The following is a 57,671-nucleotide window of genomic DNA, read 5'->3' on the forward strand; positions in this document are numbered from 1 at the left end:
CGACGGCCAGGCCGAGATCGCGATGAAGACCGCGGACGGCACGGTGGACGGCGCCGGTAAGGCGATCGGCAGCGCGTCCGCCGACTACCGCAACTCCAGCGGCTATGTGCTCAGCGGACCCGAATATCTGACGATGTTCAACGGCCGTACGGGCGCCGCGATGAGCACGGTGGACTACGTCCCGCCGCGCGGCACCGTCTCCTCCTGGGGCGACTCCTACGGCAACCGCGTGGACCGCTTCCTGGCCGGGACGGCGTATCTCAACGGCTCCACCCCCTCGCTGATCGAGGCGCGCGGCTACTACACCCGCACCGTGATCTCCGCCTGGAGGTTCAGCGGAGGCCAGCTCACCCGGCAGTGGACGTTCGACACCAACAGCTCCACCAACACCGGCAAGGGCTACGACGGCCAGGGCAACCACGCGCTGGCCACCGGCGATGTGGACGGCGACGGCAGGGACGAGATCGTCTACGGCTCGATGGCCGTGGACGACAACGGCTCCGGGCTGTGGACGAACAAAAACGGCCACGGCGACGCCGCCCACCTCGGTGATCTCGACCCCTCCCGGGCGGGCCTGGAGTACTTCAAGGTGGACGAGGACTCCTCGAAACCGGGCTCGTACTTCGCCGACGCGCGCACCGGCCAGGTGCTGTGGTCCACCGCGTCCGGCGGCGACAACGGGCGCGGCGTGGCCGGTGACATCTGGGCGGGCAACGACGGCGCCGAGATGTGGTCCGCGCGGGACGACCAGATCCGCGACGAGGGCGGCGGCGCCAAGGGCCGTAAGCCCTCCTCGATCAACTTCCTGGCCTGGTGGGACGGCGACCCGGTGCGCGAGTTGCTGGACGGCACCCACATCGACAAGTACGGCACCTCGGGTGACACCCGGCTGCTCACCGGCTCCGGGGTGCACTCCAACAACGGCACCAAGGCCACCCCGTCGCTGTCCGGCGACATCCTCGGCGACTGGCGCGAGGAGGTGGTCTGGCCGACCAGCGACAACAAGGCGCTGCGGATCTACTCCACGCCGTACGAGACCGACCGGAAGATCACCACGCTGCTCCATGACCGGCAGTACCGCGAGGCGCTGGCCTGGCAGAACACGGCCTACAACCAGCCCCCGCACCCCAGTTTCTTCATCGGCAACAAGATGGCGACCCCGCCGCGGCCGGCCATCACCACCCCGTGAAACCCCCCACCGAGAAGGAGATCCGACATGGCTGAACCACGCACCAGGTACCGGGCGATGGCCGGGGCCCTCGGCGCCGTCGCCCTCACCGCGGGCGCGATCACCACCGGGCTGACCCTGCCCACGGCCTCCGCCGCCACCTGGCCCACACCCAGCGGCACCCCGCAGGCGGTCTCCAAGACCATCAGCGTCAGCGGGACCACCGACGGTGGTATGAAGCGCTACTACGGCTCCGGCGACCTCGGCAGTGACAACCAGGACGAGGACCAGGGCCCGCTGTTCGAGCTGAAGGACGGCGCCACCCTGAAGAACGTCATCCTCGGCGCCCCGGCCGCCGACGGCGTCCACTGCGAGGGCAGCTGCACCCTCCAGAACGTCTGGTGGGAGGACGTCGGCGAGGACGCCGCCACCTTCCGCGGCACCGGTAAGACGTTCAATGTCATCGGCGGCGGCGCCCGTAAGGCCGCGGACAAGATCTTCCAGTTCAACGGCGGCGGCACGCTCAACATCTCGGGCTTCGCCGGGCAGGACTTCTCGACCTTCGTCCGCTCCTGCGGCAACTGCTCCTCGCAGTACAAGCGCACCATCAACGTGAGCAACTCCGAGATCACCGCCCCGGGCAAGGTCATCGGCGGGATCAACACCAACTACGGCGACTCGCTGACCCTGCGCGGGATCACGATCGTCGGCGACAGCGGCAAGAAGATCGTCCCGTGCCAGAAGTACATCGGGAACAACACCGGCGCCGAGCCGAGCAAGAACGGCAGCGGCCCCGACGGCACCTCCTGCAAGTACAGCTCGTCCGATATCACCTACAAGTGATGTGCGGATGACCGCGCGCCGTGCCTGACCCTCACAGGGACAGGCACGGCGCGTGCCCGTGCCGGATACTGGCGGGTATGGACACAACCGCCGAGCTGGGGAGTTTTCTGCGCACCCGCCGCGCCGGGCTGCGCCCCGAGGACGTCGGCCTGGTCGCGTACGGGACCCGGCGCCGGGTCCCGGGGCTGCGCCGCGAGGAGCTCGCGCAGCTGGCCGGGGTGAGCGCTGCGTACTACACCCGGCTGGAGCAGGGCCAGTCCACCGGCGCCTCGGACGGGGTGCTGGACGCGCTCGCCCGCGCGCTGCGGCTGAGCCCGGACGAGCGGGCGCACCTCGGCCATCTGGCCCGTCCGCCGCGCGCCGGGCGGCGCCCCGCGCGGCGCGCCGAGTCCGCGCGCCCGGCGACCCGGCGGCTGCTCGCCGCGATGGACGGCGTACCGGCCGTGGTCCTCGGCCTTCGCTTCGACGTCCTGGCGTGGAATCCGCTGGGGCACGCCCTGATCGCCGGGCATCTGCCCGCCGACGCGCCCGAGCGCCCCGCCGACCGGCCCAACACCCAGCGGATGCTGTTCCTCGACCACCACACCCGGGAGCTGTATCCGGACTGGACGGGCGAGGCGCGGCGCGCGGTCTCCTCGCTGCGGGTGGTGACCGGGGCGCACCCCGACGACCGGCGACTCGCGGAGCTGGTCGGTGAACTGACCGTGAAGAGCGGGGAGTTCGCGGCGCTGTGGTCGCGCCACCCGGTGCGCCGGTGCGCCTTCGGCACCAAGTCCTTCCACCATCCGCTGGTGGGGCCGCTGGAGCTGGACTTCGAGATGACCCGGCTGCCGGACTCCGGCGGCCAGGCCCTGCTGATGTACGGGGCGGAGCCGGGGTCGCCGTCGGAGGCGGCGCTGCGGCTGCTGTCGAGGGAGGCGGTCGCGTTTTACGCCCCCTGATGCGCCCTTGTCGGGATCTTTCGTCCCACGCGACGCTTGCGCCGTCGAGTTGGGGAGGGGATCGTTCCATGGCATGCGCATCTGCGGGCCCCCGGCGGAGGGTGGCGGCGCCGGCCGCCGTCGTCGCGGTGGTCCTGGTGGTCTTGTCGCCCGCTCAGACCGTTCCCGCGCAGGGGGTCCAGGCCACGGGCGGGGCGGGGACCCACGGCTATATCGTCGCCCTGAAGCGGGGCGCGGGAGCGCCCGCGGCGGCGTCCGGGGCGGGCCGGGCGCTGATCGAGCGGTACGGGGCGCGGGTGCGCCGGGTCTACCGCACCGCGCTCAACGGCTATGCGGTACGGGCGAACGCGGCACAGGCCGGGCGGCTGGCGGCCGATCCGCGGATCGCCTCGGTGACCCGGGACGAGCGGGTGTCGCTGCGCTGGTCCCGGGCGCGGTTACCGGCCCCGCCGCGCGGCCGGGCGCGGCCGCCGTGGGGTCTTGACCGGATCGACCAGCCGGACCGGCGGCTGGACGGGGCGTACACCGCGCCCCGCGGCGGCGGGCGCGGCACCACGATCTATGTGATCGACTCCGGGGTGCGCACCTCCCATGAGGATTTCGGCGGCCGGGCCCGCTCCGGCTGGGACTTCGTGGACGACGATCCGGTGGCCGAGGACGGCAACGGCCATGGCACCCATGTGGCCGCCACGGCGGCGGGCACCCGCTACGGCGTGGCGAAGGAGGCCACGATCGTGGCCGTACGGGTGCTGGACGACCGGGGCGAGGGCACCATCGCGCAGGTGCTGGCCGGAATGGACTGGGTGCTGCGACACGCCAGGCGGCCCGCGGTGGTCAATCTGAGTCTGGGCTCGGCGGCCGCCACCCCGCTGCCCGAGTGGGACGCGGCGGTGCGGGCGGGGATCGCCGCCGGTCTGGTCTTCACCGTGGCGGCGGGCAACCAGGACCGGCCCGCCGCCTCGTTCTCGCCGGGCCGGGTGCCGGGGGCGCTCACGGTGGGCGCGACCGACCGCGCCGACCGGCGCTCGGGATTCTCCAACTGGGGCCCGGGAGTTGACCTGTTCGCGCCCGGGGACCGGATCGTCTCGGCGTCCAGCGCGAGCGATACGGCGGCCAGGACGCTGTCGGGCACCTCGATGGCGGCCCCGCATGTCGCGGGCGCCGCCGCGCTGTATCTCGCCGGCCATCGCTTCGCGACTCCGGCCCAGGTCGGGGCGGCGCTGACGGCCGGTGCGAGCAAGGGCCGGGTGCGCGGCGCGGGCCCGGGTTCGCCGAACCGTCTGCTGCGGGTGGCCAACTGACGTAAACACAGAACGCATCGGCTGGACGGCCCCGCCTACGGGCGGGGCCGATTCATGTACCCCGCGTTACGAACCGGTAGTTAACGGGAACCCGGATTGTCTCCCCATTCCGCAGGGGAAGGCTTTCCACGCGCGCCCCCCATGGCCGACCCCATCCGCCCACCAGAGTGAACGCGGACAGGAGCTGTCATGCCCGCAACCCAACGCCCGGCGGCAAAACCGATACAAAGGACAAAAGCCGCCACCGCGTCTCCATCCGCACTGCCGTCAGGTGATCCTATGATCGGTCGCATTCCCATTCTGGATATCCGCCCGCTGATCGACTGCGGCCGCCGCCCCGCCAAGGCGGTGGTGGACGAGACCTTCGAGGTCAGTGCCACCGTGTTCCGGGAAGGTCATGACGCGGTCAACGCCAATGTGGTCCTCCGGGATCCGTCCGGCCGCTCCGGCCCCTGGACCCCGATGCGTGAACTCGCCCCCGGCACCGACCGCTGGGGCGCCGAGGTCACCCCCGGCGCGCCCGGCCGCTGGACGTACACGGTCGAGGCGTGGAGCGATCCGATCGCCACCTGGCGCCATCACGCCCGTATCAAGGTCCCGGCCGGGATCGACACCGATCTGGTCCTGGAGGAGGGCGCCTTGCTGCATGAGCGCGCCGCGGCCGGAGTGCCCAAGAACGACGGCCGGGAGGCGGTGCTGGCGGCCGTCGACGGGCTGCGCGACGAGCGCCGCCCGGTGGCCGACCGGCTCGCCGCCGCCCTCGCGCCCGATGTGACCGACGCCCTCGACCGCCACCCGCTGCGGGAGTTGGTCACCTCCTCGCGCCCCATGCCGCTCCAGGTGGACCGGGAGCGCGCGCTGTTCGGCTCCTGGTACGAGCTCTTCCCGCGCTCGGAGGGCGCCAAGGTGACCGAGGGGCGGCGGCCGGTCAGCGGCACCCTGCGCACCGCCGCCGAGCGGCTGCCCGCGATCGCCGCCGCGGGCTTCGACGTGGTCTATCTGCCGCCGATCCACCCCATCGGCACCGCCTTCCGCAAGGGCCCCAACAACACGCTCTCCGCGGGCCCCTTCGACGTGGGCTCGCCCTGGGCCATCGGCTCGGCCGACGGCGGCCATGACGCGATCCACCCCGACCTCGGCACCTTCGAGGACTTCGACCACTTCGTGGCGCGCGCCCGGGAGCTGCGCGTGGAGGTCGCGCTGGACTTCGCGCTCCAGTGCTCCCCGGACCACCCCTGGGTCTCCCAGCACCCCGAGTGGTTCCACCAGCGCGCCGACGGCACCATCGCGTACGCCGAGAACCCGCCCAAGAAGTACCAGGACATCTTTCCGCTCGCCTTCGACCGGGACTTCCACGGGCTGGTCCGGGAGACCGAGCGGGTGCTGCGCTTCTGGATGGCGCACGGGGTGCGGATCTTCCGGGTGGACAATCCGCACACCAAGCCGGTGGTCTTCTGGGAGAAGGTGCTCGGCGACATCCACCGCTCCGACCCCGATGTCCTCTTCCTCTCCGAGGCGTTCACCCGCCCGGCGATGCTGAACGCCCTCGGCGCGGTCGGCTTCCACCAGTCGTACACCTACTTCACCTGGCGGAACACCAAGCAGGAGCTCACCGACTACCTCACCGAGCTGTCGCGGGACGCGGCCGCCTGGATGCGGCCCAACTTCTTCGTCAACACCCCCGACATCCTGCACGCCTACCTCCAGGAGGGCGGCCGCCCGGCGTTCGAGGTGCGGGCCGTGCTGGCCGCCACCCTCTCCCCCAGCTGGGGCGTCTACGCGGGCTACGAACTGTGCGAGAGCACCCCGGTGCGCCCCGGCAGCGAGGAGTACCTGGACTCGGAGAAGTACCAGCTGCGGCCGCGCGACTGGGCGGCGGCCGAGCGCGAGGGAAGAACGATCACCCCGCTGCTCACCCGGCTGAACCGGGTGCGCCGCCGCCATCCCGCCCTGCGCCGGCTGCGCAACCTCAGATTCCACCACGCCGACAACGATTCCGTCATCGCCTACTCCAAGCGCGCGGGCGACTCGTGTGTGGTCACGGTCGTCAACCTCGACCCTCACCACACCCAGGAGGCGACGGTCTCGTTGAACATGCCGGAACTCGGCCTCGAGTGGCATGAGTCCGTCCCGGTGCGCGACGAGCTCACCGGCGAGACCTATCACTGGGGCAGGGACAACTATGTGCGCCTGGAGCCGGGGCGGGATATGGCTCCGGCGCATGTGCTGTCCCTGCGACCGTCCTCACCGATCGGAGGGTCACCCACAACATGATCGTCAACGAGCCCGTACCGGACACATTCGAGGACACGCCCGCGGGCGACCGCGATCCCGACTGGTTCAAGCGCGCGGTCTTCTACGAGGTCCTGGTCCGCTCCTTCCAGGACAGCAACGGCGACGGCGTCGGCGACCTCAAGGGCCTGACGGCCAAGCTGGACTATCTGCAATGGCTGGGCGTGGACTGCCTGTGGCTGCCGCCGTTCTTCGCCTCACCGCTGCGCGACGGCGGCTACGACGTCTCGGACTACACCGCCGTGCTGCCGGAGTTCGGGGACCTCGCGGACTTCGTGGAGTTCGTCGACGCCGCTCATCAGCGCGGGATGCGCGTGATCATTGACTTTGTCATGAACCACACGAGTGATCAGCATCCGTGGTTCCAGGAGTCCCGCAGCGACCCGGACGGACCGTACGGCGACTACTACGTCTGGGCCGACGACGACAAGCAGTACCAGGACGCGCGGATCATCTTCGTCGACACCGAGACGTCCAACTGGACCTTTGATCCGGTACGTAAGCAGTACTACTGGCACCGCTTCTTCTCGCACCAGCCGGACCTCAACTTCGAGAACCCCGCCGTCCAGGAGGAGGTACTGGCCGCCCTGCGCTTCTGGCTGGACCTGGGCATCGACGGATTCCGGCTCGACGCCGTCCCCTATCTGTACGCCGAGGAGGGCACCGACTGCGAGAACCTGCCCCGGACGCATGAGATGCTCCGGCGCGTCCGGGCCGAGATCGACGCCCACTATCCGGACACCGTGCTGCTGGCCGAGGCCAATCAGTGGCCGGAGGACGTCGTCGACTACTTCGGCGACTTCTCGGCGGGCGGCGACGAATGCCATATGGCCTTCCACTTCCCGGTGATGCCGCGCATCTTCATGGCGGTGCGGCGCGAGTCCCGCTACCCGGTCTCGGAGATCCTCGCCAAGACCCCCGCCATCCCCTCCGGCTGTCAGTGGGGCATCTTCCTGCGCAACCACGACGAACTGACGCTGGAGATGGTCACCGACGAAGAGCGCGACTACATGTACGCGGAGTACGCCAAGGATCCGAGAATGCGGGCCAACATCGGCATCCGCAGACGACTGGCGCCCCTGCTGGACAACGACCGCAACCAGATCGAGCTGTTCACCGCGCTGCTGCTGTCCCTGCCCGGCTCGCCGATCCTCTACTACGGGGACGAGATCGGCATGGGCGACAACATCTGGCTCGGCGACCGCGACGCCGTGCGCACCCCCATGCAGTGGACCCCCGACCGGAACGCGGGCTTCTCCTCCTGCGATCCGGGGCGGTTGTTCCTGCCGACCATCATGGACCCGGTCTACGGCTATCAGGTCACCAATGTCGAGGCGGCCATGAGCAGCCCGTCCTCGCTGCTGCACTGGACCCGGCGGATGATCGAGATCCGTAAGCAGAACCCCGCCTTCGGGCTCGGCTCCTTCACCGAGCTGCCGTCCTCCAACCCGGCCGTCCTCGCGTTCCTGCGCGAGGCTCCGAGGACCCGGGACGGCGAGGACGACCTGGTGCTGTGCGTGAACAACTTCTCGCGCTTCGCCCAGCCCACCGAGCTGGACCTCCAGTCCTTCGCCGGCCGCCATCCGGTCGAGCTGATCGGCGGGGTCCGCTTCCCGGCCATCGGCGAGCTGCCGTATCTGCTCACCCTGGCCGGGCACGGCTTCTACTGGTTCCGGCTACGGCGCGGCGAACCGGTGGGGCACTGGGCGGACCGCGTCGGCTGAGCGATGCTTTCCCCTCCCCGCCCCTTCCCGACACCTGACGATATGCGGCTCCGCCGCGTGGGGGGGGGCTCCGCCCCTGGACCCCCGGACGCCCTTCGGGCGTGTCCTCAATCGCCGGACGGGCTGAAATCAGCCCCTCCGGCGCTTGAGGAGCGGGGTCTGGGGCGGAGCCCCAGTTGAGGGAAGGGGCGGGGAGGGGAACAGCCCGCCGCGGGCACCAAGACCGCCGTCCGGTTTCGGCCAGGGCGCGGCCCCCGCTCCGGCTCTCGCTCGTCCGTACGCGTCCATCTCGGGCGCGTACGGGCGTTTTCGACCCCCCGTCATGGGCACTCTGTACTCACACCGTCACCGGCGGGCCCGATGGCGTTCACCGGGCTCGCCGTACGGACGATCCTCGCCCGACACGTCCCGCACCGTCGCACAGTCAATGCCGCAATCCGGGACACTTTGCCCTGATCTGTCGTGTGCCCGGGGAAAGGACGCGACGCCATGCCGGAAGCTCCGCTCTCCCGGGGGGCACATCACCCGCCGACCGCCGTACCGCGGGACCAGCCCCCACCGGCCGCGGTCCGCACCACCGCGGCCGCGGGCCCGCCCGGGCTGCTCACCTCGCTCGCGCCGCTGCTCGCCGAGTGGCTGCCCCGGCAGCGCTGGTTCGCGGGCAAGGGCCGTCCCGTCACCGGCTTCGCGCTGGTCTCCGCGACCGAGCTGCTGCCGTGGCGGGCGAGCGGCGGCACGCCCGGGCTGCTCCATCTGCTGATCCGCGCCGAGCAGCCGGAGCCGCCCGGCCACCGGCACGGCTTCGGCTGCGGCCACCGGCGCGGGGCGGCGGCCAGCGACTGCTACCAGCTGCTGCTCGGGGCGCGCCCCGCCCTGCCGCCGTCGCTCGCCCCCGCGCTCATCGGCCGGCCCAGCGGCGGGCCGCTGGACGGGCAGACGGTGTACGAGGCGCTGGCCGACCCCCGGCTCACCACCCTGCTGCTGGAGCGGCTGCGGATGCCGGGGCGGCTCGGCCCGCTGCGCTTCGTACGGGAGCCGTCCAGCGCGATCCCCTCCGCGCTCGCGCCCCGGGTGATGACCGCCGAGCAGTCCAACTCCTCGGTGGTTTACGGCGATACGTTTATTCTCAAGCTCTTCCGACGGGTCAGCCCCGGCACCAATCCGGACCTCGAACTCCCCCTCGCGCTCGCCCGCACCGGCTGCTCCCGGGTGCCCGCGCCCGCCGCCTGGTTCGAGGCCGAGCCCCCGGCCGAGGGCGCCGGGCCACGGCCGGAGCCGTTCACCCTGGGGGTGCTCCAGCCCTTCCTGGCCGGTTCCCGGGACGGCTGGCAGCTCGCGCTGGACGCCCTGGCCGCCGGGGGCGACTTCACCGACGCCGCCCGCGCGCTGGGGCACGCGACCGCCGAGGTCCACCTGGCGATGGCCCGCGCACTGCCCACCTCCGTACTGCGCCGCCCGCAGATCGAGCACCTCGCGGCCGCCATGAGCGAACGGCTCGACTCGGCCGCCGCCGCGGTGCCCGCCCTCCAGCCGTACCGCACCGCGCTGCACGGCGCGTACGAGGACCTGGCCGCGCTGGGGCGTGCGGGCCGCACCTGGGCGGCCCAGCGCATCCACGGCGATCTGCACCTGGGGCAGGCGCTGCTCACGGGAAACAGCGGGGACGGCGGCGGAGGCGGGCGGTGGTCGCTCATCGACTTCGAGGGCGAGCCGTCCCGTCCGCTGGCCGAGCGGCGCCGCCCGCAGCCGCCGGTGCGCGACATCGCGGGCATGCTGCGGTCCTTCGACTACGCGGCGGCCGTGGGGCGCCATGAGCGCCCGCAGGAGTGGGCGGGCCGCACCCGCGCCGCGTACTGCGCGGGCTACGCGGAGGCGTCCGGCACCGATCCGCGTGACGAGCCGGAGCTGCTGCGCGCCCATGAGACCGACAAGGCCGTCTACGAGGTGCTCTACGAGGCACGGCACCGCCCCGACTGGCTGTCCGTCCCGATGACCGCGATCCACCGCCTGGCCGCCACCCGCGCCTGACCGCGGCCGGCTCCCTCATCCGCCGTTCCCTCCGACACCTCCGACACCCCCGGGAGGACCACCCCGTGACCGCACGACCGCCGTCCGGCCAGTACCCGTCCGACGAGGGACCGGGCCACGCGCCCGCCGCCACCGGCGCCACAGCCGGCCCGGCGGTCCCGGCGACGTTCCTCTCCGCCCGGCCCCATCCGCCCGCGCACCCGGGCCGCGAGGCCCGGGTGTCCTACGGCTCACCGCCCGTGCCCCGGGCGCCCCGCACGGACGAGGAGCCGCAGGAGGAGAACGGCGGCACGGGCGGGCCCTCGCGGGTGGCCGGGCGGCCCGTGGCCGGGGGCGGCGCGGGCCCGGACGACGTGGTGGAGGACGAGCGCGGGGTGCGGGCCGCGCCCGCGCTGGCGGGCGAGGACCGGCGGCGGCTGCTGGCCGGGGCGCATCACGATCCGCACGCGGTGCTCGGCGCCCACCCCGTGCCCGGCGGGGTGCTGTTCCGGACCCTGCGCCCGTACGCCCGGTCGGTGACCGTCGCCGCCGGCGGACTGCGCGCCCGGCTGCGGGCCGAGGGGGACGGGCTGTTCTCCGGGGTGCTGCCGCTGCGGGAGATCCCGGACTACCGGCTGCTGGTGGCGTACGAGGACGCCGAGCTGGAGCTGCACGACCCGTACCGCTTCCTGCCCGCCATCGGCGAACTCGATCTGCACCTCATCGGCGAGGGCCGTCACGAGGAGCTGTGGCAGGCGCTCGGCGCGCGGCCGATGACCCACCAGGGCGTGGCCGGGACCCGCTTCACCGTATGGGCGCCCAATGCCCTCGGGGTGCGGCTGACCGGCGACTTCACCTACTGGGACGGCACCGCGCTGCCGATGCGCTCGCTCGGCGGCAGCGGCGTGTGGGAGCTGTTCCTGCCGGGCGTGGGCGAGGGCGCGCTCTACAAGTTCGAGATCACCCGGCCCGACGGCGGCCACTCCCTGCGCGCCGACCCGATGGCGCGGCGCACCGAGTGCCCGCCCGCCACCGCCTCCGTCGTCCACGCCTCGCACCACGACTGGGGCGATGACGCGTGGATGGCGCGGCGGAAGGGCGGGCGCGTCCATGAGCTGCCGTTCTCCGTCTACGAGGTGCACCTGCCCTCCTGGCGGCCGGGGCTGACCTACCGGCAGCTCGCCGAGCAGCTCCCGGCGTACGTCAAGGACCTGGGCTTCACCCACGTCGAGCTGATGCCGGTGGCCGAGCACCCCTTCGGCGGCTCCTGGGGCTACCAGGTGACCGGCTTCTACGCGCCCACGGCCCGCCTCGGCACCCCGGACGACTTCAAGTACCTGGTGGACGCGCTGCACCGGGCGGACATCGGGGTCATCGTGGACTGGGTGCCCGCGCACTTCCCGAAGGACGCCTGGGCACTGGCGGAGTTCGACGGCCGTCCGCTGTACGAGCCCGCCGATCCGCTGCGGGCCGCGCACCCCGACTGGGGCACGCTGGAGTTCGACTACGGGCGCACGGAGGTGCGCAACTTCCTGGTGGCGAACGCGGTCTACTGGTGCGAGGAGTTCCACATCGACGGCCTGCGCGTGGACGCCGTCGCCTCCATGCTCTACCTCGACTACTCCCGCGAGCCCGGCCAGTGGACGCCCAACGCGCACGGCGGCCGCGAGAACCTGGACGCGGTCGCCTTCCTCCAGGAGATGAACGCGACCGTCTACCGCCGCTGCCCGGGCGTGGTCACCATCGCCGAGGAGTCGACCGCGTGGGACGGGGTCACCCGCGCCACCCACCACGTGGGCCCCAGCGGCTTCGGCGGCCTCGGCTTCGGGCTGAAGTGGAACATGGGGTGGATGCACGACTCGCTGGGCTATCTCGCGCACGAGCCGGTGCACCGCGCCTACCACCACCACGAGATGACGTTCTCGATGGTGTACGCGTACAGCGAGAACTACGTACTGCCGATCTCGCACGACGAGGTGGTGCACGGCAAGCGGGCCCTGGTGTCGAAGATGCCCGGCGACTGGTGGCAGCGGCGCGCCACCCACCGCGCCTACCTCGGCTTCATGTGGGCCCACCCGGGCAAGCAACTGCTCTTCATGGGCCAGGAGTTCGCGCAGGGCGCCGAGTGGTCGGAGGCGCACGGTCCCGACTGGTGGCTGCTGGACCCGTCGTACTCCGCCGAGCCCGACCACCGGGGCGTCCGCGACCTGGTCCGCGACCTCAACCGGACGTACACGGCCACGCCCGCGCTGTGGCAGCGGGACACCGACCCCGAGGGCTTCTCCTGGATCGAGGGCGATGCCCGCGAGGACAACGTCTTCGCCTTCCTCCGCTACGACGCCGAGGGCTCCCCGCTGCTGGCCATCAGCAACTTCTCCCCGGTGGTCCGGCATGAGTACCGCATCGGGACGCCGGATGCGGTGCCGGTGTGGCGCGAGGTGCTGAACACCGACGACCGGCGCTACGGCGGCAGCGGTGTGGTCAACGCCGAACCGCTGAAGGCCGAGCCCACGGCCGCCCATGGCCGCCCGGCGAGCCTGTTGCCGGTGCTTCCGCCGCTGGCCACGATCTGGCTGCGCCCGGTCTGAGCCGTCGCTGAGGGGTTCGCGGACGCGCGCTCCGGATCACCGGGCGCGCGGAGGCGATATGGACGAGCGAACGGCACGGTGCGCTCAGCAGATGTCGCGGTAGGAGATCTCCGGGAGGTACGTCTTCCAGTCGGCCCGGGAGAGGCCGCCCCCGGCCCGTCGGCAGACGGCGGTCACGATCCGGGCGGGGTCGACGGCGTACCGCTGAAGGGGGACGTGCCGGCCCGCCACGAGCAGGGTCTTGCCGTCGTCGCCGAAGGCGAGCGCGAGCACTCCGTCACCGGGGGTCGGAAAGGCCGCCCCCAGTGGCTGCTGTGAGGCCACGTCCCACAGTTGGACGGTCCCGCCGTCGCCCGCGACCGCGAGCGTGCCACCGTCGGGGGAGAACGCCAGCGCCGTCACGGCTTCGGGCGCCTCCCGGGAGGCGCCGGTATACGTACCGGCGAGGTCTCCGAGGCGGTGTTCGACGTCCCCGTCCCACAGGCTCACCCGCCCGCTCATTCCCCCCGCGGCGAGGAAACGTCCGTCCCCGCTGAACTCGAGCGTGCTGACGAAATCCTGGCCGAGCGAAACGCTGGTCGCGCGCCCGGACGGCAAGGTGAAGACCTGCCCGTCGGCCGTGGCGAGCATCCGGCCGTCGGGGCGGAGCGCCATGCCCGCCTCCCAACGGTCAACGCGGGAGGAGGACACGTCTCCCTCTCGGGCGATCGCCGTGCCCTGGCCACCTTCGCTGATCACCCTGCCCCGGCCACCCGGCCCGCGCGCTTCCCACCGCTCCAGCCGGCCCTCGTTCCGCCGATAGGCCAGCAGGTACGCACCCCCCGGCCCCGGCACTACCGTGTCGGTGCCGGAATCGCTTGCCTCGGTGTCGCTGAGGAGAGGCGGGAGACCGGAGTCGTCCGCCTTACCGGTCAGCGCGACGGACCGCTTCCGATGCGGACCGCGGAGCCCCCAGAGCGTCACACGCTCGGTGCCCACGGAGGAGTCATCCGAGGAGTTCCGTGGGACGGCACCGAAGGCGAAGGCCCTCCCGTCGGGGCTGAAACGGGTGAGGACGGCGCACCCGTCCGCGCCGCCGCCCCGGCCGCAGGGCGCGGACGGCAAACCGGCGACGCGGGCGCCGTCGGTGCCCCGGACCAGGCGGAAGCGCACCTTCTCCCCGGTCCTGGTCGCCGTCCCGAGCACACGGCCGTCCGGGCCGAACGCCGCGTCGGCCACCGGCTCGTGCCGCCATCCCGGCTGGACGGCGTCCTGTATGGAGATGGTCCGCACCACGGGATTGGAGCTGTCCTCCCCTCCGAGGTAGCGGATCTCCCCGCGTGCCGTATCGATCCGCAGCGCGTCGGCGGGCTCGTTCACCAGCGAGTAGCGGAACACCGGAGCGCCCGCGCTCGCGAGGCGCCACAGCAGGATCTCGCCGGGGGTCGCCGCCGCGAGGAACCGCCCGTCGGCGCTCAAGGTGACGTTCTCGGCCTTGGCGACGCGGATGCGGTGAATCTCCTTTCCCGTGGTCACGTCCCAGATCCGGATCCCGTGGCTGTCGCGGACCGCGAGCCGGTCGCGGTCCAGGCTGATGCGGGAGGCGTAGTCGTCGCAGGAGCTTTCCGTCGTGCCGTGCTCCCAGTCGCCTTTCCTCGTACGCCCCTCGGCGACGTCCCATAACGTGACCGGCCCCTTCTTCGGGCACAGCACGAGGTACCGGTCGTCCCCACTGACCACCGCCGCCCCGCCCGACGCCCCGCCGTCGCTCCGCGCCATCACGTGCCGGTACCGCAGATCGCGCAGGATGGCCGACGAGCCCCGTACCGTCAGCAAGGTCCGCCCGCTGGGACCGAAGTCGGGGTAGTCGTCCGCGGAGCCGAACGGTCCACCGTCCCTCTTCCCCGACGCCAGGTTCCACAGCTGGAGCCTCTGTCCCCGCGTCGCCAGCAGCCGTCTCCCGTCGGGGCTGGTGTTCAGGACCATCTCGTCCTCTCCCACCGTGAAGGGGACCCCGGACAGCTTCTGGGTGAGGACGTCCCACCGTCGTACCCGGTCACTCCCCACCACGACCAGGAAACGTCCGTCGGCGCTGAGCGACACGCCCCCCGGGGTGGCACCCGGAACAGGAATCCGGAAGGACCGCTCCTCCTTCTGGACCATGGCCCCGAGCAGCGATGACCGCGTCTCGGCCGTATGGCTGAGCCGCCACGCGGCGACGCTGAGCCGCATCGCCCTGACCGGATCGGAGGACCGCATGTTCTCCGCGACCGCGGCGATCCGCCGGGCGGCGGCCTCGGCGCCGCGCCGCTCGTTCGCCCGGTTCTGCTGCCACGCGACCACACCGGCCACCAGTGTCAGCACCACCAGCAGGGAGAGCGCGCCCACGAAGGTCCGCAGGCGCCGCCGCTCACGCGCGCCGAAGGTACGGCTGGCCGCCAGGAACTCCCGTTCCACACGGGCGAGTTCGGCGGAGCGCTCTGGATCACCGAATGCCTCCGCCGCCGCGGTCAACCGCACCCCCCGGTACAGCGCCCCCGGATCCCGCCCCATCTCCTCCCACGCCCGTGCCGCCTCTGTCAGCTTCCGGTGGATCCGCAGCCGCTCCCGGTCCTCCTCGATCCAGCCGCGCAGCCGCGGCCAGGCCATGATCAGGGCCTCGTGGGCCAGATCGACCGTGTTCCGGTCGAGGGTGATGAGCCGGGCGCGCGCCAGGCGGTCCAGCACGATCGTCGTATCGGCCGACTCCGGTTCCCATTCCTCCCGGTCAACGGGGCGCCGAGTGTCCTGCGCGCCCTCGCCGGGGGTGATCAGGCGCAGCAGGATACGCCGGGCCGTCTCCGCCTGCGACGCGCTCAACTCCTCGTACACCCGCTCGGCGGTCTTCGCGATGGCGCCGTGGAGTCCGCCCACCGCCTCGTACATCTCCACCGTGAGGGCCCGTCGGCGGCGCCTGTGCCAGGTTTCGAGCAGGGCATGGGACATGAGCGGCAGGCCGCCCGGTTCGTCGACGACCTCTTCGACGATCCGCGCGGTAAGCGCCCGCTCGACGATCAAACCGTCCGCCGCCGCCGGTTTGACGATGGCCGCGCGCAGCTCCGCCCGGCTCATGGGGCCGACGAGCAGTGTGGCGTCGCGCAGGGCGTACGTCAGCTCACGGTGCTCGGCACAGCGGTCGAAGAAGTCCGCTCGTACGCCGATCACCACCCGCAGCCGGCTGCCGGGGTCGCGCGCGGCGAGCAAGCGGGCCACGAAGCCCGCGCGTTCGGCGGGGTCGTGACAGAGCGTGAACAGCTCCTCGAACTGGTCGACCACGAGCCAGGTTTCCCCCTCGCCCGCCTTCGGGACGAGCGCCTCCGCATGGGTACGGAGCGGCCGGTCGCCCGGAGTCAGCACGCGGATCACCGCCGGGCGGAGCTCCTGTCCCACACCGGGGACTTCCCGCGTGCCCGCCCGGAGTGCCGGGATCAGCCCCGCGCGCAGCAGTGAGGACTTACCGCTGCCGGACGGACCGAAGACGGCGGCGAAGCCATGGCCCCGTACCAACGCCAGCGCCTCGGAAACAAGCCGCTCCCGTCCGAAGAAACGCTCGTGATCGCCGATGTCGAAGCGGGCGAGCCCCTGGTAGGGCGGTTTCGCGTCGTCGTCCTCCCGCGGCAGCCCCGAGACCTCCCGTCGCACCGCGCGCCAGCGCTCCTCCCACTCCGCCGCGTCCGCGCCGCAGGCTTCCACGTACGCGAGGACCACCGGCAGCGACGGCAACTGGTCGCCCGCCGCGGCCTGCGACAGCGTCACCGCGGAGTAGCGCACGCGCTGTGCCATCGCCCGATAGGCCGGCCCGCCGGCTTCCTGACGCAGTTTGCGCAGTTCGTACGCGAAGCCCTGGACCGGCCCCGCGCTCGGATCCAGAGGTTTCTCCTTGCGTCCCATCCCGCCCCTCCCCCTGATGTCCGTTCAGTGTGGCGCCAACCGGCCCACGGCGCGATCAGCGGTCATCGGCGAGCCCGCCAAGACCGGTGAGGCCCTCCCGGACCCGGTGGGCGTCGGGGTGGCCGAGGGAGTCGAACCGGGTCAGGGCCCGCTGCCAGCTGCGGCGGGCCCCGGCCCGGTCCCCGGCGGCGAGCTGGGCGCTGCCCAGCCGGTGCAGGGACTCGGCCTCCCGGACCCGCTCGCCCCGGCCGCGCCGCAGATCCACCGCGTGCCGGTAGCAGCTGATGGCCTGCTGGTGGTCGCCGACGTGGCTGTGGGCGTAGCCGAGGCTGTCCCAGGCGGCGGACTCCCCGCGCCTGTCCCCCGCCTGCCGCAGCATGGTCAGCGCCTTCTCGCAGTGGACGAGGGTCTGCTGGAAGTCGCCCAGCATGGCGTACGCCCAGCCGACGTTGTTCAGGGCGTACGCCTCGCCGCTGCGGTGGCCCGCCGCCCGGTACAGCTTCAGGGCGCGCAGCGCGTGGTGCAGGCCCTCGTCATGGCGTCCCTCCCGCTCGCTGGCGAGGTTGAGCGCGCCATGGGCCAGGGCCTGGCCGACGGCGTTGCCGGTCTCGCGGTGCAGGTTCAGGGCGCGCACCAGATGGCCGCGGGCCCGGTCGTAGCGCCCCATCCGCAGATCGGCGAGGCCCAGCGCGTAGCAGGAGTGGGCCTGGCCGGTGAGGTCGCGGATGCGGTGGGCCGAGCCCAGGGCGATCCGGTGCACGGTGCGCTGGTCGTGCCAGTGGCCGCGCTGGTCCAGGAACTCGGTCAGCGACCAGGCCAGTTGCCAGGCGTGGGTCTCGAATCCGGCCTCGGCGGCCTCCTGTAAGGCCGCCATCAGCGCCGGATAAGTGACGATGAACCAGAGCAGCGCCTGGCCGTGCCCCGCGAACTCGCCGACGCTGACACCGGGCCGGACCGGCTCGACCGTGATCGGCTCCCGGTGCGGGGTGAAGGCCTTCCCGGCGGCCACGGCGGTGTGCAGATAGTGGTCGAGCATCCGGTGCAGCGCGGTGCGGCGCTCCTCCGGCGCGTCGTACGCCTGGGTGAGCTCCATGGCGTAGGCGCGCAGCAGATCGTGGAAGCCGTACTGACCGGGGGCGCGCTCGGTGATCAGATGCGCCCGGGTCAGCTCGATCAGCAGCCGGCGGGCCTGCGGCACCGGGATCCCCACCAGACTGGCGGCCGCGGGGGCCGCGATATCGGGGCCCGGGTGGACGCCCAGCAGCCGGAACAGCCGGGCGGCGTCGGGGCCCAGGGTGTGGTACGACCAGGAGAAGACGGCCCGGACGTCGGTGGTGGCGTCCCCGCCCTCGAACGCGTCGAGGCTGCCGCGGGCGTCGCGCAGCTCCCCGGCGAGCGCCTCCAGGCCGAAGCGGGGGTGGGTGGCCGCGCGGGCGGCCACGATGGCGAGCGCGAGCGGCAGCCCGGCGCACACCGTGATGACCTCCTCCACGGCCTCGGGTTCGGCGTCCACCCGCTCGGCGCCCACCCGGCTGATCAGCAGTTCGCGCGCCTCGTCGCGGTCGAGCAGATCCAGCGGCAGCGGCTGGGCCTGTTCGGCGACGACCAGGCTCGTGAGCTCGTTACGGCTGGTCAGCACCACCAGACAGCCGGGGGAACCGGGCAGCAGGGGCCGCACCTGCTCGGCGTCCCGGGCGTTGTCGAGCAGGATCAGCATCCGGCGGTCGGCCAGCAGGCTCCGGTACAGCGCGGTCTGCGCCTCCAGCGTCGCGGGGATCCGGTGGGCGGGCACCTGGAAGGCGTCCAGGAAGCCCCGTACGGCCTCGGCGACGGTCATGGCCGAGTCGGTGGGGCCGAAGCCGCGCAGATTCACATAGAGCTGGCCGTCGGGGAACCGGTCGCGGACGCGGTGGGCCCAGTGCACCGCGAGGGTGGTCTTGCCGAGGCCGCCGCTGCCCGCGATCACGGTGATCCTCGCGGCCGTGGGCGGCCGTCCTCCGTCCCCGGCCGCGCCCGAGCCCGAGCCCGCGGGCAGCAGGGCGTCCAGCCCGGCCAGTTCGCGCTCACGGCCGGTGAAGTGGGCGACGTCGGAGGGGAGTTGCTGGGGTACGGCGGTGACGACGGTGATCGGCTCGCGGGCGGTGGCGGGCGTGCCCGCGGGCTCGGCGGCGGGTTCGGCGGCGAGCTCGGGGGGCTCGTCGGCGGCCGGGGTGCCCTCCGGGGCGGGGGCGGGTGCCGCGTCGGGTGACGTCGGGGTCGCGTCGGGCGGTGCCGGGGCCGCGTCGGGCGGTGTCCGGGCCGCGGGAGCCGCCGCGGGAGCGCTCCCGTGCCCGCCGGACGGCCCGGAGGCATCCGCGGACCGGCCGTCCCTGCCGTCCCTGCCGTCCCTGCCGTCCCTGCCGTTCTGACCGTCCCGGCTGTCCTCGAGCGCCTGCCGGTGGAGCCGCTGGAGCTCGTCCCCGGGCTCGATGCCCAGCTCCTCCACGTACCTCCGGCGGGTGGAGCGGAACAGCGCGAGGGCGTCGGCCCGCCTGCCACAGCGCCGCAGCGCCTCCATCAGCAGCGCCACCGAGCGTTCCCGCAGGGGGTGTTCGGCCACCAGGACGGACAGCTCCGCGGCGGCCTCGTGGTGGCGTCCGGAGCGCAGGTCGATCGCGGCGCACTCCTCGACCGCCGCACGCCGCTCCTCCTCCAGACCGGCGCCCAGGGTCTCGGGCAGCCAGCCGCCCGCGACATCGGACAGCGCGGGCCCGCGCCACAGGTGGAGCGCGGCGCGCAACAGCTCTCCGGCCCGGGCCTCGGCGGCCACGGCGGCCTCGGGCTCCCCGGTGGCCCCGGCGTTCTTGGGAGCCTCCCGCGCGGCCCGCACCAGATCGCGGAAGCGGTGCAGATCGACCTGCTCACGCGCGACGGTCAGGGAATAGCCCTTCGCCGACGTCGTCAACTCGGCCCCGGGCAGGGCGGACAGGATCCGCCGCAGCTTGGAAATCTGTACCTGTACGGCGTTTCGCGCGGACCCCGGCGGATCCTCGCCCCATACTGCCAACACCAGCCTGTCGACGGACACCACGCGGCCGGAGGCCATCAGCAGCATCGCCAGAACGGACCGCTGCTGTGCGGCGGTCGGCCCCAACAGACGCTCGCCCTGCCATATTCCGACCGGTCCCAACAGGCGAAACTCGGTCCCATCCACACACTGCCCCCGTTGGTACCAGAGATTTCACTGTGACCACTTGGAAGCCTACCCACGGGTTCGGGTCAGCGAGGCATCAGCGGGATATCAGCGGCTCGTAGCACCCTACGAGTGTTCGAGGGTCCCACGGGCACCAGAAGCTCTCCCCGGTCACCGCTGGCGGCGGCCGGACCGGAGCTCTCCGGTCTCCGGGCCCTCTTCCGACGATGAACGGGGGACGGTATGGCAGTGAGGTGCCGAGGAGGCGGCTCATGACCACCGCAGGAGGAACACGGAGCACCCCACGGATCGGCGAGCTCGTCTACGACCTCGAACGCGAGGCCATGGGCCGGGTCGCCTACGTGGACACCGGCGGGAACATCGCCTGGGTCAAACCCCTGCGCGAGGGCCCCGAGTGGACGGCCCTCCCGGAACAACTGCGCCGCGCACCGGACGGCGAGCGGTAGGAGGTGTCCGGCGGTACGCGTACGCCTGCGGCGGGCTACTCCCCTCCCCGCCCCTTCCCGACACCTGACGATATGCGGCTCCGCCGCGCGGGGGGCTCCGCCCCAGACCCCGGGGTCCAGGGGCGAAGCCTTGCCACGCGGCGGACACCCCGTAAGGCGCTGAGGCGCCTTCGGCGCCGAGGACCAGCCGAGCACCGCCAAGGGGCCTTGGCGGCCGGGCCCATGCCGGCGTCTCGCGTCTTCCAACGGGGGGAAGACGCGGGGCGCCATTCGTCGTGTCCACCACGCCATGCGCCCCGAGCCCGTGAGACGCGCAACGGCCCTGCCCCGATTCAGGAGGGCAGGGCCGCGTTGCGCGTGGGGTGTCAGGCGGGCACGTGCTCCTTCGCCGTGTCACCGTCACGCCGCTCGGGGAGGGACTTGCCCTCGGCCGCCTCGGAGTCGTCCGCGGCCGGGCCGTGGCCGCCACCGTCGCGGGCGAAGCCCTCCGCGTCGAACGGCAGCCGTCCGGCGAGGACTTCGTTCATCCGCTCCTTGTCGATCTCCTTGGTCCAGGTGCCGACCAGGACGGTCGCGACCGCGTTGCCCGCGAAGTTGGTGAGGGCGCGGGCCTCGCTCATGAAGCGGTCGATGCCGACGATCAGGCCGACGCCGTCGACCAGTTCGGGCCGGTGCGACTGGAGACCGCCCGCCAGCGTCGCCATGCCCGCGCCGGTCACACCGGCGGCGCCCTTGGACGCCACGACCATGAAGACGAGCAGGGATATCTGCTGGCCTATGGAGAGCGGGTCGCCCATGGCCTCGGCGATGAACAGCGAGGCCATCGTCAGGTAGATGGCGGTGCCGTCCAGGTTGAAGGAGTAGCCCGTGGGGACGGTGATACCGGCGACCGGCCGGCTGACGCCCGCGTGCTCCATCTTCGCGATCAGCAGCGGCAGCGCCGACTCGGAGGAGGACGTCGACAGGATCAGCAGGAACTCCCGCGCCAGGTACTTCAGCAGCAGGAAGATGTTGATGCCCGCGACCAGCCGCAGGATCGTCCCGAGGACCAGGAACACGAAGAGCGCACAGGTCACATAGAAGCCGATCATGATGACCGCGAGCGCCTTGAGCGCGTCCAGACCGGTCTCGCCGACCACGGCGGCGATCGCGCCGAAGGCACCGATCGGGGCGGCCCACATGACCATCGACAGCAGCTTGAAGACGAGCTGCTGGATGTGGCCTATGCCGCGCAGCACCGGCTCGCCCGCCTTGCCCATCGCCTGGAGGGCGAAGCCCGCGAGCAGGGCCACGAACAGGGTCTGGAGCACCTCGCCCTCGGTGAAGGCGGAGACCAGCGTCTTCGGGATGATCCCGAGCAGGAAGTCCGCCGTCGACTCGGAGGCGCCCTCGGCCTGGCTCTGCCCGGCCTGGGCCGCCTCATGGCTCATGTGCAGGCCGCTGCCGGGCTCGAGGAAGTTGCCGACGACCAGGCCGATCGCGAGGGCCACGGTCGACATCACCATGAAGTAGCCGAGCGCCAGACCGCCGACCGCGCCGACCTTCGCCGCCTTGCGCACCGAGCCGACGCCGAGCACGATCGTGCAGAAGATGATCGGCGAGATCAGCATCTTGATGAGGTTGACGAAGCCTTCGCCGATGGGCTTGAGCTCCACCGCCGTATCGGGGGCCACGAAGCCCACGAGGATGCCGAGCGCCACCGCGCCGATGACGGCGAGGTAGAGGTAGTGAATCCTTTCCTTCTTCGGCTTCGTCCCATCCGGTTCCGTACGCCCGGATGCGGGCGGCGTGGTGTCCGCAGCCACGGTGCTGCCTCCTTCTGTTCTGCCGTCCAACTGTCCCGGCGCTGTACCGTGTGCGGCTCGCACACCGCCTTGAACGGTCCCGGCGACTATGCCCCAGCCTGTGACGGGGGTCACCCTTCCGTTCATTTCGTTCACACAAAGATGCGTGTGCAGACTGATGGCCATGCGCATTCCCCACCCCCGGAGCCTGGCGGGCCAGCTCTTCGCGATGCAGGTCGTGCTGGTCGCCGCCCTGGTGGCCGGATGCGCCGTCTTCGCCTACGTCACCGACCGCGAGCAGGCGGTGGTGGCCGCGCGGCAGCGGGCGACCGCCGCCGCGGTGGCCGTCGCCGACTCGCCGTCGGTCGCCGAGGCCGCGCGGTCGAAGGACCCCACGGCCCGGCTCCAGCCGTACGCGGAGAAGGTGCGCCGGGACACCGGCGTCACCTTCGTCACGATCATGGATACCCACGGGGTGCGCTGGGCGCACCCCGATCCGGACCAGATCGGCGCGACCTATCTCGGCCACATCAAGCCCGCGCTGCGCGGCCGGATCTTCCCCGAGACGTACACCGGCACGCTCGGCCCCTCGGTGCGGGTCGTGGCCCCGGTGCGCGACGACCGCGCCGGCGGCCGGATCACGGCGCTGGTCAGCGCGGGGATAACCGTGGACACCATCAGCGCCCAGGTGCGCCGGCAGCTGCTCGCGCTGCTCGGCGTGGCGGCCGCCGCGCTCGCGCTCGGCGGCCTGTGCGCGTATGTGATCAACGCCCGGCTGCGCCGCCATACGCACGGGATGAACGCGGCCGAGCTGAGCCGGATGCACGACTACCACCAGGCCGCGCTGCACGCCGTGCGCGAGGGGCTGCTGATGCTGGACGGCCAGCGGCGGATCGCGCTGATCAACGACGGCGGGCGGGAGCTGCTCGGCCTGCCCGAGGACTCCGTCGGCCGCTACGCCTCCGACCTGGGCCTGCCGCCCGCGCTGACCGGCGCCCTGCTGGCGGCCGAGCCGCGCGTGGACGAGCTGCACCTGACCGCGGAGCGGGTCGTGGTCGTCAACACCTCACCGGTGAGCAGCGGTGAGCAGCGCGGCACGGTCGTCACCCTGCGCGACCACACCGAGCTCCAGGCGCTCTCCGGCGAGCTGGACTCGCTGCGCGGCTTCGCGGAGGCGCTGCGCTCCCAGGCCCATGAGGCCGCGAATCGGCTGCATGCCGTCGTCTCGCTGATCGAACTGGGCCGGGAGGACGAGGCGGTCGACTTCGCCACCGCCGAGCTGGAGCTGGCCCAGGCGCTGACCGACCAGGTGGTGGCGGCCGTCGCCGAGCCCGTCCTGGCCGCCCTGCTGCTGGGCAAGGCGGCCCAGGCCAGTGAGCGCGGCGTCGAGCTCGTCCTGGCCCCCGACAGCCGCATCGACGATGGCGTCCTCCCGCCCGGCCTGCCCGCCCGCGACCTGGTGACCATCCTCGGCAACCTCATCGACAACGCCACGGACGCGGCCGCCGAGGGCATCGGCAACGAGTCGGCCCCGCGCAGCGCCCGCGTCACGGTCACCGCCCGCGCGGACGCCGGCGAGCTGACCCTGCGCGTGTCGGACACCGGCGCCGGGCTCGACCCGGCGGCGGCCGAGGAGGTCTTCCGCCGCGGCTGGAGCACGAAGTCCCCCGGCCGCGGCCTCGGCCTGGCCCTGGTCCAGCAGGCCACCCGCCGCAACGCGGGCACGGTGGAAGTGACCACCTCCCCCGACGGCGGCGCCGAATTCACCGCCCGCCTCCCCCTGACAACCCCGGCCGTCACGACGTGAGCCCCGCCTCGGCCCGGGGAGCCCCGACCGGCCACTCGGCGGCAGCCGGTGGCGAGGCGGGCCGCCACCAACCACCCCACGCGGGGGCGGGGGCAGTGGGGCCCGGCCGGACGGCCGGATGCCCGCGCCCGGCGCCGGGCGCCCACCGGGGCCGAGGCACGGCCGACCCGAGCGGGGAGCCGCCGCTCCGGGAGCCGCGGCTGCCAGCCACCCAGCGGCAGCCAGGACCAGGGCGGGCGCCCGCCGCCCCGGAGCGGGCCGCCGCCGACCACCCCGTGCGGGGGGTGAGGTGAGCGGACGAGCCCCGGCGCGGTCGCCCCAGGCGGGGCGGCGCCTTCACAGCGGCCCGGCCACCGGGCGGACACGTGGGCCGCGCACGAGCGGGCCCGGCCGGCCGGATGCCCGCGCCCGGCGCCGGGCGCCCACCGGAGCCAGGTGGGTCCGACCCGGGCAGGCGGCCGCCCCGCCCGGCCGCCGTACGGTCAAATCCGGCCGTCCGGGAGCGGGGTCCCGGGGCCTGAGTCCCCGGGGCACAGGCCATAGGGGAATCGTCACCGTAGGGATCTGGCCACTTGCGGTTACCCTCCGTAAATTGGAGCCCCGAGCTTCCACGTCAACCGCGTTTCGACCGCGTTTCGAGAGGAATCCGTCCATGAGCCCGCCGCAGGCGAGACCGGGGGATCCGGCGCCGATCCGGGTTCTCGTCGTCGAAGACGACCCCGTCGCGGCGGACGCGCACCGGATGTACGTCGAGCGCGTTCCCGGCTTCGCCGTCGTCGGGGCGGCGCGGAGTGGCGGGGACGCGCAGCGGTTGCTGGAGCGGACGCCCGCCGATCTGCTGCTGCTGGACCTCTACCTCCCCGACGGGCACGGCCTCCAGCTCGTACGGGCGCTGCGCGCCGCCGGGAACGACGCGGATGTGATCGCGGTCACCTCGGCCCGGGACCTCGCGGTGGTCCGGGACGGGGTCTCCCTCGGGGTCGTGCAGTACGTGCTGAAACCGTTCACCTTCTCCACCCTCCGGGACCGCCTCCTCCGGTACGCCGAGTTCCGCGCGACCGCGGGCGAGGCCAGCGGGCAGGACGAGGTGGACCGGGCGCTGGCCGCGCTGCGGGCGCCGCAGCCCGCCGCGATGCCGAAGGGGCTGACCCAGGCCACCCTGCACGCGGTCACGGAGGCGCTGCGCGGCGCGGAGGAGGAGGGCATCTCGGCCGCGGCGACCGCCGAGACCGTGGGGATCTCCCGGATCACCGCCCGCCGCTATCTGGAGCACCTGGTGGAGGCCGGTCGGGCGGCCCGCGCCCCCCACTACGGGCAGATCGGCCGGCCCGAGCTGCTGTACCGCTGGCTCAGCGAACACTGAGCTCAGCCCAGTTGCCGCATTCTCACCCACCGCACCAGCGGCGTCTCATCGGGTGGCCGGTGCGGCCGCGGTGAAGCGCGTCATGTGTCGGCCGGGGCGGGGGCTTGGGGGAGGCGTAGCTCGAAGCATGCTCCGAGGGTCCGGGGGGTGAGGGTGAGGGTGCCTCGGTGGCGGTGGGCCAGGTCGCGGGCGATGGCGAGGCCCAGGCCGGTGCCGCCGTGGTCGCGGGAGCGGGCGTCGTCGAGCCGGACGAAGCGTTCGAAGATGCGCTCGGCGTCCTCGGTGGGCACGCCCGGTCCGTCGTCGTGCACCGTGAGGTCGACCCGGCCGTCCCGGTTCCGGACGGTGATCTGGATGCGGTGTGTGGCGTGGCGGGCGGCGTTGTCGATGAGGTTGCGCAGCAGTCGTTCGTATTCGTCGGGGTTTCCGTGTACGTGTGCGGGGGCGGTGCTGTCGCAGGTGAGGGTCAGCGGACGTTCGGTGAGGGGGTATTGCTCGGTCAGCCGGGAGGCGAGGGCTGTCAGGTCGACGGTGTCGGGGCCGGCCGCGGGGGTGCGGGTGTCGAGGCGGGCGAGGAACAGCAGGTCCTCGGCGAGGGCCTGGAGGCGGCGGGTCTGCCGTGCGGCGGTGGTGGCCGCGGCGGGCCAGTCGGTGCGTTCCGGGTAGGCGAGCGCGACTTCCAGGCTGGCGAGCAGTGTGGTGAGGGGGCTGCGTAGTTCGTGGGCGGCGTCCGCGACGAAGCGGCGCTGCTGGGCGGCGGCGTCGTCGAGGCGTTGGAGGGTGGTGTTGATGGTGGTGGCCAGGGCGGCGATCTCGTCCCCCGTATTGGGGACGGTGACGCGTTCGCGGGGGTCGTTCGCGGTGACCGAGGCGGTGAGGACGCGGATGGCTTCGACCGGCCGCAGCGCGATACGGACGGCGAAGTAGGCGACGGCGGCGATCAGTACGAGGCTGACGAGCCCGGCCCGCAGCAGCAGGCGGTCGGTGGCCTCGGTGATGGTCCCGGCGATGTCCTCGGCTGCGTGCGGGAGCACCACCACATAGACCCGCAGCTGGGCGTCGGCGGCGACACCCAGAGCGGCGACTGTGTCGCCGCTCAGTTCATCGGCCCTGACATCGTCGTACATGACCTGGTAGGTTCCGCCGTCCTTGCCGAACCGGTCCCCGGGTGCGGAGTCGGGGCGCGCCGGCAGGCGCACGGGACGGGTCGTATAGCCCCAGTTCGGCCCCTCGTCCGGTGGGGCGGGCAACTCGGCCTTCGGTGGGGCGGGCAGCACATGGCGGGTGCCGGGATCGAACTCCTCCATGCCTCCGCCGTAGGCGACAGCGGCGCGTCGGCCGGTCGCGACGATCTCATACGGCACGGTGCTTCGGCGAGCGGGAACCGCACCCTTCTCCAGCTGATCGACGAGAGCCAAGAACTGTTTCTGCGTCTGCCCTTGGGCGATCCCTGTGCTCTCGCGGTAGACGTCGTGGTGTACCCACCAGCCGATGCCGGCCAGGATGACGGCGGCGGTCGAGGCGGCGGCCAGGGCCGTGCGGGCTCGTACCGAGCGCGGCCACCAGCCGCGTCGCGGCCCGGTCGCATTCACGGTTGGCCACCAGCGGCGTCGCGGCTCAGTCGAGTTCACGGTCGTCCACCAGCCGGTAGCCGGTACCCCGTACGGTCTGCAGGGACTGCCGGTGGAACGCGGCGTCCACCTTCTTGCGGAGGGCGCTGACGCGCGCCTCCACCAGGTTGGGATCCCGGGCTTCGTCGGGCCACGCGTGATAGAGCAGATCCGTTTTGGAGACCGCCTGGCCCGCCCGGCGGGCCAGCAGCTCCAGCACGGCGAACTCCCGGGGGGTGAGTTCCACCCGGGTCCCGGCCCGGTGGCAGACCCGGCCGGCGACATCCAACGAGAGGTCGCCCACGGCAAGGACGGGCGGGGCGATCGTGGCGGCTCGTCTGGCCAGGGCCCGCAGCCGTGCGACGAGCACCATGTAGGAGAAGGGTTTGGCCAGGTAGTCATCGGCCCCCGTGTCCAGGGCCTCTGTCTGATCCCACTCCCCGTCCTTGGCGGTGAGTACGAGGATGGGGGTCGCGTTGCCCTCCCGGCGCAGTTGGGCGCAGACCTTGTAGCCGTTGAGTCCGGGCAGCATCAAGTCCAGTACGACGAGGGCGTATTCGCCGGTCCGGGCCATCCACAGGCCCTGTCGGCCGTCATGGGCGAGGTCGACGCTGTAGCCCTCGGCGGTCAGACCGGTGTGCAGGGTGTGTGCGAGGTCCACCTCGTCTTCGACCACCAGGATGCGCATGTGGTGCAGCCTCGCACAGCGCCGGCCCGCCTTCCTGATCGGCCGGTCAGGTTGGGTCAGCAACCGGTCAGCGAGGTCCGGGCACGCTGGCGGAGTGTCTTCCCGAATACCTCCCTCCGTCTCGGCGGTCCAACTGCCTGTAGATGTAGATGTAGATGTAGATGTCCACATTCCTGTAGAGAGTTTTCAGGCCGGCAGATTCGCATGGGCGCGTACACACTGGCGCCACCACTACGTCCCGATTTCGGCTACCGCCCTGGCCCTGCCGCTGTATGCCGTATGGGCCGCCTGTCTGGCAACAGGCGGCGGTGATCTCGCCGCGCAATTAGCATGGGCGGATTTCGTCTCCCGACACCCCGGATCCCCCTACAACCTGGGCTGGTACGGGGGAATCCATGTCGGCAACTACAGTGTCATCGCACCGCAGTTGATGGCTCTTCTTGGTGTGCGGACTGTCACCGTGGGGGCGGGAATCATTGCCTCGTGGTTCATGGGGCGTGTGTTCGTACGCAGCGGAGTAAGTCGTCCGTTGTGGCCTGCACTCCTGGCGGTCCTGTCTCTCTGGGCGAATGTCGCGTCGGGGCGCTCCACTTTCGCACTGGGCGTGACTCTGGCGCTGGTGTCCTGTCTTGGCCTGGTAGGTTCCAGCCGGCGCTTGGTGCCGGCATCGGCGTTCAGCGCCCTGGCAACTCTGGCCAGTCCCGTCGCAGGGCTGTTCCTCCTGGTTCTCGGGGCAGGGTGGCTCTTGAACCGGGATACGGGAAGAGCTATCGCTGTTTGTGCGCCGCCTGTCGCAGTGGTCGCTTCGGCAATCTTGCTCTTTCCTTTTAGCGGCGCAATGCCCATGGCAATGGACGACATGTGGGAGCCAACCCTCTTCGGAATCGCTCTGGCGCTGCTGGCACCGCGAGAGTGGAGGACTCTACGTTTCAGCTCCGCGATTTATGCGTCAGGTGTGGTTTTGACCGGACTGATTTCTTCGCCTGTCGGTTCCAACGTCATCCGTCTCGCTGAACTATTCGGACCTCCGGTGCTTCTCTGCGTGCTACTCGAGCGCGGCGTTCACATAGCGCCAAGGGTAGCCATCGGGCTTTCTCTCGCTCTTTCCGTGCAGTGGGTGACGGCACATACTATCCATGTGCTCAATATGTCGACCCCTGTGCCGTCATGGGCGTCCCACACGCAAGGTGTGCTGAAAGCGCTCGACCGTTTGCATGCGGACCGCACGCGTGTGGAGGTAGTGCCTGCTGTCAATCATCGTGAAACCACCGCACTCGGTCCTCACGTGAATCTGGCACGGGGGTGGAATCGCCAGCTCGATGTAGAACGCGGGGGCCTGTTCTATGAAAACCAGTTCACGATGGGGCAATATCGCGCATGGCTCGACAAGTGGGCGGTAGGTTATGTCGTCCTGCCGGGGGGTGAGCCTGACTGGGCGGCAAAAGACGAAGCCAAGCTCGTCCGCGGCAGACCGAGCTGGCTGGAGCCGGTATGGCACGACTCCCAGTGGCAGATTTATCGGGTGAAGGGCGCCAGGCCAATTGTCTCAGGTGCGGATGCGTCAGTCGTCAGCAGCGACAATGCGAAAATCGCAGTACACGTTCCCAGGCCCGGCATGGTCAGGTTGCGTATCCCCTATTCCCCCTGGCTCCGCACCAGCGCTGGTTGTGTGGAGCGTGATGGTGACTGGATCCGTTTCAAAGTTTCCACACCAGGGCGGTATGAAATCGGCAGCTCCTATGCGGTCCCCTGGCAAGGGAACTGCTGACATCGCGTCCTCGGGCATGAGCACTAGGGGCGGCTGTCTCCGGCCGCGATCGCGGCTTCGTACGCCTGCCGCAACCGCTCGGCGTACAAGCGCACACCGGGCGACAGGGCTCCGCCGCAGACCCCCGGGGGCCAGGGGCGGAGTCCCTGGTCATGGGAAATAGGAAAGTTTCCTATCCGACATCTTGTCGCGGCCATGCCGCCTCGCTAGGTTCAGCCTCGCTCGACTTCCTCCCACCCCCCACCCAGGAGGCTCCATCAGCCATGCCTCTTTCCAAGCCGACGCACCGCAGACTCGCCCTCGCCGCCGCCATCGGCCTGCTCGGCGCGGGCGTCACCACGGCGGCCACCGCCCAGGCGGCGCCGGGGTCGGCGCACACCGCCGCCGCGCCCAGCGGGCTCAACGGCCCCTACCTCTACCTGGGTTGGGGCTCCCCGCCCAAGGCCACGGACGTCATGTCGGCCACCGGCACCCAGCAGTTCACGATGGCCTTCATGCTGTCCGACGGCGGCTGCACCCCCAAGTGGGACGGCTCCCGCGCGCTCACCGGCGGCAACGACCAGTCGACGATCAACTCCATCCGCTCGGCGGGCGGCGATGTCACCGTCTCCTTCGGCGGCTGGAGCGGTAACAAGCTGGGCGAGAAGTGCTCCTCCGCGTCCGCGCTCGCCGGGGCGTACCAGAAGGTCATCGACGCGTACAAGCTCAAGTCGATCGACATCGACATCGAGTCGACCGAGTTCGAGAACGCCACGGTCCGCCAGCGCGTGATCGACGCGCTCAAGACGGTCAAGCAGAAGAACAGCGGCATCAAGGTGTACGTCACCTTCGGCACCACCACGTCCGGTCCCGACGCAGGCGGGAAGGACCTGGTCAAGCGCGGCGCCACCGCCGGGCTCGACGTGGACGGCTGGACGGTCATGCCGTTCGACTTCGGCCAGGGCTCGATCGACATGGCCGCGGCCACCAAGTCCGCGGTGGACGGTCTGAAGAACACGGTGGCGAGCGCGTACGGCCTCTCCTCCGACGCCGCCTACCGCAAGGTCGGCTTCTCCTCGATGAACGGCAAGACCGACGTCGCGGGCGAGACGATATCCCTGAACAACTTCAAGGACATGGTCTCCTACGCCAAGAGCCACCACCTGGCCCGCGTCAGCTTCTGGTCGCTCAACCGCGACCGCAAGTGCGGCTCCGGCACGGACGGGGACGCGTGCAGCGGTATCAACCAGGGCACGTACGACTTCACCAAGGCGCTCGCGGGCTACAACGGCTGACACCGAGCCGAGCCCCATCCGCCCGCCGGGCGGCGTTCGATCACGTGACCATCCAGGTCACGGGGATTGACCTTCCGTTGAAGCCGACCTTACGGTCAGCCCGCAGCCCACAGAGGCCAGCAAGGAGGTCGTGCCCGTGCGCCCCACCGCCCCACTGATCCTCGCCGCCACCCTCGCCGCCACCGCCGGACTCACATCCTGCGGTGGCGGTTCGGGCAGCGACCCGGACACCGTCAAGGTCGCCTACAACCGCTCCACCGACAACAAGATCCGCTTCAAGGACCACCATCTCGCCGAGGTCAAGAAGCAGTTCGAGAAGGCCAACCCCGGCAAGAAGGTCAAGCTGATCCCGATCCAGGCGCAGGACAACGACTACGCCACCAAGGTCCAGCAGATGATGCGGTCCCCGAAGACCGCCCCGGACCTGGTCTACGAGGACACCTTCCGGATCAACTCCGACATCAAGGCGGGCTATCTGCGCCCCCTCGACGCGTATCTGGCCAAGTGGAAGACCTGGGACCAGTTCGTCGACACCGCGAAGACCGCCGCCAAGGCCGAGGACGGCAAGACGTACGGCGTCCCGGACGGCACCGACACCCGCGGCCTGTGGTTCAACAAAGAGATCTTCGCGAAGGCCGGGCTGCCCGCCGACTGGTCCCCGAAGAACTGGAACGAGATCCTCGAGGCGGCGCGCACGATCAAGAAGAAGGTCCCCGGCGTCACCCCGCTCAACGTCTACACCGGCAAGGCCCCGGGCGAGACCTCCGTGATGCAGGGCTTCGAGATGCTGCTGTACGGCACGGGCGAGGCGGGCGGGAACCCGCTCTACGACCCCGGCGCCAAGAAGTGGGTCACCGGCGGCAAGGGGTTCACCGACGCCCTCGACTTCCTCAAGACCGTCTACTCCGAGAAGCTGGGCCCGGACATCTCCGACGCCCTCGACCCCAACGTGGGCACCACCGTCTACAGCGAATGGCTGCCCCAGGGCAAGCTGGCCATCGCCCTCGACGGCTCCTGGCTCGGCCAGAACTGGCTGAAGACCGGCGGCAAGCCCTGGCCCGAGTGGTCCAAGACCCTCGGCCAGGCCCCGATGCCCACGCAGCACGGCCAGGCACCCGGCAAGGTCAGCATGTCCGGCGGCTGGACGTGGGCGATCACCGCGAAGTCCAAGAACCCCGATCTGGCCTGGAAGTTCATCCAGCAGCTCCAGACCAAGGACAACGCGGTCACCTGGGACATCGTCGACGCGCAGATCGCCGTCCGCAAGGACGTCGCACAGGACCCGAAGTACACCTCGTCCATGCCCGGGATCACCTTCTTCACGGGCCTGGTGAAGAACACCCACTACCGGCCCACCACCCCCGTCTATCCGCAGGTCTCCACGGCGATCGGCGAGGCGATGGAGGCGGCGACCACGGGTGACTCCTCACCGGAGAAGGCCGCGAAGTCCTACGACGACCAGCTGAAGTCCATCGCCGACGGCGCCACGGTGGCGGCGGGCGGCCAGGGCTGAGGGCCGCCCCCCGATGGCAACCGCGACCAAGGTGGCGGCGGCCCCGACGGAGACCCCGGCCCGGCCGGGCCCCCGTCGCGGCCGCCCCCTGCGCTGGCTCCCGCTCGCCCCCGCCACCGTCATGCTGCTGCTCTTCCTCGGTGGCCCGATCGCCTACTGCGTCTATATCGCCTTCACGAACATGCAGCTCACGGGCGCGTCCTCCACGGACTTCGTGGGCCTGGACAACTTCCAGCGCGCCTTCGGGGACGACGACTTCCGTAACGCGGTCGTCCTCACCCTCGTCTTCACCCTGCTCTCCTCCCTCGTCGGCCAGAACACCCTCGGCCTGGCCCTGGCCGCCCTGATGCAGCGTGCCTCCCGGCCGGTGCGCACGCTGACCGGCTCGGTCGTCATCGCGGCCTGGGTCGTCCCCGAGATCGTGGCGGGCTTCCTGCTCTACGCGTTCTTCCGCCGCGAGGGCACGCTCAACGCGCTGCTGGACTGGCTGGGCCTGCCGTCCCAGAACTGGCTCTACACCCTGCCCATCCTCGCCGTCTCCTTCGCCAACGTCTGGCGCGGCACGGCCTTCTCGATGCTCGTCTACTCCGCCGCGCTGTCGGAGATCCCCAAGGAGATCACCGAGGCCGCGGAGGTCGACGGCGCCGGCGGCCTCGGCCGCTTCTGGCACATCACCCTGCCGATGATCCGCCGCTCCATCGGCACCAATCTGATGTTGAACACCCTCCAGACGCTGTCGGTGTTCGGCCTCATCTGGGCCATGACCCGAGGCGGCCCGGGAAACCGCAGCCAGACCCTCCCGGTCTTCATGTACGACCAGGCGTTCAACAAGTCCCTCATCGGCTACGGCACGGCGGTGGCGCTGCTGTTGCTGCTGGTGGGGGCGCTGTTCTCGGTGGTGTATCTGCGGCTGATGAAGGAAGAGGTCTGACCCCGCCGCCGCACCGCCGTACCGCAGGGCGCTCCGGGTCACGGTCCGGGCCGCGGCCCGGGACGGGCTCGGGGCGCCCGCCCGTGGTCAGCGGGTGTGACCGTCGCCGGAGCCCGGGCTCGGCTTCGTGGCGGGCAGGACCGTCCGGATCACCTCGTAGTTCGAGGCATGGACGACGGCTATCTGCTGTCCCATCATCGGGCAGCCGCCGGACATGGCCGCGTCCCCATGGCTTATGTCACAGCCGACCGAACACGCGGCCAGCCGTCGGAACCAGCGAAGGTCTCTTGTATAGGTGCAGCTATAATAGCCATACCTATTCATCACTGGAGGCCCGGCGTGAAGAAGCCACCCGAAATGTTCGACCGGAACTTCGAGTGGTCCGAGCTCGTCCGGTTCGCGACCTACGCCGGCCCGGAGGCGACGCTGGGCGTCGTATCCGGGCGCCGCCGTCAGGGCAAGACCTTCCTCCTGGACGCGGTCACCCGGGCCACGGGTGGCTTCATGTTCACCGCCACCGAGACCACTGAGGCCGATGCCCTCCGCCAGTTCGGTGCCGCCCTGGCCGCCCATGTCGCCGAGCCCACGCTCTTCAGGTTCTCCCACTGGGACGAGGCCATCACTCGGCTGATGTCCATCGCGACCTCCGGCCCGACCACCGTGGTGATCGATGAGTTCCCCTTCCTCGCCAAGGCATCACCCTCCCTGCCGCCCATCATCCAGCGGGCCCTGGACCCCGGCGCCCAGCGCACCAACACCCCTGTGCGCCTTCTGCTGTGCGGATCCGCGCTGTCCTTCATGGGCAAGCTGCTGGCCGGCAACGCGCCCTTGCGAGGGCGTGCGGGGCTCGACCTCATCGTCCCCACCCTGGACTTCCGCCTCGCCGCCCAGTTCTGGGACATCGCCGACCTGCCCACCGCCGTACTGACCAACGCGATCGTCGGCGGAACCCCCGCTTACCGGCGCGAGTTCACGCAAGGCGACACCCCCGCGGGCCCGGAAGACTTCGACGACTGGGTCATCCGCGCCGTCCTCAATCCTGGGCGACCGCTCTTCCGCGAAGCCCGCTACCTCCTGGCCGAAGAGCCCGAGCTTCGCGATACGGCCCTCTATCACTCGGTCCTGGCCGCCATCGCCCAAGGCAACGCATCACGCGGCGGCATCGCCGACTACCTCGGCCGCAAGTCCACCGACCTCGCCCACCCGCTCGGAGTCCTCGAAGACGTCGGCATGATCACACATGAAACCGACGCGTTCCGGAAAAACCGCTCCGCGTATCGGATCGCCGAACCGCTGGTCACCTTCTACCACGCCGTCATGCGCCCGATGTGGGGAGATCTGGAACGCCCCGGCCGCGCCGCCGATGTGTGGAGCCGTGCCCAGCCCACTTTCCGCAGCAAGGTCGTCGGACCGCATTTCGAAAGTATCTGCCGTACGTGGGCCCGATGGCATGCGGACCCCGCCACCTACGGTGGCCACCCCTCCCGTGTCGCGAGCGGCACGGTATCCGACCCCGGCGCCAAGACCAGTCACGAAGTCGACGTCGCCGTCTTCGGCCGCGACACCGACGAACGCGAGACCCTGCTGGCCATCGGTGAAGCCAAATGGAACGACATCATGGGCCTGGGAGACCTGGGGCGCCTGGAGCACCTCCGCAGCCTGCTGGCAGCCCGCAGCGGTGCCCGGGAGCAGGAGATTCGCCTTCTGTGCTTCAGCGGCGCCGGCTTCACCCAAGAGCTACGGGACATGGCGAGCCGGGACGAGACCATTCAACTCGTCGACGTGGCACGGCTTTACCACGGGAGCTGATGGCCCCGGCCTCCCTGCGGGCAGACTCTGCCGCCCGTTGGTGTCCCCGGGGACCAGGTCCTCCCGCGAGGAGGCGAACGCGACGAAGCGGCCGTTGGCGCTGAGCACCCCCGGGACGCGCGGTCGTCTCCTACGACGCCGTCTGCCGTGGCGTTCACCAGCTCGGTACGCGGCCGGTGCGCCGCCGGTTCCTCCGGCCCGGCCGCGGTGGCCGCCGGCACCACCGCGACACCACACATACAGGCGGTCGCCAGCACAGCGAACCGTCTCAAGGATCGCACCGTTTCCCCCCAGATCACGAAGCGGTCGGTACGGACCGGAATCAGGGAATAGCGGGCAGGCGGAGACGTCAACGGCACGGCCCCTCATCCAAGATGACGCCGCCCAACCCACGGATTCAGGCCACGCGATTCAGTCCGGGAAGGTGGGCGTCCCGCACCTTCATCGGGGCGCTGATCAAGAGACCTGCTCACCGACAGAGCAAATCTTGGCGTGGGTGGTGTTGCCGCGACGCTTCCGCCCCTTCAGTCAACGGCCCCGGAAGGGCACGTGGGACGTGGCGGCGGGAGCACCGTTTTCAGCCGCACATCGGCGAGCGCGTCGATGGGGTCGTGAGTCCTCGCGGCGGCCAGGGGTGAGTCGGGACCGGGTAAGGCCGGAGACGCCCGCAAGAGCCGTCCGAGCAGGTCAGTGAGGGCCTGGACCTGCATACCGTGGTGCTTGTGTTTCCCGGAACAGTATGGGCCCGGCAGCGCCACCGCGTGACGGTAGGGGAAATCTTGGTCGTGAACCCGTCCGCCAGAGCCTCTGCCCCTCCGGACGGGGCTTGAAGAATCGGCTCATCGAAACTCAGGGAAACCTCAATTTATTCGAGACTTGTTGACACAGTGTGAGGAACTCGTGCATTGTCTGTGAAGCGTGCCCCGCGGGGACAGGAGGCGGGCGCGCCAGTTTTGGAACCCGGGGGGGGCATCGGAGTGTGTCATTATGTCACACCGCCCCTCTTTCCTGCTCAAACTTGACGCAAGTATGAGGTCAGCGAAAGGGAGAATTTCGGCATGATGCACTCTATACGCAGACGTGGTTTCGTGACTTCCGCAGGCTTGACTCTGGCGGGATTAGCATTTTCGTTGTTTCCTGGAACGGCTCAGGCAGACGACGCCACCACTGCTGAACAAATCCTGAACTACACAGCCTATCTGAAAACCGCTTCCCTCGAGGATGACCAGGCTCGAGAAACACTGGACCAGTTCCAGAACCTTTCAGGCACCGAGAAGGCCCGTTTCGTCACCCTGATCAACGATCCAGATTTTGTGAGTAAGTTCTTATATGCAACCACCAGCGAACCGGCTGCTTCCGGGGAGCGGGTTGAGCTTGCAGGGGGTGATGTTGTGATCGAGTACGAGAACAGCGGCGGCGCGAGTGACGGGTTGCCCCCGAACGATGACTCGGCAGCCCAGGCCTCCCGAGTCAGAGACATGTGGGCGTCATACGCCGTCAACGACAAGATCCTGGGCATCAAGGTCTCCCAGGTGAAGGTGAGGACAAACTACCAGGTCAAGGGCAAAGATACGAGGAAAGTGTACCCAGGTAGCGCGACGCATTTCCTCTACGTGCCGGGGTGCTCATTCTCTCATAGCCCCGTCAAGGAATGGATCTCATCGCCGCCTGCCGACAACGCCCAGTCCGAAACTGTTTGGACGGCCGACTGCTGGGGCAGCTCATGGGACAAGCGAGAGCGCGTGTGGGGCGACTATCGCGGCTTCGTAGGTGGCTATCTCAAGGAGTAATAGAGGTGTTGAGTGGGGCACTCTCGGGCCCTGCCTCATGCTTCTAAGTTTCACCGACCATGGCCCTGAATCTGGCTATTAGCACATAATAGTCGCATAGGGGCTTATCAGTGACCAACGGCGAGGATCAAAGGTAGAATGGGAGTTCCCCGACCTGCTGGTCGCTTTCATCACGCCAAGGAGGCGTCATGTTCGAAGGAATAGGGATCGGGCCACTGATCCCCATCATCCTCGTATTCCTCGCTGCTTGTGTGACCGGAGGCGTGGTTTGGGCAAAGATCCGTTCTCGTTCGACAAGCGATGACTAAAAGCCCCGGTGGTCGCTACAACGGTTCCGGCATGAGGGGCAGCATGTAGCCCAGATAGCGTGGCCCGCCTTAGATGCCTCTAAGGCGGGCCACACCATGTATTGTGCGTTCCTGCTCAGTGGCGGACGCGAGCGATCTTCCCGTGCCGACCGGCTCGTCCTTGCGGTCCGGCGGCGCCAAGTGAGGCCCGAGCCGGTCGGCCGCGGAGGTCGACGGCGCCGGCGGCCTCGGCCGCTTCTGGCACATCACCCTGCCGATGATCCGCCGCTCCATCGGCACCAATCTGATGTTGAACACCCTCCAGACGCTGTCGGTGTTCGGCCTCATCTGGGCCATGACCCGAGGCGGCCCGGGAAACCGCAGCCAGACCCTCCCGGTCTTCATGTACGACCAGGCGTTCAACAAGTCCCTCATCGGCTACGGCACGGCGGTGGCCCTGCTGTTGCTGCTGGTGGGGGCGCTGTTCTCGGTGGTGTATCTGCGGCTGATGCGCGAGGAGGTCTGAGGCGGACGGGCGGGTCAGCCGGCCTGGGAAGGCGTCTGCTTGTTGTCGTCGACAACCGCGCGCTGTGTGATCGCACTGGTGAAGACGACAGTGCCGGGCTTGAGCAGACCGTCCGTGTCGGGCTTGACCTGGACGGTGCGCTCACCGAGGAATTCCATGGTCTTCTTGTCGAAGATCCACTCCTCGCGCTGGCCATCCGCCTCGTTCAGCCGTGCCACCGCGACGCCGTGACGGCCCGTGGCGTCAACCGCGTCGTCCACCGCGACCACTCCGGGGATCTTGGCGGCGGCCTTGTAGAGGGCGGGGGCGAGCCGCGCGGGCGGGTAGCTCTCGGTCAGCAGATCGCCAATGGCGACGAAAGCCGCCTGGTCGCGGGGAACCTCCTTGTCCGCGTTCTCACGAACGTCCTGGTAGATCTTCTTCAACAGGGCGTCGGGGTCGGTGGGCAGCTTGGCCAGGGTGTTGTACGCCGCGCTGATCGGGTGCGGACCGGCCAGGGTCATGCCCTTGTCGCCGGTCTGGCCCGGCTCGATCAGCCAGCCGTCCTTCCCGTCGGGGGACTGCCAGACCTGACGGGAGTGCAGCTTCTCGCTCACCACCGTGGTCTTGTCGTCCACGGTCTTGGGGTAGGTGCTGGCCACCTTCGAGGCGATGTAGATGAACTCCCCGTCGCGCACCGTGGGCCCGGAGGCGTCGGCAGAGGCCAACGAGATGCGGTGGAGCAGCTCGGGGGCGCCCTTGGCATCGGCGGTGCCGATCTGAGTGGTCAGCGCGGGACCGGTGGCCAGGGGGGTCTTGCCGCCACCATCGCCCCCCGCGAGGGCGAAGCCGCCCACGACCGCACCGGCCACCGCGCAGGCCGCGGCGGGCAGCAGGATCGTCCGGCGCAGGAACGGGTTGCGCTGCCGCGCGGGGGCGGGCGGGGCGCCGGGGGTGGTGCGGAGGTCGTCGTGGATCTGGGCCATCAGATGCTCCTTGTGGTACTGGTGGCGGCCCGCCGGCAGACCCCGCTCTTCGGTGGCCAGGAGCTCTCGGGTCTCCGGCCACTCAGCCGGGTGCGGCTGGGAGGGGCTGGCGTTCATCGGATTCCTTCCTCTACGGACCGGATCGCGTGGGTGCGATCGCCCTTTACCTGCCGGGGGAGCGAAGTGAGTTCCCGTTTTCTGCGGCCCAGTTCCGCGTCGGCGAGTTTGCGCAGCTTGGCGCGGGCGCGGGACAGCCTGGAGCGGACGGTTCCGATGGGGACGCCGAGGGTGCGGGCGACGTCGGCGTACTCCATGCCCTCCCAGAGGCAGAGGACGAGGACCTCACGTTCGGCGCGCTTCAGCGATCCGAGGGCGGTCAGCGTGGCGTTGATCCGGCGCCGGTCGTCCACCCGCCCGGCCGTCTCCTCGGCATGGTCGGGAATCCGCATCGACGCGGCCCCCGCCTCGGCCGCAGCGGCGGCCGCGGCCCGATAGCGCCGATTACTGCGGCAGTGGGTACGGGCCACGTTGGTGGCGATGCCCAGGAGCCAGGGCCGAAGGGATCCCCCTTCGGCATCAACCGTTTCACGGCGCCGCCACGCCTCCAGATACGTCGCCGACATGACGTCCTCGGCCACCGACCAGTCAGCGGTCAGCCGGAAGGCGTGGTTGTAGACGGTCCGCGCGTAGGCGTCGAACAGCTCCGCGAAGGCGCCTGGATCCCCGGCCCGTACCCGGGTTCGCATATCTGTGGTCACGTGTGCTGGCTGGCCGGGCCAGGGGGTCGAGTTCCGGTGATGTGGGTCACAACGCGTGGGGCGCGCGGGCGCCCGGCCTCCGGGACGGAGGCCCCGGCCGGGCCGACGGTGGCGGCCGGGCCCACAGTGGCGGCGGGGCCCTCCGTCCGCACGCCGAGGCCGGACCCGGGCGCCAGGAGCGCGGCCCCCGCCAGCACGGCCGCGACCAGCAGGGCGCACACCGCCGCCGCGGCGATCGTCGACGGTCCGGGGCCCGGCATCCGGCTCATGTCCCTGTCAGTGGTCACACCCTCAACTGCTCGCGGGCCCGGCCACGTTCCCATGACGTAGGTCACCCAGCCGCCTCCGCGTCCGTTCGGTCACGGGCAGAAGGTCAGCCACTGGTGCGCGTGCGCCGCCGGTGGGCCTTCTGTCTGCATGCCGCCCCGCAGAACCGCGCGGGGCGGCCCGCGCGGCTGGTGCGGTCGCCGGGCAGCGGGTCACCGCACATCTCGCACCGACCGATTTCGTCACGCGGACCAGCGGCCCCGCCGTCACCCTCCCCCATTCCGTTACGGAATTTCGTTACGGCTTGCTCCGCTCGCAATCCGTCGCACATCACCGCCGTCAGCACCCCGGCGCCGGGGCCGCGTCCCTGCTCCATGGCCGCGCACCCCGCCACCAGCGCCTGCACGTCCGCCGCTTCGACATCCGCCCTGACCGCTCCGGCCTCCTGGGAACGCCGGAGCAGCACACTCAGCACATCACCGAACTCGTGCCTGGCACCGGCCGCCGCATCGGGGATGCGACCGGGGGCCTCCCGGGCGAAGGCTTCGCACAGCGCACGGTTGAGCGACGCCTCCCTGACCACGCGCTCCAGGAAACCGAAGAACGCCGCCCCTGGATCCACGGCCGCGGCCAACGCCCGCCCCTCGGCGACGACCCCCTCCACGCTGTCGGCGATCACCGCTTCGAAGAGGTCCTCCTTGGAGGGGAAGTGGCGGTACACCGTCCCGGCGCCCACCCCGGCCCGCTCGGCGATGGCGCCGAGCGGCGCCATGCCGCCCTCCGCCGCAAACGAGGCCCTGGCCGCGGCCAGCACCCGCGCCCTGTTCCGCCGCGCGTCGGCCCGCGAGGGCAGCCCTTCCGGAGGCGGCCCGCCCGGGGGCGGCCCTTCACCCTCTGCCGCGCCGTGCGCCGCTTCCCTCGCCATCTCCGTCCACATCCCCCTGATTGACAAGCGGGTCAGTCGTTCCGGTACGTTAACCGGGTTACTCGTTCCGATTCTACTCGGGAGCCTTCCACCATGACCCCCATGACGTCGAAACGCATCATCCTGGTGACCGGCGCGACCGGTCAGCAGGGCGGCGCCACCGCGAGGCGACTGCTCGCGGACGGCTGGCACGTACGCGCGCTCACCCGGGACACCACCAGCCCCGCGGCAGTCGCCCTCGCCTCCTCAGGCGCCGAAGTGGCCGCGGGCGACCTGGACGACCGCGCCTCGCTCGACGCGGCGGCCCGCGGAGCCCACGGTGTGTTCAGCGTCCAACCCACCCCCGGCATGCCGGGCCTGCCCGCGGAATACGGACCGGACGACGAGGTACGGTGGGGCAGGAACCTGGCGGACGCGGCGCTGGCCGCCGGGGCTCAACTCCTCGTCTACGCGTCCGCGTTCGGCGCCGACGGTGACAGCGGGCTGTCGACGCTGGAGAGCAAGCGGCGCATCGAGGAGCACATCGGCGCGATCGGCACGCCCGCAACCGTTCTGCGCCCCACGTCCTTCATGGAGAACCTGCTCCACCCCGTATGGGGTCTGCGGGGTGGCGCCCTGGCCACGCCGTACAACCCGGACACCCGCCAGCAGTTCATCGCACTGGCCGACATCGCGGTCTTCGCCGCCCTCGCCTTCGACGACCCCCACCGCTTCCGCTCCCGCGCCTTCGACTTGGCGGGCGACACCCTCACCCCGCCGGAGACCGCCGCCGCCATCAGCCGTGCCACGGGCCAGGAGGTCCCGTACGTCCACATCCCCCTCGACGCCGTACGCGCCCAGAGCGAGGAGGCGGCCCGCGGCATCCAGTCCCTCAACGACGGCATCTACCCCCTGGTCGACATCGAGCCCCTACGCGCTCTCCACCCCGGCCTGCTCACCTTCGGGGACTGGCTGACCCACCACGGCGCGGCCCGCTTCAAGGCCCTGCTGAACACGTAGTGGGCCGACAGGGCCACACGAGCTGTGGACTAAACAGGAGACGCCATCCCAGCCGTCGAACTAGCCTCGCGAGGTCGTTCTTCACGCCTTCAGGAGGAGACCGCCATGGCCGCCGAGCCGTTTCCGCCCGCCGAGCCGTTCCCGCCCGTCGAACCGTACGCGCACGGCCTCCTCGACGTCGGTGACGGAAACCGGATCTACTGGGAGACCAGCGGGAACCCCCGGGGGAAGGCGGCCCTGTGCGTGCACGGCGGCCCCGGCAGCGGCGGGCGCCGCGGCGCTCGCGGGATGTTCGATCCCGAGGTCTTCCGGATCGTCCTGTTCGATCAGCGTGGCTGCGGTGAGAGCCTGCCGCACGCCTCCGACCCGTCCGTCAGCCTCGATCACAACACCACCGACCATCTCATCGCCGACATGGAGCGACTGCGCGCGCACTTGGAGATCGAGCGCTGGCTCCTCTACGGCGGCTCCTGGGGCTCGACGCTGATCCTCGCCTACGCCGAGCGCCACCCCGAGCGGGTCTCCGAGATCGTCCTCTCGGGCGTCACCATGACCCGGCCGGAGGAGACCGACTGGCTCTACGGCGGTGTAGGACGCCTGTTGCCCGGCGCCTGGGAGACGTTCCGCGACGCGGTGCCGGAGGCGGAGGTGGAGGCGGAGGCGGTGCGGGGCGGCGATCTCGTCGCGGCGTACAACCGGCTGGTGAACAGTCCGGACGAGGCGGTCAGGGTCAAGGCGGCGCGGGCCTGGTGCGCCTGGGAGGACGCCGTCATCGCCCATGAGGTACTCGGCAGTCCTGGCTACTACAGCGACAAGACGGACGACGCGCTGATGGCCTTCGTCCGGATCTGCGCCCACTACTTCGCCCATGACGCATGGCTCGAGGACGGACAACTCCTCCGTGACGCGCACCGGCTGGCCGGCATCCCGGCTGTCCTGATCCACGGGCGACTCGACCTGGGCAGTCCGCTGAAGACCGCGTGGGAGCTGTCCAAGGCCTGGCCGGACGCCGAGCTGAAGGTGATCGACGACTCGGGGCACACGGGCAGTCCCACGCTGCGGGGCGCGGTCCTGGAGGCGATCGCCCGTTTCGGGGCGGGTCACACCGGGTCGCGCACCTGAGTGAGGGCACCCCGGAGCGGTGCGGGATGTCGTTCGGCGAGCAGGTCCAGGAACGCCTCGGTGGCCGCGCTGGGGCGCCGGGTCGCGGCGGTGGCGACGGTGAGCTGCCAGCGCAGTTCGTGGTCCGCGACGCCCACCGTGTCGAGGCCGGTCCGGTCGGGGACCAGGAAATCGCCGAGAAAGCCGATGCCCAGCCCCGCCCGGATGAAGTCGACGGCGGTGCCGACGTCCGCGACCTCGACGGATACCTCCCTCTCCACCCCCGCGGCGGCGAATGCCCGGTCGACCACGGTGCGGTTGCCGAAGCCCGGCGGGGAGTCGATGAACGGGAACTCGGCCAGTCGCGCCAGTGGCACCCGGCCCGCCCCGGCCAGCGGATGTGAGTCGGCCACGTACACGACCATGGGTGCGGAGGCCAGCAGCCGGGTGGTGAGATCGGCCGGTGACGGTCCGGGCAGGGAGAGGAAGGCGACGTCGAGCCGACCGTCGCGCAGCTGCTCCGCCAGCCCCGCCGATCCCGCCATGGCCGCTCGCAGCCGCACCGTGACACCGGGATGCCGGGTGCGCAGCGCGGCCAGGAGCCCGGGCAGATCGACGAGGTCGATCGAGGTCTGGGTGCCGACCGTGACGGTGCCGTGCAAGGCGCCCTGTGTCCGGTGAACGGCGTCCTTGGCGGCGCGCGCGGCGTCGAGGGTCTCTCGCGCCCGGGGAAGGAAGGCACGTCCGGCCGCCGTCAGGGTGACTTCCTGGGGGCTCCGGGTGAACAGGGCCGATCCCAGCTCCCGTTCCAGCGCCCTGACCGTCGCCGACACGCCTGACTGGACGACGTGCAGCGTCTTCGCCGCGCGGGTGAAGCTCCCGGTGTCGGCGACGGCGAGGAAGTACTCGAGATGGCGCAGTTCCACGCCGCCCATTATCACCAATCGTGCTGGGGTCCAGCAGTAGACATCGTTGGACGCGCTGGGCGCACCCGCGCGAGGGTGAGAAGACCGGCCCGAACCAAGCCCTCCGGAGGAAACGTCGATGGACCATGAGTGGCGCTACACCGAGTTGCCCATGCGGGCACGGCAGGCCATCGAGAGCTTCGTTCCGCCCGACGCCCTCGTGGCCCAACGCCTTGAGCGCTACGCCGATGTGCGGCCCCGCCCCGCGGATCACGACGGGGACACCGAGAAGCTCGACGGGGCCGTGTTCACCCACCACTTCGAGGACGTCCCGGGCGACCACGAAACGGTCCGGTGGCACTACGTGGAGACCGGGACGGGGGCCGGGGAGCCCGTGGTGTTCCTGCACGGGATGCCCGACTCATGGTTCCTGTGGCACCACCAGATGGCCGCGCTGTCGGACTCGTACCGCTGTATAGCGATCGACCTCAAAGGCTATGGGCAGTCGGAGAAGGGACGAGGCGACTACCGGCACTCCGGCGCGGCCGGGCAACTCGTCGCGCTGCTCGACGCGATCGGGGTGGATCAGTTTATTTTGGTCACCCACGACCGGGGCACCGTACAGGGCGACCACATCGCCGCCACCCATCCCGGGCGAGTCCGCCACTACGTGCGCGGCGAGCAGCACCTCCACCACTTCCACCCCGACCTCGCCCCGCAGGACGACCTCCTCGCCGAGGCACCGTGGAGCGGGCTGATGGAGGACCCGAAACGGTTCGTCGTCTGGGCGTACGCCTCCGTCGGGAATCTGCCGGTGGCCGACGAGGACATGCGCCGCGTCATCCAGGAGTACTCGTATCCCGGGATCACCCGCGCCGTCCCGCGCTACAACATGGCCTCCACCTTCCGGAAGGAGTGGAGCGAGCGGCGCACCGACCTGATCCCGCGGTGGCGCGCTCCGGTGACCCTGATGCAGGGCCGGGACTCACGCAGCCAGCCCCGCGAGTTCTACGCCGACGCCGCCGAGCACATTCCCCATGCGGCCGGCGTCGAGGTCCGCTACGTCACCGGGGGGCACTTCTGGCCCCTGGAGAGCCCCGAGGAGACCAGCGCCATCCTGCGCGAGGTACTCCGCGTCCGACGATCACCGGCGTCCTGATCCTCGCCCCTGACCCTCATGGAAGGACAGCCATGGATCTCATGCTCACAGGCCGGACCGCGATCGTCTGCGGCGCCTCGTCCGGGCTGGGGCTGGCCATAGCGGAACGCCTGTCCGGCGAGGGCGCCAACGTCGTCGCCGTCGCCCGGCGCCGGGAGAGCCTGGAGTCGGAGGCGCTGCGTATCGGCGCCGTTCCCCTGGTCGCCGACCTCTCCGAGGAGGGCGCGGCGGGCCGGGTCGTCGAGCACACCGTCAGCCGCTTCGGCGGTCTCGACATCCTGGTGTGGAACACGGGAGGGCCGCGTCCGGGCAGCGCGCTGGAGATCGACGAGCACGCGGCGCACGACGCGTTCCGCACCCTGCTGCTGCCCCTGGTCCGTATGGTCGGCGCCGTCGTACCCCACCTACGGCGCAGCCCGTACGGCCGGATCGTCGCGGTGACGACGACCACGGTGAAGGAGCCGACGTCCCTGGTCGCGCTGTCCAACCTGATCCGCCCCGGGCTGACCGGATACCTGAAGACTCTGGCCAACGAACTGGCGCCGGACGGAATCGCGGTCAACTGCGTGGCGCCCGGCCGGATTCTGACGTCCCGAGTCCACGAGCTCTACCCGGACGGCGTGCCTGCCGACGCCACGGACGACATCCCCATGGGGCGGTTCGGCACACCGGACGAACTCGCGGCCGTCGTCTGCTTCCTCGCCACGCCGTTGGCCTCGTACGTCACGGGCACCACGATCGCCGTGGACGGCGGCCTCACCCGTTCGATGCTCTGAGGGCACGCTGGAAGTCCGCCCAGGCGGCGGGGGTGAACCGGAGTATTCGACCCTCCGGGTCCTTGGAGTCGCGTACGGCCACGGCGCCGGGCACGTTCGTGGCCACTTCCACGCACTCTTCCTCTCCGCCGCTGTAGCTCGACTTACGGAAGACGAAGGTTGTCACAGCTCACAGTCCTTTGATGAGTGCCCCGATGAAGGCTCGGGACTCGGCTTCGGGCAACGCGCCCCGCGCAGTCTCCTCGAACAGTCTTACGTGCTGCGCTGCGCCGTCGCCACCCTCGACCCACGTGGTGGAGAACGCCAATTCCAGGAACACCACGTCCATGGCGCCTGGCTCGGCGAACGAGAGAACGTTGAAGGAGCCCGCGAGCGCTCGCGTCATCCCGGTGCCAAAGGGGAGCACCTGAATCGTGATGTTGGGGCGCTCGCTCCAGTCGAGGAGGCTCTCCAACTGCTTCCGCAGCATCTGGGGCTCGGCTACGGGTGCACGCAGCGCCGCCTCCGAGATGACGGCCCAGAGGGAGAGCGGCTTGTCCCCGGAAAGCCTCTGCTGACGAGCAGCTCTGGAGGCGACGAACGCCTCGACCTGATCGGGTTGCTCATCCGGAACCCACTCACGTCGCAACGTCCGAATGTATTCCGGGGTCTGGAGCAGGCCAGGAATGAGCGACACCTGCCACGCCTTGACAGCCGTGGCCGCGTTCTCAAGCGGCACGTACTCCCTCATCGTCCTCGTAAGGGCGACGTCATTCCACCAGCCCTTCGCCTTGCGGCGTTCGCGGTCGATACGCGCCAGCTCCAGCAGCGCACCCACCGTCGCAGGGTCGTTGGCGCCGTACAACGCACACAGGGCGCGGATGTCCGGGTCCCGGATGGGAACCCACCCGCCCTCCATCTTCGCGACCTTGCCCGTCGAAGCGCTGAGCGCCTTCGCCGCGTGCGTCTGCGTCAGGCCCGCTCTGGTCCGGAGGCTCATCAGCTCGGCGCCCAGTCTCCTCCCCAAGACGCTTGACGTGCTGTTCCCTTGGGTGGACTGACCCTCTGTCACCGCACACCTCTCCTCCGTGATGTGACGCCAGTCTGGAGCGTAGCGGGGCGTCCCGCAAGCGAGATCGGTTGAATTTTCCTCAGTGGAGTTGAACCGATCACCATCGCGGGGCTACGGTCCGTAATGAACCGCTCGCACAGGGACGTCAGTTGGCGGACGGACTCCGCCCTGCCCTGCCCACTGGAGGTACGCGATGGCATTCGCGCCCCAAGACCCCCGGATTCCGGACCCCAGCGACCCCGTCATCAACGAGGGTCGCGTCGACTACGTCCCGACACCGATAAGCGTGACCAGGGCCCGCCGGCACGCCACCCGACTGATCTCCGAGTGGGGGCACCCCGCACTCGCCGACGACACGGCGCTCATCGTGTCGGAGCTGGCCACCAACGCCTTACGGCACGGGCACGTACCCGGGCGGCTCTTCCGCGTCGAGCTCACGCTCACCAAAACCCGCCTGCGGATCGCCGTATCCGACCCCCGGGGCGAGCGACTCCCCCGCCCCCGCCGCCCGTCGCCCCGCGACAAGCACGGCCGCGGCCTGCTCATCGTCCGCGCCCTCGCCCACCGCTGGGGCGTCCGCGAACGCACCGCCGGCAAGGAGATCTGGGCCGAGCTGGACCTGACGGCAATCTAAAACTTGCGCGCCCCGCAAATGTGCGGGGCACGCACATTTTGCTACGCTCACCACATGGGACTGCGAGAGCGGAAGAAGGCCCAGACGCATGCCGCGCTCAGCTGGGCCGCCGTGCGGCTGACCGTGGAGCGTGGGTTCGACAAGGTCAAGGTGGAGGACATCGCCGAGGCCGCAGGGGTCTCGCCGCGTACGTTCAACAACTACTTCTCGAGCAAGGCCGAGGCGATCGCGTTCCGCCACCTCGACCGCTGTCTGCGCGTCGCGGACGAGGTGCGCGAACGGCCGGGCGAGCCGCTGTGGGACGCGATCACCGGCTCCGTGCTGCGGCAGTTCGCACCGGACGCGGAGGCGATCGCCCATCCGCCCGTCGCCGACGCGGCGCAGTGGACGGAGGGGGTGCGGGTGATGATCGCGGAACCGGCACTCCGGGGCGAGATGTTGCGGGCCGGGGCCACCGCCGAGGCCGAGATCGCGGCGGCCGTCGCGGAACGTACCGGCGGCGACCTGGAGCAGGACCTGTATCCGCACCTGGTCGCTTCGGCGGTCATGGGCGCGGTCAACACCGCCATCGCCCACCATCTCCGCACCGACGCGGCCGTGCCGGTGAGCCGACTGCTCACGGACGCCCTCGCCCGGATCGCGGCGGGGCTTTCCACCCCGTAAGGCCACTCAACCCACCTGCCCCGAAGGGGAATTCATGATCGAGGTCGTCATCGCAGGCGCCGGGCCCAACGGCCTGATGCTCGCCTGCGAACTCGCCCTGTCCGGTGTGCGCCCGGTCGTCCTGGAGCGCCTCACCGAACCAACCGATACGCAGCGCGCGAACGGCCTCGTGGGCCAAGTCATCCGCATGCTCGACCGGCGCGGACTGTACGAGCGGCTGACCGCTCCCGGCACCACCCCCGAACCGGCGCCCCGCTTCACCTTCGGCGCGTTCCCGCTCCACCTGGGCGACCTGCCGGACAACCCGCTCTACACGCTCCTGGTGCCGCAGCTCCGGATCGAGCGCATGCTCGCCGAGCGCGCGGCGGAGCTGGGCGTCGACATCCGGCGCGGCCACGAGGTCATCGGCCTGACGCAGGGCGAGAAGTCGGTGACGGTCGAGCTGCCCGAACAGGCCCCGATCGAGGCGGAGTTCGTGGTCGGCGCCGACGGCGGGCGCAGCGCGGTCCGTAAGCTCGCCGGGATCGACTTCCCCGGCGTGACGACGGACGACTCGGTGTCGCGCACCGGACATGTGGGCGTGTCCCCGGACGCGATCGGTGCCGATGGCGGCCTGACCGTGCCCGGTTTCGGCGTCATACCGCCGTACCAGCATCTGCGGACCGAGCAGGGTCTGATCGCCTGGGCGCCGTCCCCGGACGGTGCCCACAAGCTGACCACCGTGGAATGGGGGCAGCCGGCCGAGGGCGAGGCATCGCTTGACGAGCTGCGGGCCAGCGCCCGCCGGGTGCTCGGCGCGGGCATCGCCCTCTCCCCGCCGACCGGGCCCGGACCCCATCTGATGAGGCGGCTGTTCGGCGGCAACACCCGCATCGCCGAGCGATACCGCGCGGGCCGCGTCCTGCTGCTCGGCGACGCCGCGCATGTGCACTCGGCGATCGGCGGTCCGGGGCTCAACCTGGGCCTCCAGGACGCGGTGAACCTCGGCTGGAAGCTGGCCGCCGAGGTGCGCGGCCACGCGGCGGAGGGGCTGCTCGACACGTACGAGTCGGAGCGGCACCCGGCGGCGCGGCGGGTCGCCATGCACACCCAGGCGCAGTCGCTGCTGACCCGGCCGGGCGGCGATGTGACGGCGCTGCGCGAGCTGTTCGGCGAACTGCTGGACCAGCCCACGACCCGGCGGCACCTCGCGGGGCTGCTCTCCGGCGCGGACATCACCTACGCCATGGGCCCGGCGACCGGCCCCCTCGTCGGCCACTGGGCACCCGACCTCCCGGGCCTCCGCGACCTGACCCGCACCGCCCGCCCCCTCCTGCTGGACCCCACCGGCACCCTCGACCCGGGCCCCTGGTCACCCCGCGTCGACACCGCGACCGTCCCCGGCCTCGACACCGCCCTGCTGCTCCGCCCCGACTGCTACATCGCCTGGCAGGGCACCACGAACGACGGTCTCCACGAGGCCCTGGCCACCTGGTTCCGGGCCGCCTGAGGCCGCCGCGGCTCCCGGTGCCGCGACCTCGACGTCCGATACCCGCCGGACCTGGCCGCCCGCGGCGAGCATGCTGGCCCCATGGTCAACGCATGGGAAGGGCTCATCGATCGGTTCCTCGGGGCCGGCGCCGAGTTCGAACGGAAGTTGCGAGCAGTGCGATCCGAACAGTGGTCCTGGCCGACTCCCTGCGCGGAGTGGAACGTACGGCAGCTGGTCAACCATATGACTCGCGGAAACCTCAATTACGTGGGTCTGCTGCACGGCGGCGCCGCCGACGATTTCCTGCGGCTGCGGGACGCCGACGCGCTGGGCACGGATCCGGTCGGCGCGTACGCCCGGTCCGTCCGGGAGTGTGCCCAAGCGTTCGGCGAGACCGGTGCTCTTCAGCGGATTCTGGACTATCCCCTGGGTCCGGTGACCGGCCGGCAGGCGCTTGCCGTGAGAATCACGGACAGCACTGTCCACACGTGGGATCTCGCACGGGCCGTCAACGTGGACGACACCCTCGATGAGGGCCTCGTGGCATGGATCGACGAACATCTCGAGGAGATCTACGCCGGCCTGGCTGAAACGCCCACCGCCGCCGAAACCACTCACCGGTTCTTCGCCGCTCCCGAGGGCGTGCTCGCTCATGACGCCTCCCCACAGACGCGACTGCTGCACCGAATGGGGAGGACGCCCGAGACGCCCGTACGAGATCGGTGAACCCGGTCGGCTACGCCTCCGCCACCACCACGTACAGCGTCGCCGAGGCGAAGAACGGGCCGTGGGCCAGGTGGTCCAGCCACTCGGCCGCCTGGGCCTCGGTGAAGTCTCCGGCCGCGACGGCACGGCGGGTGGTGCGTTCGAATCCGAAGACCCGGTCCGCCGCGCGGACATCGCGGAAGACCTGGGTGGCCGGGATGACCTCCGGCACCCGGAACCCGGCATCCGTGGCGAACCGGGCGAGCTGGCGGCCGATGGCGGCGTTGCGGATCACCCGCTCGGTGACGTGGCGGGTGTAGGCGCGGGAGAGCGCCGGGTCGGGGTGGTCGACGACGAGGGTGTCCCAGTCGGGCTCGGCCATCACCAGCCGCCCGCCAGGGCGCAGGACCCGGTGGAACTCGGCGAGGGCGCGGGCCGGTGCGTCCACCCACTGCAACACGCGGTCGGTGCGGGCGCGGTCCACCGAGGCGTCGTCCAGGGGGAGGGCGTGGACATCGGCCCGCCGCAGCTCGACGCCCGGACGCGCGGCGGTGCGCGCCGCCGCCGCGTCCAGCATCTCCTGGTCGCGGTCGACCCCGATGACCGTACCGCCGGGGGCCACCGCCTCGGCGAGGGCCGGGAGATCGGCGCCCGGGCCGCAGCCCGCGTCCAGGACGGCCAGCCCGGCCCGGAGGTCGAGGGCGTCCAGCATCCGCGCCTTGTAGTCACGCCCCGCGTCACTCACGGCGAACCGGGTGAGGTAGTCGGCGGACGCGGGCCTGGTGGTCTCGAAGACGGAGGAAACGGGAGAGGTCACCACGTCAGTCAAGCAGAGCCGCCCCCGCGGAGGCGGGCCTTCCGCGTGCCCACTACGCGATCCGGCCACGCGGTGGGGAGCGTCCCGGGAATTCTTATCCATTCACGCTGCTTCACCGGATCCGCCGCGCACCCGACAACTACGGTGCGACCAACCATGTTTGAGGGCAACCGGTCGAAAAAACGCCAGGAACCACACCACCTGTCCCGGGGAGGTCGGCACAAGGCGGCCCGTGATCCGCGCGCGCACTGGCTGCTCCTTCTCCTCGTCCTTCCGGCCATGTTCGGCCTGCTGATGTTCCAGGGCTGGACCAACCACGAGGTCGACGCGGCGAAGTCACGGCGGCCGTGCACCAGCCCGGTGCCGCGGGCGCTGGCCGACGGCGGGCCGGTGGTGCAGATCAACGGGGGCCGGGTGCGGACCGTGGGCATGCCCGCCGGGACGGTGGCGCTGACCTACGACGGCGGTCCTGACCCCGTCCAGACGCCGCGGCTGCTGGACCTGTTGCGCCGGTACGACGCGCGGGCCACGTTCTTCGTCTCCGGCGCCAAGGCGGCCCAGTACCCCGACCTCGTACGCCGGATCCGCGCCGAGGGCCATGAGATCGGGTCGAACACCTACACCGGCGCCGACATGGGCACGGCGTCCGCCAGCCGCTCCCGGATGGAGCTGTCGCTGACCGAGTCGGCGCTGGCGGGGTCCGTGGGGGTCCAGCCGAGGCTGCTGCGGCTGCCGCTGACCACCGATGTGGACACGCTGTGCGGCGACGAGTGGCAGGCGGCGCGGCGCGTGGCCGCGGAGGGCTATGCGCTGGTGGCCGCCGACCGGTCGGGCACGAAGCCCTCGCAGGGAATGGTCCGGCAGTTCAGCCAGACGGACACCGCGTACCAGGAGACGGAGAAGCTGCTCAAGGACCCGCGCGCCAAGAAGTTCACCACCGTGACCGGCGGGCTCGGCGTGCCCCCGGTCGACGTCCCGGTCTCCGGCCTGGAGCGCTGGGAGGGCAAGGCGCTGATCTGGGTCGCGGCCATCGGCCGGGGCTTTGTGTCCACCATGACGTGGGTGCTGGGGATCGCGGGGGCGCTGGGGGTGCTGCGGCTGCTGATGCTCGTGCTGTTCGCGCGTACCCACGTCCGGCGGCTCACCCGCTTCCGGCCCGGCGCGCCCTCGCTGCGCGAGGTCAACGAGCCGGTGACGGTGCTCATCCCCGCGTACAACGAGGAGGCGGGCATCGAGGCCACCATCCGCTCGCTGCTCGCCTCCACCCATCAGCGGCTGCAAATCGTCGTGATCGACGACGGCTCGACGGACCGTACGGCCGACATCGCCGCGAGCGTCAACGACCGCCGGGTGCTGGTGGTCCGGCAGCCCAACGCGGGCAAGGCGGCCGCCCTCAACACCGGTCTGGCGCACACCAAGCACGACATCGTGGTGATGGTCGACGCCGACACCGTCTTCGAACCGGACGCCATCCACCAGCTCATCCAGCCGCTCGCCCACCCGGCCATCGGCGCGGTCAGCGGCAACACCAAGGTGGGCAACCGGCGCAGTCTGCTCGGCAGGTGGCAGCACCTGGAGTACGTCTTCGGGTTCAACCTCGACCGGCGGATGTTCGAGGTGCTGGAGTGCATGCCGACCGTGCCCGGTGCCATCGGGGCCTTCCGGCGGGACGCTGTGATGGGCGTCGGCGGGGTCAGCGAGGACACCCTCGCCGAGGACACCGACCTCACCATGGCGCTGTGGCGGGCGGGCTGGCGGGTGGTGTACGAGGAGACCGCCGTGGCCTGGACCGAGGTGCCCACCTCGCTGCGCCAGCTGTGGCGGCAGCGGTACCGCTGGGGGTACGGCACGCTCCAGGCCATGTGGAAGCACCGCCGCGCGGTGATCTCCCTGGGCTCGGTGGGGCGGTTCGGCCGCCGGGGGCTCAGCTATCTCACGCTCTTCCAGGTGCTGCTGCCGCTACTGGCGCCCGTGATCGACCTGTTCGCCCTGTACGGCGCGCTCTTCCTCGACCCGGCGGAGGCGGCCGGGGTGTGGTTCGGCTATCTCACCATCCAGGTGGTCTGCGCCGGGTACGCGCTGCGGCTGGACGGGGAGCGGATGCGGGCGCTGTGGTCGCTGCCGTTCCAGCTCTTCGTCTACCGGCAGCTGATGTATCTGGTGGTCATCCAGTCCGTGGTCGCCCTCCTGCTCGGGACGCGGCTGCGGTGGCACCGTATCCAGCGCTCCGGGACGGCCGCGCAGGCGCTCGGCGAGGCACCCGCGCACCGGAGCCTGACATCGAGGTGACGTACGGAAACGTGACGCACGGAGAGGGAGAGTGGCGTACGGCGGGGCGCCGTACGACGGGGTGACGTACGGCGACCGGGTTCGCGTTCAACGCGGCGCCGAAGTTGTCATACCTCAATGAACGGACGGCGGGCGCCTCCGGCCGCTGGGCAGACTGCCGCACATGAGCGATCGGTTGGACGGGTGGGCCGCCGGGGACCCGCCGTCGGCGCGGGCCTGGGAGATCTCGACGGCGGACACGCAGAGCATCCCCGTGCAGGGGGCCCAGGGCATGCCGCCGGCAGGACCTCAGGGTGTCCCCGCGCAGGGGCCGTCCGCGCCACCGGGTGTCCCCGCGCCTCATGGTGTCCACGCGTCCCATGGCGTCCCCACCAAACCGGCCCCCTACCGGACGGGCGACGAGACCCGCACCCCAGAGCCCGATCCCGACCCCATACCCCCACCCGCGCCCACTCCCACCGTCCGGCGCCGCGCCCCCAAGGAGCCGCTCAGCCGGCGCCGCCGAATCGTCCGGCTGGCCGTCGTGGCCGTCTCCGCGCTGCTCCTCGCCTCCGGCAGCGCCTACGTCTGGGCCGACACCCAGCTCAACCGCGACGTCGACCTCGGCAGGGCACCGGACCGCCCACCGCCCGGCAAGGGCACCAACTACCTCATCGTGGGCTCCGACAGCCGGGAGGGCCTCTCCGAGGAGGCCAGGAAGAGCCTGCGCACCGGCTCGGCCGAGGGCCGCCGCACCGACTCGATGATGGTGCTGCACACCGGCTCCAACGGCACCACGATGATGAGCCTGCCGCGCGACTCCTGGGTGAACATCCCCGGCTTCGTCCGCCCCGAGACCGGCAGGCGCTACAACCCGTCCCAGAACAAGCTGAACGCGGCCTACTCGATGGGCGGCCCCGATCTGCTCGTCTCGACCATCGAGCGCAACACGGGACTGCGCATCGACCACTACGCGGAGATCGGCTTCTCCGGGTTCGTGGACGTCGTGGACGCGGTCGGCGGGGTGCGGATGTGTGTGGACCGGGACATCAAGGACCCCAAGTCCGGGCTTGACCTGAAGAAGGGCTGCCACACCCTCGACGGCGCCAAGGCGCTCGCGTTCGTCCGCCAGCGCAAGCAGGAGGCCAAGGGCGACCTGGGCCGCACCCAGAACCAGCAGAAGTTCCTGGCCGCGCTCGCCAAAAAGGCCGCCACACCGGGCGTCCTGGCCAACCCGTTCGCGGCCTTCCCGACCGTACGCGCGGGTCTGGACACGCTCATCGTGGACAAGGACATGGGCCTGCCGACCCTGATGTCGCTGTTCGAGGCGGTGAAGGGCGTCACCTCGGGCAACGGCAAACAGCTCAACGTCCCGGTGTCCAACACCAACCTCCGGACCTCCAAGGGCAGCGCGGTGCAGTGGAACGTCACGCAGGCGAGGCGCCTGTTCGACCAGCTGCGGAACGACCAGCCGGTGACGATCGCCCCACCGACCCCGTAAGGACCGAACCGCGCACGCGTCTTCCCCAAGCCGCGTGGCAACCGGTTTCATGGACGGACGCTGATCGACTGCGCTCGCAAGCGCGCGAGGAGGTCCGAGGTTGTCCGCGCTCTCCGCCCGCACCGCCCGCCCCTGGCCCCGCTCCGCCAAGAGCCGCACCGGCGGCCCCCGCTGGTCCCCCCGGCTGCGCCGCCGGCTGGCCGCCGACGCCGCGCTGCTGGTCATCGCCGCCGCGTTCCTGCTCCCGCTCGCCTGGCTGGTCCTGGCCTCGATCGACAACGATGCCACCCTGCGGGTCTCGGCGCCCGGCTCGCCCACGATGGACAACTTCTCGGCGGTGTGGACGGACGAGATCACCTTCACGCCGATGCTCAACAGCCTGCTCCTGTGCGGCGGCGCCACCGTCCTGACCGTTGCCTGCGCGGCCCTCGCCGCCTATCCCCTCTCCCGCTTCCGCTCCCGCGTCGTACGCCCGTATCTGCTGACGGTGCTCTTCACCACCTGTCTGCCGATCACCGCGATCATGGTTCCGGTCTACGGACTCTTCGTCCAGGTGGACCTCATCGACACCATGTCCGGCACGGCCCTCTTCCTCGCCGCCTCCCAACTCCCGTTCGCCATCTGGCTGATGAAGAACTTCATGGACGGCGTGCCGGTGATCCTGGAGGAGGCGGCGTGGACCGACGGCGCGTCCTGGCTACAGAGCCTGACCCGGGTGATCCTGCCGCTGATGGGGCCGGGCATCACGGTCGTGATGATCTACAGCTTCATCATGATGTGGGGCAACTTCTTCGTCCCCTTCATGCTGCTGCTCTCCCCCGAGCAGCTCCCGGCGTCCGTCTCGATCTTCACCTTCTTCGGCAACTACGGCCAGGTGGTCTACGGCCAGCTGGCCGCCTTCTCGATCCTCTACTCCACGCCCGTGCTCCTGCTCTACATCCTGATCTCCCGCCGCCTGGGCGGCGGCTTCGCCCTGGGCGGCGCCGTCAAGGGATGACGGATCCGTGAGAAAATCCACCGCTACGGCCTGTGGTGGCAGGGGAGTTGGACGGGCGAGGGGGCGCAGGTGGAGTTCCGCATCGGCACAGAGGACCGGACCGAGGACCAGGGCGACGACGGCGAGGCGCTGCTGTCGCTGTACCGGTGGCTCTACGGGGACGAGGCGCTGGAGCGTACGACCGAGGTCGAGCTGCGGGAGGCGCCACCGGAGGAAGGCGCCATGGGCGGCGCCTGGGACGTGGTGAACGTCGTGCTCACCCACGCCACCGCGCTGGCCAACCTCGCGCTGGCCCTGGCCGCATGGCGTCAGAACCACCCGTCCGCGCCCCCGCTGAACGCCCACGTGAACGGGGTGACGGTCACCGTGCACACGGACGACCCGGAAGCGGTGCGCCGGCTGCTGGAGGCGCTGCACTCCCCCGACTCGGGTGCGGAGGGCGACTCCGGTGCGGAGGGCGACTCCGGTGCAGACTCCGGTGCGGACCCCGGTGCGGAGGGCTGAGGCCGTGCGGCTGCCGGACCCGGCCACCTCACGGGCGGTGCTGATCGGCGTCCACGCGTTCGAACACCTCAAGGACCTGCCCGCCGTCGAGAACAACATCAACCGGCTGTACGACGCGCTGACCGATCCGGAGCTGTGGGGGCTCCCCAAGGAGCACTGCCGGAAGATCCTCCAACCCCGCTACGGCCAAGAGGTGATCGACGCGCTCGGGCAGGCGGCCGACGAGGCGAGGGACACCCTCTTCGTCTACTACGCCGGGCACGGACTGCTCAACGAGCGAGCCACGGACGCTTCGGACCGGCTCTGTCTGGCGCTCACCGAGGCCGACCACGAGGACCGGCTGCACTGGGCACTGCGCTACCAAGAGGTCCGCGACAAAGTCCAGCAGCCGCGTCGGGCCCGGCGCAAGGTCGTGGTGCTCGACTGCTGCTTCAGCGGCCAGGCCGCCGTCGCCATGGGCCCGTCGGACCTGCATGACGAGGCCGAGATCGAGGGCGCGTACGTCCTCACCTCCTCCGGGGCCAACGCCCCGTCGTACGCCCGCGAGGGCGCGGAGCTGACCGACTTCACCGGTGAACTGCTGGCCCTGGTCGAGGGGGGCGTGGCGGGCGGGCCGGAGCTGCTCACCGTCGAGGACCTCTACCAGGGGGTCCGGCGGGCGGCCGCCCACAAGGGCCTGGCCAAGCCGCACAAGCTGGCCACCGACCAGGCCGACCGGGTCGCCCTGGTGCGCAACCGTCGCTGGGTCCCGGAGCTGCCCCCGGCCTCCCCCGCCGCCGAGGGCGCCGCGCCCGCCGGGCGGCTGAGCCGGTACGACCTGGACCGGCTGATCGAGGCCCAGAAGAAGGAGGCGGCCAGCTTCCCGTACGAGGACCTTCTGGAGGGGTTCCGCCGCCCCCGCTTCACCGAGGTCTACGTACGCCAGCAGATGACCGCCCAGGGTCTGGACGCCGAGCACCACGGCGACGGCATGCCGGAACCGTCGCGGCCCGGTGAATGGTCCCGGTCGCGGGAGCGCGAGGAGCGGCGGGCCGAGGCCGGTGCCCCGGCCCTGGAGGGCAAGCAGGACCGCCGGGTGTCCCAGTCCCTGAAGTCCGTCCTGGAGTCGCCGGAGCATCTGCTGATCACCGGTGGCCCCGGCATGGGCAAGTCGTCGCTCATCAGCCAGCTGCCCCGGGACCTGCCCAAGGACGCGGTGCCGATCCGCGTCACGGCCAAGCGCCTGGCCCCGCACGCGCTCAGCCACCAGCCCTGGCAGGAGGCGATCGCCGCCTCGGTCGAGAAGGGCATGCTCCCCGCCGGTCTCGACCGGCTCCCGGACCGGCCCGCCCCGGACGGGCGGTGGGTGATCCTCATCGACGCGCTCGACGAGGTCTCCGACATCGGGGCCCGGGACCGGCTCGTGGACTGGGTGGACGGCATTCTGGGCCCGCCACGCGACCTGCCGTTCCGGCTGATCCTCACCAGCCGCCCGCCGACCCCGGCCGACCGCGACAAGCTGATCCGCGCGGGCATGGCGCACTACACCCTGGAGCCGTTCACCGCGGACGGCCTGGAGCGCTTCGCGGCGGGGTGGTTCCACGACGCCCCGGTCCGCGGCCAGGCGGAGCGGTTCCTGGCCCAGCTCCGCGAGGGCCATCTGC

At 71.0% G+C, this 57,671-nt stretch carries 44 protein-coding genes and 2 pseudogenes (2 of these 46 only partly in view); 31 read left to right on the top strand and 15 right to left on the bottom strand.

What is annotated here, in order from left to right; translation table 11 throughout:
- The 8 genes from KHP12_RS18750 to glgB all read left to right on the top strand — a co-directional run.
- A protein-coding gene (locus tag KHP12_RS18750) for a rhamnogalacturonan lyase (RefSeq protein ID WP_372455205.1) crosses the window boundary here: on the top strand, positions 1–1,189 show its 3' portion. It extends 719 nt beyond the left edge of the window; only the last 1,189 of its 1,908 coding nucleotides appear in the window; its start codon lies beyond the left edge, outside the window; it ends in the stop codon at positions 1,187–1,189.
- Between the two features lie 27 nt (positions 1,190–1,216).
- Entirely contained in the window at positions 1,217–2,011 is a 795-nt protein-coding gene (locus KHP12_RS18755; protein ID WP_086883095.1) for a pectate lyase, read from the top strand.
- 77 nt (positions 2,012–2,088) lie between these two features.
- A complete protein-coding gene (locus KHP12_RS18760) occupies positions 2,089–2,952 on the top strand; it encodes a helix-turn-helix domain-containing protein (protein WP_211833192.1) in 864 nt (287 codons plus the stop codon).
- A gap of 68 nt (positions 2,953–3,020) precedes the next feature.
- Positions 3,021–4,253 carry a S8 family peptidase gene (locus tag KHP12_RS18765; protein WP_210609893.1) on the top strand — a complete coding sequence of 411 codons (1,233 nt, stop codon included), beginning with the start codon at positions 3,021–3,023 and terminating at the stop codon, positions 4,251–4,253.
- 279 nt (positions 4,254–4,532) lie between these two features.
- Positions 4,533–6,527, top strand: a complete 1,995-nt coding sequence (locus KHP12_RS18770) for an alpha-1,4-glucan--maltose-1-phosphate maltosyltransferase (RefSeq protein ID WP_086886513.1) — start codon at positions 4,533–4,535, stop codon at positions 6,525–6,527.
- Positions 6,524–8,269, top strand: coding sequence for a maltose alpha-D-glucosyltransferase (gene treS, locus KHP12_RS18775; RefSeq protein WP_086886514.1), 1,746 nt, complete (start codon positions 6,524–6,526; stop codon positions 8,267–8,269). Before KHP12_RS18770 ends, treS begins: the two co-directional genes overlap by 4 nt.
- Positions 8,270–8,758: 489 nt before the next feature.
- Complete coding sequence (locus tag KHP12_RS18780) at positions 8,759–10,297, top strand: maltokinase N-terminal cap-like domain-containing protein (protein WP_211833193.1); 1,539 nt, start codon at positions 8,759–8,761, stop codon at positions 10,295–10,297.
- Positions 10,298–10,653: 356 nt separating this feature from the next.
- The gene (gene glgB / locus KHP12_RS18785) at positions 10,654–12,864 is read left to right on the top strand and encodes a 1,4-alpha-glucan branching enzyme (protein ID WP_086886343.1); all 2,211 of its coding nucleotides are present in this window, start codon (positions 10,654–10,656) and stop codon (positions 12,862–12,864) included.
- Between the two features lie 84 nt (positions 12,865–12,948).
- On the opposite strand, the gene KHP12_RS18790 is transcribed toward glgB, so the two are convergent.
- Positions 12,949–16,773, bottom strand: a complete 3,825-nt coding sequence (locus KHP12_RS18790) for an nSTAND1 domain-containing NTPase (protein ID WP_210609891.1) — start codon at positions 16,771–16,773, stop codon at positions 12,949–12,951.
- A gap of 55 nt (positions 16,774–16,828) precedes the next feature.
- Positions 16,829–19,906 carry an AfsR/SARP family transcriptional regulator gene (locus tag KHP12_RS18795; RefSeq protein ID WP_246643137.1) on the bottom strand — a complete coding sequence of 1,026 codons (3,078 nt, stop codon included), beginning with the start codon at positions 19,904–19,906 and terminating at the stop codon, positions 16,829–16,831.
- 311 nt (positions 19,907–20,217) lie between these two features.
- Here KHP12_RS18795 and KHP12_RS18800 point away from each other — a divergent pair, with 311 nt between their 5' ends.
- Positions 20,218–20,412 carry a hypothetical protein gene (locus KHP12_RS18800; protein WP_020868332.1) on the top strand — a complete coding sequence of 65 codons (195 nt, stop codon included), beginning with the start codon at positions 20,218–20,220 and terminating at the stop codon, positions 20,410–20,412.
- Between the two features lie 365 nt (positions 20,413–20,777).
- Here KHP12_RS18800 and KHP12_RS18805 read toward each other — a convergent pair whose 3' ends face one another.
- On the bottom strand, positions 20,778–22,217 hold the full coding sequence (locus tag KHP12_RS18805; protein ID WP_211833195.1) for a cation:dicarboxylate symporter family transporter: 1,440 nt from the start codon (positions 22,215–22,217) through the stop codon (positions 20,778–20,780).
- A gap of 163 nt (positions 22,218–22,380) precedes the next feature.
- Here KHP12_RS18805 and KHP12_RS18810 point away from each other — a divergent pair, with 163 nt between their 5' ends.
- Entirely contained in the window at positions 22,381–24,003 is a 1,623-nt protein-coding gene (locus tag KHP12_RS18810) for a sensor histidine kinase (RefSeq protein ID WP_210609887.1), read from the top strand.
- Positions 24,004–24,655: 652 nt separating this feature from the next.
- Entirely contained in the window at positions 24,656–25,366 is a 711-nt protein-coding gene (locus tag KHP12_RS18815; RefSeq protein ID WP_210609886.1) for a response regulator, read from the top strand.
- Positions 25,367–25,446: 80 nt separating this feature from the next.
- On the opposite strand, the gene KHP12_RS18820 is transcribed toward KHP12_RS18815, so the two are convergent.
- Complete coding sequence (locus KHP12_RS18820; RefSeq protein WP_211833196.1) at positions 25,447–26,958, bottom strand: sensor histidine kinase; 1,512 nt, start codon at positions 26,956–26,958, stop codon at positions 25,447–25,449.
- 25 nt (positions 26,959–26,983) lie between these two features.
- A complete protein-coding gene (locus KHP12_RS18825; protein ID WP_086885596.1) occupies positions 26,984–27,664 on the bottom strand; it encodes a response regulator transcription factor in 681 nt (226 codons plus the stop codon).
- A gap of 94 nt (positions 27,665–27,758) precedes the next feature.
- On the opposite strand from KHP12_RS18825, the gene KHP12_RS18830 reads away from it, so the two are divergent.
- The 4 genes from KHP12_RS18830 (at position 27,759) to KHP12_RS18845 (ending at position 33,150) form a co-directional block, all read left to right on the top strand.
- A complete protein-coding gene (locus tag KHP12_RS18830) occupies positions 27,759–29,432 on the top strand; it encodes a DUF8823 domain-containing protein (protein WP_308016834.1) in 1,674 nt (557 codons plus the stop codon).
- Between the two features lie 263 nt (positions 29,433–29,695).
- On the top strand, positions 29,696–30,706 hold the full coding sequence (locus tag KHP12_RS18835; protein ID WP_086885597.1) for a chitinase: 1,011 nt from the start codon (positions 29,696–29,698) through the stop codon (positions 30,704–30,706).
- A gap of 136 nt (positions 30,707–30,842) precedes the next feature.
- Positions 30,843–32,219, top strand: coding sequence for an ABC transporter substrate-binding protein (locus KHP12_RS18840; RefSeq protein WP_210609882.1), 1,377 nt, complete (start codon positions 30,843–30,845; stop codon positions 32,217–32,219).
- 13 nt (positions 32,220–32,232) lie between these two features.
- Complete coding sequence (locus tag KHP12_RS18845) at positions 32,233–33,150, top strand: carbohydrate ABC transporter permease (RefSeq protein ID WP_086885274.1); 918 nt, start codon at positions 32,233–32,235, stop codon at positions 33,148–33,150.
- 87 nt (positions 33,151–33,237) lie between these two features.
- Here the strand turns inward: KHP12_RS18845 and KHP12_RS52430 are convergent, their stop codons facing one another.
- Positions 33,238–33,366: a hypothetical protein gene (locus KHP12_RS52430; protein ID WP_276522316.1), complete on the bottom strand. Its 129-nt coding sequence runs from the start codon at positions 33,364–33,366 to the stop codon at positions 33,238–33,240.
- 123 nt (positions 33,367–33,489) lie between these two features.
- Between KHP12_RS52430 and KHP12_RS18850 the strand changes: the two genes are divergently transcribed.
- Positions 33,490–34,959 carry an AAA family ATPase gene (locus KHP12_RS18850; protein ID WP_308016835.1) on the top strand — a complete coding sequence of 490 codons (1,470 nt, stop codon included), beginning with the start codon at positions 33,490–33,492 and terminating at the stop codon, positions 34,957–34,959.
- A 584-nt stretch (positions 34,960–35,543) separates the two neighbouring features.
- Here the strand turns inward: KHP12_RS18850 and KHP12_RS51120 are convergent.
- Positions 35,544–35,717, bottom strand: a pseudogene (locus KHP12_RS51120) (IS5/IS1182 family transposase); the annotation flags it as partial.
- Between the two features lie 330 nt (positions 35,718–36,047).
- Between KHP12_RS51120 and KHP12_RS18855 the strand changes: the two are divergent.
- Together KHP12_RS18855 and KHP12_RS18860 are read left to right on the top strand one after the other, a co-directional pair.
- Positions 36,048–36,749, top strand: a complete 702-nt coding sequence (locus KHP12_RS18855; RefSeq protein WP_143678406.1) for a hypothetical protein — start codon at positions 36,048–36,050, stop codon at positions 36,747–36,749.
- 507 nt (positions 36,750–37,256) lie between these two features.
- Positions 37,257–37,562 (top strand): annotated as a pseudogene (locus KHP12_RS18860) (carbohydrate ABC transporter permease); the annotation flags it as partial.
- 14 nt (positions 37,563–37,576) lie between these two features.
- Here KHP12_RS18860 and KHP12_RS18865 read toward each other — a convergent pair.
- The 4 genes from KHP12_RS18865 to KHP12_RS18880 form a co-directional block, all read right to left on the bottom strand.
- Positions 37,577–38,644 carry a CU044_5270 family protein gene (locus KHP12_RS18865; protein WP_210609880.1) on the bottom strand — a complete coding sequence of 356 codons (1,068 nt, stop codon included), beginning with the start codon at positions 38,642–38,644 and terminating at the stop codon, positions 37,577–37,579.
- Positions 38,641–39,285, bottom strand: a complete 645-nt coding sequence (locus KHP12_RS18870; protein WP_086885804.1) for an RNA polymerase sigma factor — start codon at positions 39,283–39,285, stop codon at positions 38,641–38,643. Before KHP12_RS18870 ends, KHP12_RS18865 begins: the two co-directional genes overlap by 4 nt.
- Positions 39,282–39,572: a hypothetical protein gene (locus tag KHP12_RS18875; RefSeq protein ID WP_086885803.1), complete on the bottom strand. Its 291-nt coding sequence runs from the start codon at positions 39,570–39,572 to the stop codon at positions 39,282–39,284. Before KHP12_RS18875 ends, KHP12_RS18870 begins: the two co-directional genes overlap by 4 nt.
- A gap of 86 nt (positions 39,573–39,658) precedes the next feature.
- Complete coding sequence (locus KHP12_RS18880; RefSeq protein WP_211833197.1) at positions 39,659–40,477, bottom strand: TetR/AcrR family transcriptional regulator; 819 nt, start codon at positions 40,475–40,477, stop codon at positions 39,659–39,661.
- A gap of 102 nt (positions 40,478–40,579) precedes the next feature.
- Here KHP12_RS18880 and KHP12_RS18885 point away from each other — a divergent pair, with 102 nt between their 5' ends.
- Positions 40,580–41,476: an NmrA/HSCARG family protein gene (locus KHP12_RS18885; RefSeq protein WP_244203391.1), complete on the top strand. Its 897-nt coding sequence runs from the start codon at positions 40,580–40,582 to the stop codon at positions 41,474–41,476.
- A gap of 105 nt (positions 41,477–41,581) precedes the next feature.
- Positions 41,582–42,598: a prolyl aminopeptidase gene (gene pip / locus KHP12_RS18890; RefSeq protein ID WP_086885801.1), complete on the top strand. Its 1,017-nt coding sequence runs from the start codon at positions 41,582–41,584 to the stop codon at positions 42,596–42,598.
- On the opposite strand, the gene KHP12_RS18895 is transcribed toward pip, so the two are convergent.
- Complete coding sequence (locus KHP12_RS18895) at positions 42,577–43,503, bottom strand: LysR family transcriptional regulator (protein WP_211833198.1); 927 nt, start codon at positions 43,501–43,503, stop codon at positions 42,577–42,579. The two genes, pip and KHP12_RS18895, sit on opposite strands and share 22 nt — an antisense overlap.
- A gap of 118 nt (positions 43,504–43,621) precedes the next feature.
- On the opposite strand from KHP12_RS18895, the gene KHP12_RS18900 reads away from it, so the two are divergent.
- Together KHP12_RS18900 and KHP12_RS18905 are read left to right on the top strand one after the other, a co-directional pair.
- Positions 43,622–44,641 (top strand): alpha/beta fold hydrolase, encoded by a 1,020-nt coding sequence (locus KHP12_RS18900; RefSeq protein WP_211833199.1) that lies wholly within the window; start codon positions 43,622–43,624, stop codon positions 44,639–44,641.
- 32 nt (positions 44,642–44,673) lie between these two features.
- The gene (locus KHP12_RS18905; protein WP_086885799.1) at positions 44,674–45,417 is read left to right on the top strand and encodes an SDR family oxidoreductase; all 744 of its coding nucleotides are present in this window, start codon (positions 44,674–44,676) and stop codon (positions 45,415–45,417) included.
- Here the strand turns inward: KHP12_RS18905 and KHP12_RS18910 are convergent.
- Both KHP12_RS18910 and KHP12_RS18915 read right to left on the bottom strand, forming a co-directional pair.
- A complete protein-coding gene (locus KHP12_RS18910) occupies positions 45,398–45,583 on the bottom strand; it encodes a DUF397 domain-containing protein (protein ID WP_211833200.1) in 186 nt (61 codons plus the stop codon). The two genes, KHP12_RS18905 and KHP12_RS18910, sit on opposite strands and share 20 nt — an antisense overlap.
- A 3-nt stretch (positions 45,584–45,586) precedes the next feature.
- Positions 45,587–46,468 carry a helix-turn-helix domain-containing protein gene (locus KHP12_RS18915; protein WP_211833201.1) on the bottom strand — a complete coding sequence of 294 codons (882 nt, stop codon included), beginning with the start codon at positions 46,466–46,468 and terminating at the stop codon, positions 45,587–45,589.
- A 193-nt stretch (positions 46,469–46,661) separates the two neighbouring features.
- On the opposite strand from KHP12_RS18915, the gene KHP12_RS18920 reads away from it, so the two are divergent.
- From KHP12_RS18920 to KHP12_RS18935, 4 genes are all read left to right on the top strand, one after another.
- Positions 46,662–47,102, top strand: coding sequence for an ATP-binding protein (locus KHP12_RS18920; RefSeq protein ID WP_211833202.1), 441 nt, complete (start codon positions 46,662–46,664; stop codon positions 47,100–47,102).
- Between the two features lie 54 nt (positions 47,103–47,156).
- Complete coding sequence (locus KHP12_RS18925; RefSeq protein ID WP_086885395.1) at positions 47,157–47,765, top strand: acyl-CoA-like ligand-binding transcription factor; 609 nt, start codon at positions 47,157–47,159, stop codon at positions 47,763–47,765.
- Positions 47,766–47,799: 34 nt separating this feature from the next.
- Positions 47,800–49,254: an FAD-dependent monooxygenase gene (locus KHP12_RS18930; protein WP_211833203.1), complete on the top strand. Its 1,455-nt coding sequence runs from the start codon at positions 47,800–47,802 to the stop codon at positions 49,252–49,254.
- 156 nt (positions 49,255–49,410) lie between these two features.
- The gene (locus KHP12_RS18935; protein ID WP_308289447.1) at positions 49,411–49,962 is read left to right on the top strand and encodes a TIGR03086 family metal-binding protein; all 552 of its coding nucleotides are present in this window, start codon (positions 49,411–49,413) and stop codon (positions 49,960–49,962) included.
- A gap of 10 nt (positions 49,963–49,972) precedes the next feature.
- On the opposite strand, the gene KHP12_RS18940 is transcribed toward KHP12_RS18935, so the two are convergent.
- On the bottom strand, positions 49,973–50,758 hold the full coding sequence (locus KHP12_RS18940; RefSeq protein WP_244203494.1) for a methyltransferase domain-containing protein: 786 nt from the start codon (positions 50,756–50,758) through the stop codon (positions 49,973–49,975).
- A 156-nt stretch (positions 50,759–50,914) separates the two neighbouring features.
- On the opposite strand from KHP12_RS18940, the gene KHP12_RS18945 reads away from it, so the two are divergent.
- The 5 genes from KHP12_RS18945 to KHP12_RS18965 form a co-directional block, all read left to right on the top strand.
- Complete coding sequence (locus KHP12_RS18945) at positions 50,915–53,047, top strand: bifunctional polysaccharide deacetylase/glycosyltransferase family 2 protein (RefSeq protein WP_086886389.1); 2,133 nt, start codon at positions 50,915–50,917, stop codon at positions 53,045–53,047.
- A gap of 163 nt (positions 53,048–53,210) precedes the next feature.
- Complete coding sequence (locus tag KHP12_RS18950) at positions 53,211–54,527, top strand: LCP family protein (RefSeq protein WP_210609874.1); 1,317 nt, start codon at positions 53,211–53,213, stop codon at positions 54,525–54,527.
- 100 nt (positions 54,528–54,627) lie between these two features.
- A complete protein-coding gene (locus KHP12_RS18955) occupies positions 54,628–55,524 on the top strand; it encodes a carbohydrate ABC transporter permease (protein ID WP_372455206.1) in 897 nt (298 codons plus the stop codon).
- Between the two features lie 69 nt (positions 55,525–55,593).
- Entirely contained in the window at positions 55,594–56,028 is a 435-nt protein-coding gene (locus KHP12_RS18960; RefSeq protein WP_211833204.1) for an effector-associated constant component EACC1, read from the top strand.
- Positions 55,991–57,671, top strand: partial view of a caspase, EACC1-associated type gene (locus KHP12_RS18965; RefSeq protein WP_167442736.1) — the 5' end (the start) only. It continues 2,633 nt past the right edge of the window; 1,681 of the gene's 4,314 nt are visible here — the first part of the coding sequence; its start codon is at positions 55,991–55,993; its stop codon lies beyond the right edge, outside the window. Before KHP12_RS18960 ends, KHP12_RS18965 begins: the two co-directional genes overlap by 38 nt.

The sequence above is a fragment of the Streptomyces asiaticus genome (assembly GCF_018138715.1).
In the GTDB taxonomy this organism is placed as follows: Bacteria; Actinomycetota; Actinomycetes; order Streptomycetales; family Streptomycetaceae; genus Streptomyces; species Streptomyces asiaticus.

Coding starts and splice junctions, on each gene's coding strand:
- KHP12_RS18755 (WP_086883095.1), top strand. CDS start 1,217: ATGGCTGAACCACGCACCAGGTACCGGGCGATGGCCGGGGCCCTCGGC.
- KHP12_RS18760 (WP_211833192.1), top strand. CDS start 2,089: ATGGACACAACCGCCGAGCTGGGGAGTTTTCTGCGCACCCGCCGCGCC.
- KHP12_RS18765 (WP_210609893.1), top strand. CDS start 3,021: ATGGCATGCGCATCTGCGGGCCCCCGGCGGAGGGTGGCGGCGCCGGCC.
- KHP12_RS18770 (WP_086886513.1), top strand. CDS start 4,533: ATGATCGGTCGCATTCCCATTCTGGATATCCGCCCGCTGATCGACTGC.
- treS (WP_086886514.1), top strand. CDS start 6,524: ATGATCGTCAACGAGCCCGTACCGGACACATTCGAGGACACGCCCGCG.
- KHP12_RS18780 (WP_211833193.1), top strand. CDS start 8,759: ATGCCGGAAGCTCCGCTCTCCCGGGGGGCACATCACCCGCCGACCGCC.
- KHP12_RS18790 (WP_210609891.1), bottom strand. CDS start 16,773: ATGGGACGCAAGGAGAAACCTCTGGATCCGAGCGCGGGGCCGGTCCAG.
- KHP12_RS18800 (WP_020868332.1), top strand. CDS start 20,218: ATGACCACCGCAGGAGGAACACGGAGCACCCCACGGATCGGCGAGCTC.
- KHP12_RS18810 (WP_210609887.1), top strand. CDS start 22,381: ATGCGCATTCCCCACCCCCGGAGCCTGGCGGGCCAGCTCTTCGCGATG.
- KHP12_RS18815 (WP_210609886.1), top strand. CDS start 24,656: ATGAGCCCGCCGCAGGCGAGACCGGGGGATCCGGCGCCGATCCGGGTT.
- KHP12_RS18825 (WP_086885596.1), bottom strand. CDS start 27,664: ATGCGCATCCTGGTGGTCGAAGACGAGGTGGACCTCGCACACACCCTG.
- KHP12_RS18835 (WP_086885597.1), top strand. CDS start 29,696: ATGCCTCTTTCCAAGCCGACGCACCGCAGACTCGCCCTCGCCGCCGCC.
- KHP12_RS18845 (WP_086885274.1), top strand. CDS start 32,233: ATGGCAACCGCGACCAAGGTGGCGGCGGCCCCGACGGAGACCCCGGCC.
- KHP12_RS52430 (WP_276522316.1), bottom strand. CDS start 33,366: ATGTCCGGCGGCTGCCCGATGATGGGACAGCAGATAGCCGTCGTCCAT.
- KHP12_RS18865 (WP_210609880.1), bottom strand. CDS start 38,644: ATGAACGCCAGCCCCTCCCAGCCGCACCCGGCTGAGTGGCCGGAGACC.
- KHP12_RS18880 (WP_211833197.1), bottom strand. CDS start 40,477: ATGGCGAGGGAAGCGGCGCACGGCGCGGCAGAGGGTGAAGGGCCGCCC.
- KHP12_RS18885 (WP_244203391.1), top strand. CDS start 40,580: ATGACGTCGAAACGCATCATCCTGGTGACCGGCGCGACCGGTCAGCAG.
- pip (WP_086885801.1), top strand. CDS start 41,582: ATGGCCGCCGAGCCGTTTCCGCCCGCCGAGCCGTTCCCGCCCGTCGAA.
- KHP12_RS18900 (WP_211833199.1), top strand. CDS start 43,622: ATGGACCATGAGTGGCGCTACACCGAGTTGCCCATGCGGGCACGGCAG.
- KHP12_RS18905 (WP_086885799.1), top strand. CDS start 44,674: ATGGATCTCATGCTCACAGGCCGGACCGCGATCGTCTGCGGCGCCTCG.
- KHP12_RS18920 (WP_211833202.1), top strand. CDS start 46,662: ATGGCATTCGCGCCCCAAGACCCCCGGATTCCGGACCCCAGCGACCCC.
- KHP12_RS18925 (WP_086885395.1), top strand. CDS start 47,157: ATGGGACTGCGAGAGCGGAAGAAGGCCCAGACGCATGCCGCGCTCAGC.
- KHP12_RS18930 (WP_211833203.1), top strand. CDS start 47,800: ATGATCGAGGTCGTCATCGCAGGCGCCGGGCCCAACGGCCTGATGCTC.
- KHP12_RS18945 (WP_086886389.1), top strand. CDS start 50,915: ATGTTTGAGGGCAACCGGTCGAAAAAACGCCAGGAACCACACCACCTG.
- KHP12_RS18950 (WP_210609874.1), top strand. CDS start 53,211: ATGAGCGATCGGTTGGACGGGTGGGCCGCCGGGGACCCGCCGTCGGCG.